Consider the following 56,229-nt stretch of genomic DNA (forward strand, 5'->3'; position numbering starts at 1 on the left):
CCGCCGATGCTGCCAAAGTTCCCATCAGCCATCGCATCAAGAAATGCGCCTGGAACGACGACTATCTCATCAATGCCATCACTCATATGCGATAGCCCTGCCCCAAGTGGGGGGAGATGCCCGGCAGGGCAGAGGGGGGCGCTGTCCCGCCAGCGTCTTGACCCGCGACGCCAGCCCGCTCAGCGATCGATTCGCGTCGACAGGATGATCGACGACGACGTCCGCTCGACCCCGTCCATGGCGCCGATCTGGTCGAGAAGCGTGTCGAGATCCCTGATCGACGGCGCCTCGACGATGACGATCATGTCGAAATTGCCGCTCACCGAATGCAGCGTCCGCACCGGCGGGAGCGACTGCAGGCTGCGCACCACCTTGTCGGCAAGCTTGGGCGTGACGGTGAGCAGGACATGCGCCCGCACCAGTCCCTGTTCGTGATCCGGCGAAAGCCTGACGCCGTAGCCGGTGATGATGCCGCGCTGCTCCAGCCGCTCGATCCGGCTCTGCACCGTCGTCCGTGAGACGCCCAGCCGCCGCGCCAGTTCGGCGGTCGAGGCGCGTGCATTGATGCGCAGCAGGGAAAGCAGCGCCTGGTCGGCATCACTAAGCATTTCGACGAACCTTGCCGGCGTATTGGTCAAACAGAGACTGCGTTTTGCACAATCCTACTCTTCCTTTCGACAGGCAAGCTGCGATTCTAGCCGTCTATTTAACATTGGTGCGAGGGACCGGTCATGAAGGAAATCATCGTCGTCGGCGCCGGCAAGATCGGCTCGACCATAGCCGAGATGCTGGCTTCCACGGGCGACTATCATGTCACCCTCGCCGACCGCTCGGCCACACAGCTCGGCGCGGCCGAACTGCCGGCCGGCGTAGAGACGCTGGAACTCGACATCGAGGCCGTCGGCACCCTCGAAGCCGCCCTGGCCGGCAAGTTCGCGGTGCTCAGCGCTGCGCCCTTCCATCTGACCACGCGCATCGCCGAAGCGGCGGCCAGCGCCGGCGTGCACTATCTCGATCTGACAGAGGACGTCGTCAGCACCAGGCGCGTCAAGGAATTGGCGCGCTCCGGCAACAGCGCCTTCATCCCGCAATGCGGGCTGGCGCCGGGCTTCATCTCGATCGTCGCCAACGATCTCGCCAGCCGCTTCGACACGCTGGAAAGCGTGCGCATGCGGGTTGGCGCGCTGCCGCAATACCCGTCGAATGCGCTGAACTACAATCTGACCTGGAGCACCGACGGCGTCATCAACGAATATTGCGAGCCTTGTGAGGCGATCGTCGAAGGCGAGCTGGTCGAAGTGCCGCCGCTGGAGGAGCGTGAAGAATTCTCGCTCGACGGCGTCACCTACGAGGCATTCAACACCTCGGGCGGGCTGGGCACGCTGGCCGAAACGCTGAAAGGCAAGGTGCGGACGCTGAACTACCGCACCATCCGCTACCCCGGCCACGCCGCGATCATGAAGGCGCTGCTCAACGACCTCGGCCTGCGCCACCGCCGCGACGTGCTGAAGGACATTTTCGAAAGCGCCCTGCCGGCGACGCTGCAGGACGTCGTCATCGTCTTCGTCACCGTCAGCGGCCGCAAGAATGGCCGCCTGCTGCAGGAGACCTACGCCAACAAGATCTACGCCAGGCGTGTCGGCGATACGGTACGCAGCGCCATCCAGATCACCACTGCCTCCGCCATCTGCGCCGTGCTCGACATGCTGGCCGATGGCACCTTGCCGGCAAAGGGCTTCATCAAGCAGGAGGACATCGCGCTCGACGCCTTCCTGGCCAACCGCTTCGGCCGCGCCTACGCGCAGCACGAGATGGTTAGCCGACTGGCGGGTTGAGCTGCGTAATCTCCCCCCCTTGAGGGGGGAGATGTCGGCGAAGGCGACAGAGGGGGTCGCCTCGCGTAGAGCGCTAACCTCCGACTGTCGTAAGGGAGGTCGAATCCAGTCGAACCGACCCCCTCTGGCCTGCCGGCTATCTCGCCCTCAAGAGGGGAGATCACCCTGCCCTCAAATATGCACCGCCCGCCCGAGCGCCTTCAGCGCCGCTTCCTGAAAACCCTCCCCTTGCGTCGGGTGGGCGTGGATGGTGCCGGCAATGTCCTCCAGACGCGCGCCCATTTCCAGGGCCAGGCCGAAGGCCGTCGACAGTTCCGACACGCCTTGGCCGACCGCCTGGATGCCGAGCACCAGATGGTTGTCGGCGCGGGCAACGACCCGGACAAAGCCCTCCTCACCCATCTTCGTCATCGCCCGGCCATTGGCGGCGAAGGGGAACAATCCGACCTTGATTTCGCCGCCGAGCCCCTTTGCCTCCTCCGGCGACAGGCCTGCGGTGATCAGCTCCGGATCGGTGAAGCAGATAGCGGGAATGCAGCGTTTGTCCCAGCTGCACTTGTGGCCGGCGACGATCTCGGCGACCATTTCGCCTTGCGCCATCGCCCGGTGCGCCAGCATCGGCTCGCCGGTGACGTCGCCAACGGCAAAGATGCCGCGCATCGAGGTGCGGCACTGGTCGTCGATGCGGATGAATTTTCCCGCCATGTCGAGATCGATCTGCTCCAGCCCCCAGTCTTCGACCACCGGCTTGCGCCCGACGGTGACCAGAATCCTGTCGGCAACGATCTTGGCATTCTTGCCGTCCTTCGTCTCGACCAGCAGCGCATCGCCCTTGGTCGACAACCCCTTGGCCTTGGCGCCCACAAGCACCTCGATACCGAGCTCGGCGAGCCGCTTCACGACCGGCCGGGTCAGTTCGGCATCATATTGCGCCAGTACGCGCGGCAAAGCCTCGACCACGGTCACCCTGGCGCCCATCTTCGCGAAGGCGATGCCGAGCTCCAGCCCGATGTAGCCGCCACCGACGACGGCAAGCCTTTCCGGCACTTCGCTCAGCGCCAGCGCTTCGGTGGACGAGATCACCAGGCCACCGAAGGGCAGCGACGGCAATTCGACCGACGCCGAGCCCGTGGCGATCACCACCGTCTCGGCGCGGACCACCTGCATCCCGGTTTCGGTCTGGACCTCGACGGTCTTGCCGTCACGGAATTTCGCCCAGCCGTGCACGGTCTTGACCCCGGCCTTCTTCAACAGGCCGGCAACGCCGCTGTTAAGCCGGCTAACAATGCCGTCCTTCCAGGCGATGGTCGTTTCGAGATCAATCGATGGTGTTGCGATTGAAATGCCGAGCGGGCTCTTGCCGCCGGCCAAGTGCGACGCCTTTTCGAACTCTTCGGCCGCATGGATCAGCGCCTTGGACGGGATGCAGCCGACATTGAGACAGGTGCCGCCCGGTTTACCGAACTCGACGATAACCGTGTCGATGCCAAGCTGCCCGGCGCGGATGGCGCAGACATAGCCGCCGGGACCGGCGCCGATGACGAGCAGCTTGCAGGAGATTTCCTTCATCATGGCACCTTAGTTCGACGAGCCGGCGGGACAGCGCCCCCTTCTGTCATCTCCCCCTCAAGGGGGGAGATTGGCAGCTTTCGCGCTCGGCTTAGTCCTGCAAAGCTGGAGATTGGCGAAAGGCGGGATGACGGCCAATCTCCCCCCTTGAGGGGGAGATGCCCGGTAGGGCAGAGGGGGGCGCGAAGGATCGCTACTGCTCTCATCCTGCGCCCCTGCGATCCTCTGTTCATCTCCTCAATCCACAAAAATCAGCGCTGGCGTTTCCAGCAGCGTCTTGATCCGTTGAATGAACACCGCGACTTCCCAGCCGTCGATGACGCGGTGGTCGAAGCTGGAGGACAGGTTCATCATCTTGCGCGGGATGAACTGGGTGCCGTCCCACACCGGCCGCATCATCATCTTGTTGACGCCGAGGATCGCCACTTCCGGATGATTGATCACAGGCGTCGTCGCCACACCGCCCATGGCCCCGAGCGAAGTGATGGTGATGGTCGATCCAGAGAGCTCGTCGCGCGTCGCCGTGCCGGATTTTGCCGCCTCAGCCAGCCTGACAACCTCGGCTGCGCAATCCCAGATGTCGCGCGCCTCGGCGTGCTTGACCACCGGCACCACCAGCCCCGACGGGGTCTGCGCGGCGATGCCGATATGGACCCCGCCATGCTGGTGGATTATGCCCGCCTCGTCGTCGAACAGCGCGTTGAGGTTTGGCTGGTCGGCGATCGCCTTGACCATCGCCCGCATCAGAAACGGCAGCAGCGTCAGCTTCGGCCTGTCCGCGCCCGGCCGCTTCTCCTTGTTGAGCGCGGCGCGCAAATCCTCGAGCGCGGTGACGTCGATCTCTTCGACATAGGTGATGTGCGGGATGCGCGATTTGGCCAGCGTCATCTTCTCGGCGATCTTTCGCCTGAGCCCGACTATTTTGATATCCTCGACCGCCTCGTTGCGGACAAGCCCGGAGATCTTGGCGGGCCCGGGTCCGCGCGCCAGGAAAGCTTCGATGTCCTCATGCTGGATACGGCCGGCCGGGCCGCTCCCCACAATTTGCCGCAGGTCGATGCCGGCCTCTTTCGCCCTGAGGCGGACGGCCGGCGAGGCCAGCGGCTTTTCGCCCTCCGGACGCCGCGCGCCGGAGATCGGCGCAGTACCCCCGCCGGAGGGGAATTCCGTTGCCGGCTCACTTTCGCGCACAGAAGCGCTTCCTGACGGAGGTGGGACTGGTTTGGCGTCGGCCTTGGGAGCCGAAGCTCGTCCCCCTCCCCCTTGTGGGGGTCCGAAGGACGGGCGAGACCCGTGGCTCGCCCCGGCAAGGTTAGCGGTGGGGGTACGCTTGGCGCCCGCCTCAACGTCCCGTGGCGGCTTGACGTTACCCTCGCCGGCCACCTTCAGGCGCACGATGGGCGAGCCGATCGCCACCGTGTCGCCGATCTCCGCACCCAGCCAGAGGATCTCACCATCGACGGGCGAGGGAATCTCGACCGTTGCCTTGTCGGTCATCACAGCGGCCAGCACGGCGTCCTCGCGCACGAGATCGCCGACCTTGACCTGCCATTCGACCAGCTCGGCCTCGGCGACGCCTTCACCGACATCGGGTAGCTTGATGACATATTCGCCCATCGTCTTCCCCCTCAGGCTTCCATCGTTTCGACGAGCGCGCGGCCTAGCCGCGCAGGACCGGGAAAATAGTCCCACTCCTGCGCATGCGGATAGGGCGTGTCCCAGCCGGTGACCCGCGCCACCGGCGCCTCCAGATGGTGGAAGCAGTTCTCCTGAACCAGCGCCGAAAGTTCGGCGCCGAACCCCGATGTCAGCGTCGCCTCGTGCACGACCACGCAGCGCCCGGTCTTGCTGACCGAGGCGACGATCGTCTCGAGGTCGAGCGGCAGCAGCGTTCTCAGATCGATGATCTCGGCATCGATGCCGGTCTCCTCGGCCGCCGCCTGGGCGACATAGACCATCGTGCCGTAGGCAAGTACGGTGACCGCAGCGCCCTGTCTGCGGATCACCGCCTTGCCGAGCGGCACCGTGTAATGGCCGTCGGCGACTTCGCCAAGCTCGTGTTTCGACCATGGTGTTACCGGCCGCTCGTGATGACCGTCGAAGGGTCCGTTATAAAGCCGCTTCGGTTCCAGGAAGATCACTGGGTCGGGATCCTCTATCGCGGCGATCAGCAAGCCCTTGGCGTCATGCGGGTTCGAGGGCACCACGACTTTCAGCCCGGAGACGTGGGTGAACAGCGCCTCCGGGCTCTGGCTGTGGGTCTGGCCACCAAAAATGCCGCCGCCGGTGGGCATCCTGACCACGATCGGGCAGGTGAAGTCGCCGTTCGATCGATAGCGCAGCCGCGCCGCTTCCGAGACGATCTGGTCATAGGCCGGATAAACATAGTCGGCAAACTGCACCTCGACGCAAGGCTTCAGCCCGTAGGCGGCCATGCCGATGGCCGCGCCGACAATGCCGGATTCGCTGATCGGCGCATCGAAGCAGCGGCTCTTGCCGTATTTCGCCTGCAGGCCTTGCGTACAGCGGAAGACGCCGCCGAAGAAGCCGACATCTTCGCCGAAGACGATGACACGCTCGTCGCGCGCCATCGACACGTCCATGGCGTCGCGGATTGCCTCGATCATGGTCCGTCGCGGCATGGTTAGACTCCCGCCTGCTGGCGCTGGCGCCTGAGGTGCGGCGGCATCTCGGCATAGACGCCCTCGAACATATCGCGCGCCGAGGGCTTGCCGCCGGCATGCAGCGTGCCGTGGCGCTCGGCCTCCCGCTGCGCCGAAATCACCGTGTCGAGGATTTCCGCCTCGGCCTGGGCGTGGCGTTCGTCCGACCAGACGCCGCGCTGGATGAGGTGGTTCTTCAGCCTGACGATCGGGTCGCCGAGCGGCCACGCGTCGGACTCGGCCTTCGGCCGGTAGGCCGACGGGTCATCGGAGCTGGAATGGGCGCCGACGCGGTAAGTGACATATTCGACCAGCGTCGGCCCGAGATTGTTGCGCGCCCGCTCCGCCGCCCATTTGGCCACCGCATGGACGGCGAGATAGTCGTTGCCGTCGACGCGCAGCGACGGGATGCCGAAGCCCAGTCCGCGGGCAGCAAAAGTGCCGGAGCCGCCCCGGGCGATCCCCTGGAAGGTCGAAATCGCCCACTGGTTGTTGACGACGTTGAGCACGACCGGCGCCTTGTAGGTCGAGGCGAACACCAGCGCCGAATGGAAGTCGGACTCGGCGGTCGAGCCGTCGCCGATCCAGGCGGCGGCGATCTTCTGGTCATTGCTGATCGCCGAAGCCATCGCCCAGCCGACCGCCTGGATGTACTGCGTCGCCAGATTGCCGGAGATCGAGAAGAAGCCGTGCTCTTTCGACGAATACATGATCGGCAGCTGCCGGCCCTTCAGCGGATCGGCCTCGTTCGAATAGATCTGGTTCATCATCGTGACCATCGGATAGCCGTCGGCGATGAGCAGGCCGGCCTGCCGATAGGTCGGAAAATTCATGTCGCCCGGCGCCAGCGCCTTGCGGAAGGCGCAGCTCACCGCCTCTTCGCCGAGATGCTGCATGTAGAAGGAGGTCTTGCCCTGGCGCTGCGCCATCTGCATGCGCGCATCGAAGCTGCGCAGCGTCACCATATGGCGCAACCCTTCCAGCAGTTCCTCGTCGGAAAGCAGGCCGGCCCACGGCCCGACCGCCTCGCCGGCGCGGTTGAGCACACGAATGATCGAGAACGCCAGATCGCGGATGGTGCGCGGATCGACGTCGATCTCGGGGCGCGGCACCGAGCCGGCCTTGGGGATGGTCACGTCTGAAAAATCCGGCGTGCCGCCCGGCCGCACCTCCGGCTCCGGAACATGGAAGCGCAACATTCCGGCATCGGCCATGATCTCGGTCCTCCACTGTTGCCCGGCGCGATATTTGCACACCGCCGGACCAGTGCCAATTCGTCGGGCAGGGCTTCGGTCCTTCGGCTCCCGCCGATGCAGCCTGCCGCGCACAAGATGAAGATGTGTCTGCGAAATTTCTTGTCGATGTTGGACGGCAGCACGCAACTTAGCAGAAATTTGCCGACGATTGCCGCAACAGACGATATGTCCCGGGGTGAGCTTGCCTTTGACGAGCCCGCACATCCAGCGATTCAAGTTGCGCCTACCATTCAGGACCTTATCCTGACGGCATCGTTGTGAGAGAGGCGGGAATGCAAGGCAGATCGAGGGCCGTCGTCGCTTTGGCGATTGTAGCTTTTCTGGTTGGATCCGGTCGACCAGCTTTCGCTCAGTCGGACGATTGCATCGGCACGTACTATCGCACGAGGGATGCTGCCTGCATTGACCGGCTTATCACAACCTTGGATCAAGCTCCGTCCAGCGCTGAAAACGGAACGATAACCGGGTTTTTCGCTGCATTGTTCGACGGCTCGCCGGAGATGCGACGAAAACTGCTGGATGGCGTGCCCTCCGATCGCGCGGCTGACCTTTATCTGGCCGCTCTGCACAAGGCTGGTCTCACGGACGAAGCGCGGCGTTTCGCGTCGAGCCGAAAGCTGGAGGATGCAGCATCCCCCGGTGCCATGCCTTTGAAAACGTTGACACCCCTCTTTGTCCCGTTGGACAATGATCTGCTGCTTGGCGCCTATATGGCGACAGGAGACTTGTCCTACATAGATCATATTCTGGGAGATCATATTCTGGGAAATCTTCGAACCAGCCGTGACGGCATCGCGGCGGACGCAATCTGCATCGGCCTTGTTATGGGGAAATTCGCGGGTGCGGTGGCTCCAGGTCGCCCCGAGAATATCATGATTGTCGCTGCATGCCGGAAATATGGGTGCCCCAAGAGCCAGGCATCAAAAGACATGATGCGTGTGATGACGGTGGCATCGGCTGTATGGGCTATACGGTCGCTGGCGAAGAATGACGTTGCAATCAAACAGGAACTCGATCGCTTTTTCCAAAACGACTCGCGTTTGGCCGCCATTTTCGGAAGAGAGCAGAACGCCTTCACAAATTATCTGGCCTCAGTGACTTTGTGGTCGGTCGAGAAAGGCAAATCGCTTGACGCGGCAATGACGGACTATGAACGCCTCGGTGCTGCCGATACTTCGTTCAAGCCTGATAGCATCCTGCAATCCCCCGAGGACAAGAACTAGCAGGCCGGCGCCTGTGGTTCACCCGGAGCTCTCGCCATGCTAACCACAACACCATGGCACAGAAGAAAGCATACGAGGTCGATTCATGGCTCGCGAAGCCGGATCCGCGCGTCTCGATCGTGCTGCTTTACGGTCCCGATCGCGGGCTGGTCGCCGAGCGGGCAAAGGCCTTTGCCGCCAGGACCGGCCTGCCGCTCGACGATCCGTTCTCGGTGGTCAGGCTGGACGGATCGGAGGTCGATCGCGACGAGGGCCGCCTGCTCGACGAGGCGCACACCGTGCCGATGTTTTCGGAGCGGCGCCTGCTATGGGTGCGCAATGCCGGCGCTCAGAAGGCGCTTGCCGACGACGTCAGGGCGCTGACCGCCGAGCCGCCGCGCGATGCCATTATCCTGATCGAGGCCGGTGACCTGAAGAAGGGCGTCGGCCTGCGCGGCGTGGTGGAGGCGGCGGACAATGCCATGGCTCTGCCTTGCTACGCCGATGAGGCCAGGGACATTGACACGGTCATCGACGACGAACTGCGCAAGGCTGGCATGTCGATGACGCTGGAGGCGCGGCAGGCGCTGCGCCGCAACCTTGGCGGCGACCGGCTGGCCTCGCGCGGCGAGATCGAAAAGCTGGTGCTTTATGCGCATGGCCAGGCCGAAATCGGCCTCGACGACGTCAAGGCGACATCCGGCGATGTCTCCGGCCTCTCCTTCGATGCGGCCGTCGACGCCCTGCTCGAAGGCAGGATCGCCGACTTCGACAGCGCCTTCACCCGCCATTGCCAGTCTGGCGGCCAGCCCTTCCTGGTGCTTTCATCGGCGATGCGGCAGTTGCAGACGATCCAGGCGATGCGCGGCCTGATGGACGCCGGCGGCCGCAATGCCGCTTCGGTCGTAGCCGCGGCGCGCCCGCCGGTGTTTTTCTCCAGGCGCAAGCTGGTCGAGAAAGCCCTCGAACGCTGGAGCAGCGAGGCGCTCGGCCGCGCCCTGACCCGCTTGCAGACGGCGGTGCTGCAAACGCGCCGGCGGCCCGATCTGTCGATCGCGCTGGCACGGCAGGCGCTGCTCGGCATTGCCGTGGAAAGCGCAAGGCTGGCGCAGCGCACCTGAGCTCCCCCCTCGAGGGGGAGATGTCGCCGAGGCGACAGAGGGGGTCACAGCGCGTGGAACGCCAGCGCCTTCCGCGACGACAGACGACGTGGGCGCTTGATGTGAGACGACCCCTTCTGGCCTGCCGGCCACCTCCCCCTCAAGGGGGGAGATTAACCACTTCGAGCGATTTCGCCAATCACCGGCGCGGTTGTTCTCCTATTAGAAGACGGAACTGCCAAGTCTTAGGCCAAAAATTTATTTGCCGGCTAAAGATCCCGGGCATTTTGGCAACCTACCTACTCCGGCTTCAGCCTTCGGCAAAGCTCGTCAAGCTGCTCCAGCGTCCGGTAGGCGACGCTGATCACGCCGCCGCGCTGGTTGTGCTCGATCGTAACGATCATGCCGATCGTACTGGTCATCTGCCGCTCCAGCGCCAGTGTGTCGGCATCCTTTTGCGGCGGTGCGGCGGGTTGGCGTTTTGCCGCCGGCGCGCCGACCGGCATCTGCGCCAGCGCCTCGGCCTGGCGCACCGAAAGCCCCTCATCGATGATCCGCTTGGCGAGCCCGGCCGGGTCGTCGGCCGTCACCAAGGTACGGGCGTGGCCGGCCGACAGCGCCCCATCGACCAGCATGTCGCGAATGACGTCGGGCAGCTTGAGCAGCCTCAGCGTGTTGGCGACATGGCTGCGGCTCTTGCCGATCACCTGGCCGAGATCGGCCTGGGTATAGCCGTGGTCGTCGATCAGCTGCTGGTAGCCCAGCGCTTCCTCGACCGGGTTGAGGTCGGTGCGCTGGACGTTTTCGATGATCGCCAGTTCGAGCGCCGTGCGATCGTTGACATCGCGCACAATGATCGGGATTTCGGTCAGCCCGGCGCGTTGCGCCGCACGCCAACGACGCTCGCCGGCGATAATCTCGTAGCGGCCCGTTTGGGTTTTCGACGGCCGCGCCACCACCGGCTGCACCACGCCGTGTTCGCGGATCGACTGGGCGAGGTCGGTCAGGTCGGCGTCGCCAAAATGCCGCCGCGGGTTTTTCGGGTTAGGGCTGAGGAACTCGATCGGCACCTTGCCGTCGGCCGCCAGCCCCGGCTTTTCCGGTGCCGCCGGGCGATCGATTTCGCCGATCAGGGCCGCCAATCCCCGGCCCAGTCTCTTTCTCGAAGGGTCTTCGTTCATCGTCCGTCCAGATCGTTTCGGTATCGAATCGCTTGTTGGCTACTGTTAGGCGGCACGCAATTTGCGCTCGCGGCGGATCACTTCGGAAGCAAGCTGCAGATAGGCCTGGCTGCCCGAGCATTTGAGGTCGTAGAGAATCGCCGGCTTGCCATAGGACGGCGCCTCGGAAACGCGGACATTGCGCGGGATGACGGTTTCATAGACCTTGTCGCCCATATGCGCCCGTACATCCTGCACCACCTGGTTGGCGAGATTGTTGCGCCCGTCGAACATCGTCAGCACTATGCCCTGGATCGTCAGATCGGGGTTGATCGAACGGCGCACCTGCTCGACCGTCTCCAACAGCTGGCTCAGGCCCTCCAGCGCGAAGAATTCACACTGCAGCGGTACCAGCACCGAATCGGCCGCAGCCATCGAATTCAGCGTCAGCAGATTGAGCGAGGGCGGGCAGTCGATCAGCACATAGCCGAAATTGGCCGAGCGCTCGGCCGAAGCCCGCAGCGCGTTGCGCAGCCGCAGCACCCGGTCCGGCGCCGAGGCGATTTCCATCTCGATGCCGAGCAGATCGAGCGTCGACGGCACGATCGACAGGCCGGGCACCGCCGTCGGGATCGCCGCCGCTTCCAGGTCGAGTTCGCCGGTCAGCACATCATAGGACGAGACGGTGCGGTCGCGCCGGTCGATGCCAAGCCCGGTGCTGGCGTTGCCCTGCGGGTCGAGATCGACGATCAGCACCTGTTCGCCTATAGCGGCCAGCGCGGTGGCCAGATTGATGGCCGTCGTCGTCTTGCCGACGCCGCCCTTCTGGTTGGCGACGGTGATGATTCGGGGGCCGTTCTTCATCATGGGTCTATGCCAGAAATTCATTCGGGGTCGCCGGTCACTAGCCAGGGTGCTGTCGCAAGTCGGATATTTCGAGAACGACGCCCTGCGCGTCGGTTACACTGGCATGTTCTACCAGATCGAAAGACCATCGTTGAGCGCTTTCTGCCACTTCGGCGCGGTAATCCCGGCCTTTGTGAAACAGGCCGCGCGCGCCCTTCGTCAGCCACGGCGCCGCCAGGTGGAGCAGGGCCGGCAGCGAGGCGAGCGCCCTGGCCGTGACGATTTGTGGTGCAGGAACAAGAGGATAGCTGTCGTCTATGCGCCGCGCGATGACCTTGGCAGGCAGGCTGAACTGTCCGACGACCGCTTGCAGGAACGATGCTTTTTTCCGGTTGCTTTCAACCAGGTCGATGCTGGCCCCTTCACGCTCGACCAGCAGAAAGGCCAGCACAAGCCCGGGAAAACCGCCGCCGGAGCCGAGATCGACCCAGCGCTTCGCGTCCGGTTTGATTCGCGCCAGCTGCGCGCTGTCGAGGATGTGGCGGCGCCAGACATCGTCCTGCGTCGATTGCGCGGCTAGATTGATCCGGCGATTCCATTTCTGGAAGACGGCCTCGAACTCGACCAGACGACCGAATGTTTCACGTGAAACCGGGCCTGCTGCCTGTTGTAGGTTCGCCCAGGACGCAGCGCTCACGCGACCTGCTTTCGCGCGGCCGCCTCGGCGTTGCGGACATGCGCGACGATAATCGCCAGCGCCGCCGGCGTCATGCCTTCCATACGCTGCGCGTCAGCGATGGAACGCGGCTGGCGTGCCAGCATCGTCTGCTTCAACTCATTGGACAGGCCGGGAACAGAAGCAAAGTCGAGCGACTCGGGAATAAGCCGGCTCTCCTCATGCCTGATCTGCGAGACGTCGGCCTGCTGGCGGTCGAGATAGACGGAATATTTGGCTTCCGTTTCAAGACGTTCGGCCGTTTTGGCGTCGATAGCGCCAAAAGCAGGTTCGATGCGCCCCAGCCAGGCGATATCGACGCCGGGATAGGCCAGCAGCTCATAGACCGAGCGGCGCACGCCGTCCCGGTTGATCTCGAGCCCATGGCGCGCCGCCTCATTGGGGGTCATCGTGGTGCCGAGGGCGAGCTGCCGCGCCTTCTCAAGGTCTTGCACGACAGTGTTGAACCGTTGCGTTCGCTCCGGCGAGGCGATCCCCAGCCTCATCGCCAGCGGCGTCAGCCGCTCATCGGCATTGTCCGCACGCAGCGACAGCCGGAACTCGGCCCGCGAGGTGAACATGCGGTAGGGCTCGGCGATGCCGCGGCTGGTCAAGTCGTCGACCATCACGCCGATATAGGCTTCGGTGCGGCTCAGCACGATTTCATCGCTCGCCGACGCCTTGCGCGCTGCATTCAAGCCGGCAAGCAGCCCTTGCGCGCCAGCCTCCTCGTAGCCGGTGGTTCCGTTGATCTGGCCGGCGAGGTAAAGCCCGGCGATCCGCTTGGTTTCCAGCGTCGGCTTGAGTTCGCGTGGGTCGACATGGTCATATTCGATGGCATAGCCGGGCTGCAGCATCGTTGCCCGCTCCAGCCCCGGAATGGTTTTCAGGATGTCGAGCTGTACGTCCTCGGGCAGCGAGGTCGAGATGCCGTTCGGGTACACCGTGTCGTCGTCGAGCCCTTCTGGCTCCAGAAAAATCTGGTGGCCTTCGCGGTCACCGAACTTGACGATCTTGTCTTCGATGGACGGGCAATAACGCGGCCCGACGCCTTCGATTGACCCCGAATACATAGCCGAGCGGCCAAGATTGGCGCGAATCAGCTCATGCGTGACATTGGTCGTGCGCGTAATCCCGCAATGGATCTGCGGGTTTTCGATGCGGTCGGTGAGCAGCGAGAACGGCACGGGATCTTCATCCGCCGCCTGGCTCTCAAGCGACGCCCAATCGATCGTCCTGCCGTCCAGCCGCGGCGGCGTGCCGGTCTTCAGCCGCCCGAGCCTGAAGCCGGCGCGGCTCATCGTCGCCGACAGGCCGATACTCGCTTGCTCGTTCATGCGGCCGGCGACGATCTTCTTCTCGCCAATATGGATCAGCCCGCGCAAAAAAGTGCCGGTCGTCAGCACCACGGCACCACAGGCGAGCCTGCTTCCATCCGCCAGCAGCACCGCCGCGATGCGCCCATCGTCGATTTCTCCGTCATTGATGTCGAAGTCCAGCACCTCGCCTTCAATGACATCGAGGCCGGCCTGCTGGCGGATCGCCGCCTGCATGGCGAGCCGATAGAGCTTCCTGTCGGCTTGCGTCCGCGGACCGCGGACCGCTGGCCCCTTACGACGGTTGAGCAGACGGAACTGGATGCCGGCCGCATCGGCGACGCGCCCCATCAGCCCGTCCATGGCATCGATCTCGCGAACCAGATGGCCTTTGCCGAGGCCGCCAATCGCCGGGTTGCAGGACATCACACCGATCGTGTCGAAGCGCAGCGTCACCAGCGCGGTTCTGGCGCCGGCACGCGCGGCAGCACTGGCCGCCTCGCACCCAGCATGGCCGCCACCCACCACAACCACATCATAGCGATTGGTCATCTGTATCTTCCGATTCAAATCTGCCGACACATGTGCCCGCCCGGACGAGCTGTCAAGAACAGAGAGGCTTCAGGCGCATAACTGCGCTGACCATTGCAGATAGAGAACGCCCGGCGCTGCCCTGTCTTCCTTCTCCCCTTGTTGTGGGAGAAGGTGGATTGGCGCGCGGCGCCAAGACGGTTGAGGGGTGCTGGACGGAGCACCGTCGGTGCCAAGCTGGAACACCCCTCATCCGACCGAGCTTCGCTTGGCCACCTTCTCCCACACGGGGAAGGCGAGAGCCGCACCTAACCCCTCAACCTGCAGCACCTGCGACATTTGCACAGCGAATCGTTTCACGTGAAACAATGCCCTCCACTGACCGCCCAGCGTTTCACGTGAATCACTGGGGCGTATTCTTCCCAATGTTTCACGTGAGTCATTTCCCAATACAGAATTGCGAAAAGATCACGTCGAGCATGTCCTCGACATCGACCGCGCCGACGATTCGTCCGAGCCGATCCGCCGCCAGGCGCAGTTCCTCGGCCCGCAATTCCTGTCCGCGATCACTACTTGCCACTGCCGCAAGCAGGAAGCGTTTCGTCTCATTGAGCAGCTCGACGTGCCGCAGCCGCGACGGCAGGATATCGCCGGCCTGGCCGATCTGCGCTGCGGCGCGGCGCCCGATCTCGTCCAGCAATTCGGCCACTCCCGTGCCGTCCCGCGTCGAGATAGCGATATCATAGTGCGCCACAGGCGAGGGTGATTTGCCCCTCAGAAGATCAACCTTCGTTCCGACCCTCAGCGCCGGAATGGCGCCCGGCAGCACACCGATCGCCATTGGCTCAGCCATATCCTCAAGCAGCAACAGCAGGTCCGCACTGTGCGCCTTGGCCCTGGCCTTCTCGATGCCGATCGCCTCGATCTTGCCGGGCGCCTCGCGCAGACCGGCGGTGTCGGTTACCCGGACCCGCACCCCTTCGAGGTCCAGCACCACCTCGAGCAGGTCGCGGGTCGTGCCCGGCTCATCGGTGACGATCGCCGCCTCGCGCCGCGCCAGAGCGTTGAACAGGCTGGATTTGCCGGCATTCGGCGCACCGAGGATGACGACTTCGAACCCGTCGCGAATGATTTCGGCAGCGCGGAAGCCGGCGACATGGCGCTCGATCTCGGCGATCATGGCCCGCACGTCGGACCAGACTGTGTCGGCGACCGAACCCGGCACGTCGTCCTCGTCGGCAAAATCGATCTCGGCCTCGATCATCGCGCGGGCGTGGATCAGCCGTCGGCGCCAGCCCAGATAGAGTTCGCTCTGCACGCCTTCGGCATTGTGCACGGCAAAGCGCCGCTGCGCCTCGGTGTCGGCATTGATGAGATCGGCCAGCGCCTCGGTTTCGACCAGATCGAGCTTGCCGTTGACAAAGGCGCGGCGGGTGAATTCACCCGGCTCGGCATGCCTGACGCCGTCGAAGGAGGTGATCGTTTCCAGCATCTTCGCCACGACGGCGCGTCCGCCATGGACATGGAACTCGGCAACGTCCTCGCCGGTAAAACTGTCGGGACCGGCAAAGAAGACGACCGGGCCGCTGTCCAGCACCGATCCGTCCGGCGCCCGTAACTTGCGATAGCTAGCAACGCGGTTCGGCACGGCCGATCCGGCAATCGTTTCGACTACGAATCGACTCTGCGGCCCCGAAATTCGGATCACCGCAATGCCGGCCGGCAGGCGCCCGCTCGACAGTGCCACGATGGAGTCTTTTGAAATCATTTGCCCGCTCTGCCGAAGCGCCCTAGCTATGCCTGTTCAATCCACCATCGAGTTGCGCCGTGACATTGCCTGCACAAAACCTGCTTGCCGAAGAGGCCAGTCCCTATCTGCAGCAGCACAGCGGCAATCCGGTGCACTGGCGGCCATGGTCGCCTGCCGCTCTGGCCGAAGCACAGGCGCTGCAGCGTCCGATCCTGCTGTCAGTCGGCTACGCTGCCTGCCACTGGTGCCACGTCATGGCGCATGAGAGCTTCGAGAACGACGGCGTCGCCGCCGTCATGAACCGTCTCTTCGTCAATATCAAGGTCGACCGCGAGGAGCGCCCCGACATCGACCAGATCTACATGGCGGCGCTGTCCTCGATGGGCGAGCAGGGCGGATGGCCGCTGACCATGTTCCTGACGCCGGACGGCAAGCCGTTCTGGGGCGGCACATACTTCCCTCGCGAAGCCCGCTACGGGCGCCCGGGCTTCGTCCAGGTGCTGGAGGCGGTCGACAAGGCTTGGCGGGAGAAGAAAGAAAGCGTTAACCAAAGCGCCGACGGTTTGACTACGCATGTCGAGGCGCGGCTGGCGGGCAGCCATGCCAAGGCCGTACTCGACAGCGACACGCTAGCGAAGCTCGCCAACGGCATTGACGGCATGATCGACCGCGAGCTGGGCGGCCTGCGCGGCGCACCCAAATTCCCCAACGCGCCGTTCATGCAGAGCCTCTGGCTGTCCTGGCTGCGCGACAGCACCGCAGCCCATCGTGACGCCGTTCTCCTCAGCCTCGAAAAGATGCTGGCCGGCGGCATCTACGACCATGTCGGCGGTGGCCTCAGTCGCTACTCGACCGACGCCGAATGGCTGGTGCCGCATTTCGAAAAGATGCTCTACGACAATGCCCAACTCGTCCGGCTGTGCAATTGGGCCTATGCGTCAACTGGCAAGGAATTGTTCCGGTTGCGAATCGAAGAGACGATTGCCTGGCTGTTGCGCGAAATGCGGGTCGAGGGCGGTGCCTTCGCTGCCAGTCTCGATGCCGACAGCGAAGGGGAAGAAGGGCTGTTCTATACCTGGAGCAAGGATGAGGTCGAGCTTGCCCTTGATGACGAATCAGCATTGTTTTTCAACTACTTCACACTTGCCGACCCGCATGGCTGGGAGGGCAAGCCGATCATCCGCCAGACAGAAGCCCAGCAGACGCAAAGTGTGATCGACCGCCAACAGCTCGTCCCGCTGAAAGAAAAATTGCTCGCGGCGAGGGCACAGCGCATCCGGCCAGGGCGTGACGGCAAGGCACTGACCGACTGGAACGGCTTGATGATCGCAGCGCTTGCAGAGGCCGGGCGATCGCTTGGCCGATCCGACTGGATCGTAGCGGCGGCAGCGGCCTTTGCCGCCATTGCGGCTGCCGGGCGCGATAACCGTCTGTCGCATTCCATGCTCGGCGCAAAGAGGCTGTTCCCGGCTCTTTCGAGCGACTATGCCGCCATGACCAATGCGGCGGTCTCGCTGTTCGAGGCGACCGGCAATCCCGACTATATCGATCGCGCCGGGAACTTCATTGAGCAACTCGATCTCTGGCACCGGGACAGCGACAAGACCGGCTACTATCTGACCGCATCGAACAGCACGGATGTGCCGATCCGCATCCGCGGCGATGTCGACGAGGCCATTCCTTCCGCCACTGGGCAGATCATCGAAGCCATGGTCCGATTGTCGTCGCTGACCCGCGATCTCGAACTCTGGGAAAAAGCCTGGACAGTCGCCGAGCATGCGGCCGGGCGGGCGGAGCACCAGCCCTATGGCCAGGCAGGAATCGTCAATGCCTGTGCCCTGGCGCTCGAACCGCTGAAACTGGTGATCGTGGATAAACCCGAGAATCCAAGGCTTGTCCCGGTTGCGAATCGAAATCCGGACCCACGTCGGGTGGACATCGTCGTGCCTGTTGGCTCGGCGACAAATCTGCCGGCCTTGCCGGGCGGCGTCCTGCCGCCAACGGCCGAGCCCGGCGCCTGGCTGTGCACGGGGCAGGTCTGCCTGCCGGTGGTAACGAAAGCTGAAGAGCTGGAAGGGTTATTGCGCCGAAGATAGGATTCGTAATCCTATGGCGAAGCAAGGAGCGAAGCGACGCAGCGCAGACCATAGGATCCATGCCGTGACTTTCGCGCGCTGCAACGGCGCAAATTCTGCTCCGCTGCTTTCTCCGGTAGAGCTCACGGCATGGATCCTCGGGCCAAGCCCGAGGATGACGAAGGCAACGGCCCAGCCCCCAACCCTACGTATTCATCGAATCGAAGAAGTCCGCATTCGTCTTGGTCTGCTTGAGCTTGTCGATCAGGAACTCGATGGCATCGGTAGTTCCCATCGGCGCCAGGATGCGGCGCAGCACGAAGATCTTCTGCAGATCCTGCTTGGAAACCAGCAGGTCTTCCTTGCGGGTGCCGGACTTCAATATGTCCATGGCCGGATAGATGCGCTTGTCGGCCACCTTGCGGTCGAGCTGGATTTCGCAGTTGCCGGTGCCCTTGAACTCTTCGAAGATGACTTCGTCCATGCGGCTGCCGGTGTCGATCAGCGCGGTGGCGATGATGGTCAGCGAGCCGCCTTCCTCGATGTTGCGGGCGGCGCCGAAGAAGCGCTTCGGCCGCTGCAGCGCGTTCGCGTCGACACCGCCGGTCAGCACCTTGCCGGATGACGGCACGACGGTGTTGTAGGCGCGACCGAGACGCGTGATCGAATCCAGCAGGATCACCACGTCGCGACCGTGCTCGACCAGGCGCTTGGCCTTTTCGATCACCATCTCGGCAACCTGGACATGGCGTACCGCCGGCTCGTCGAAGGTCGACGAGATCACCTCGCCCTTCACCGAGCGCTGCATGTCGGTAACCTCCTCCGGCCGCTCGTCGATCAGAAGCACGATCAGATAGCATTCCGGATGGTTGGCGGTGATAGAGTGGGCGATGTTCTGCATGAGAACCGTCTTGCCGGTGCGCGGCTGCGCATTGATCAACGCACGCTGCCCCTTGCCGATCGGCGCGACCAGGTCGATCACGCGCGGCGAGATGTCCTTGGTGGTCGGATTGTCGATCTCCATCTTCAGCCGCTTGGTCGGATAGAGCGGCGTCAGGTTGTCAAAGTGGATCTTGTGGCGGATTTTTTCCGGATCGTCGAAATTGATTGTGTTGACCTTGAGCAGCGCGAAATAGCGCTCGCCCTCTTTCGGGCTGCGGATAGGGCCTTCAACCGTATCGCCGGTCTTCAGCGAAAACCGCCGGATCTGCGAGGGTGAAATATAGATGTCGTCGGGACCTGGCAGATAATTTGCGTTGGCCGAGCGCAGAAAGCCAAAGCCGTCCTGCAGCACTTCGACGACGCCGTCGCCGATGATCTCGATATCCTGTGCCGCCAGCTTCTTCAGGATCGCGAACATCAGCTCCTGCTTGCGCATGACGCTGGCGTTCTCGACCTCGAGCGATTCCGCATAGGCGATCAACTCTGGTGGTTTCTTGTTCTTGAACTCGGTGAGTTTCATTTCTTGCATGGACGGACTCTGAATGAGCTTTGGGAAAAATATCGGCGGGATGCGACAAATGCCGGGCGCGGCCGAAAGCGATGACGGGCGGCGCATGACGGGAAGGAAGACCCGTCTTTTATCGTCGGTCGGGTGAAAGAGCAAGCCGCCTTTTGCTGGCACCGAATACGTCAGAATGGTTTCACGATAACCAGGACGACGATGACGACCATCAGCAATGTGGGGATCTCATTGACGATCCGCCAGTGCCTTGCCGGTTTTTCATTGCGGTCTTCGGCAAATTTCCGGACGGCGCCGGCGAAATAGCCATGCACGGCCGACAGACCCACCACCGCAGCGATCTTGGCATGCAGCCAGCCGCCTTGAAAACCAAAGCCTTTCCAGGCGAGCCACAGGCCGAACGCCCAGGTAATCACCATCGCCGGATTGATGATGCCGCGCAGCAGGCGGCGCTCCATTACCTTGAAGGTCTCCGACTGGACGGAGCCTTTTTCGGCATCGGCATGATAGACCAGCAAGCGCGGCAGATAGAGCATGCCCGCCATCCAGGAGATGACGGCAATCACATGGATCGCCTTTGCCCAGGGATAGAAATCATCGGGCCCGAAGAGAAACAGCAGCCCGGCCAGCACGAGGAAAATGGCGATCGCGATTGCCGCGCGGCGCGTCGCCCCGCTACCGCTGTTCGTGCTGTTCGCATTGTCTGCGCCCATCATCGTCACGACGCGCTCCGCACCAGTTTGACCATCTGCTCGACATGCGCGAGCGGCGTCTCCGGCGTGATGCCGTGGCCGAGGTTGAAGATCAGCGGCCGGTCCCCTAGCACCTTCAGGATCGCCCCCACGCCGTCGGCAAGCGCCTTGCCGCCGGCCACCAGCCGCAGCGGATCGAGATTGCCTTGCACGGCGCCGTCACGCTGCAATTCCTTCGCAGTCGACAATGGCACGGTCCAGTCGAGGCCCAGCCCGGTCACGCCGGTCGTCTGGCGATAGCTCCGGTAGTGATCTCCGGCGCCTTTGGGAAAGCCGATGATCGGAACGTCGGGATGGACAGCCTTCACCTGCCGGACAATCTCGGCCACCGGCCGGACGCAGAACAACTCGAAAGACGCTTCGTCGAGCACGCCGGACCACGAATCAAAGATCTGCACCACGTCGGCGCCGGCTTCGATCTGCCGGATCAGATAGGCAGCCGAATGATCGGCGAGCACTTTCAGGAGCCGAAGAAAGGCCGCCGGCTCGCGATAGGCGAACAGCCTGGCCGGCGCCTGGTCGGGCGTACCGTGGCCGGCAATCATGTAGGTCGCCACCGTCCAGGGCGCACCGCAGAAGCCGATCAGCGTCGTTTCATCAGGCAGTCTGGCGCGCAATCGCCGCACCGTCTCGTAGACCGGCTCGAGATTCACGTGAAACGTTTCGCCGTCGAGAGCCTCGATCTCCGCAGCCGAGATCGGCGTCAACAGCGGGCCGCGTCCTTCCTCGAAGCGCACGTCGCGGCCGAGCGCATGCGGCACGACAAGGATATCGGAAAACAGGATCGATGCGTCGAAGCCGAAGCGTTCGATCGGCTGCAGCGTCACTTCGACGGCGAGATCCGGGTCGTAGCAAAGATCGAGGAACGATCCGGCCCGTCTCCTCGTCTCCCGGTATTCCGGCAGATAGCGGCCGGCTTGGCGCATAATCCAGAGCGGCGGCGGAAACGCTGCCTTGCCTCTCAACACGTCCAGCACGATCCGGTCTTGAGGCATTGAGCGCTCGCCTTTCCAGGCTTCCCTATAATTAAATATTCTATTTTTAGGAATCTTATGATTCTAAGAGTCTGTTGGTTGTGGTGGTTGTCTCCTGTCCCGCTTTGCCCTGGAAAAGACCAGCCAGCATATTGTCGCGCGCTTCTCCAACGGGATTGCAGGACTTTGTGGAAAGCCGGGAATTTCCGACTGGAGTCAATGCGTTGCCGCCAGGCCAAGGAACTTGCCCTTGTGGATGAAGCGAAGGCAAAAAGCTCCGTCCCCGGACTTGTCCCCAACCGCCCGAAGAAGCCGACAGCACATCGAATTGTGGACAAACCGGCATCTGATACAGTCGCTTGGCGGTGGCCGAGTTTTCCGCCCGGCTTATCCACATCGGCCCACAGCCTGGAATGTATCCTGTGAACAAACCGCAGAGCTTCTTTCACCTTCACCTGATTTCCGACGCCACCGGCGAAACGCTGCTGGCCGCCGGCCGCGCCGCTTCCGCGCAATACAAGGATGCGCGCGCCATCGAACACATCTACCCGCTCATCCGCACCGAAAAACAGGTGACGAAAGTGTTCGAGGACATCGAGGAGGAGCCGGGCATCATCCTCTACACCGTCGTCGACCAGAAGCTTGCCCGTGGCATCGATGAACGCTGCGCGGCGATGGGCCTGCCTTGCGTCTCGGTACTGGAGCCGGTGCTGACGGTGTTCCAGTCCTATCTCGGCACGCCGGCCGGCCGCCGCGTCGGCGCCCAGCATGTGCTGGACGCCGAATATTTTCGCCGCATCGACGCGCTCAATTTCACCATGGAGCATGATGACGGCCAGCTGCCGGCCAATATGGATGATGCCGACATCGTGCTTGTCGGCATCTCACGCACCTCGAAGACGCCGACCAGCATCTATCTCGCCAATCGCGGCATCAAGACCGCCAACATCCCGATCGTGCTCGGCGTGCCGGTGCCGGAAAGCCTGGTCTACGCCAGGAGGCCACTGATCGTCGGCCTGATCGCCACTGCCGAGCGCATCTCCCAGGTCCGGCAGAACCGCGTTCTCGGCAACAGCGCCTACGAGCCGACCGATTACGTCGACCGCGCCGCGATCGCCGAAGAACTCGCCTACGCCCGCCAGATCTGCACACGGCATGGCTGGCCGATGATCGATGTCAGCCGCCGTTCGATCGAGGAGACGGCGGCGGCTATCGTTGCCCTGCGCGGCAAGACGCGCTAGGGCGTGTGATATTCAGGTGATGCCGGCCTACAAACGGCGGCTTCCTGCGCTTCCGGTGCTCACGTACTTTAAGTACACTCCGCTCCGGTTCTCGGAAGCCACCACTCTCGGCGCGGCCTGACCTGAATCTCGACACACCCTAGTGAGCGCCAGAAAACGGGCGAAAAAAATGGCCGAAAAAATCATCCTTGCCTCGGGCAGCCCGTTCCGCAAGGCGCTGCTTGTCAATGCCGGCGTTGTGGTCGAAGCGGTTCCGGCTTCTGTCGACGAACGTGCGCTGGAGGCGCCGCTGCAAAATAGTGGCGTGTCGCCGGAGGACGTCGCCCTGGTGCTTGCCGAGGCCAAGGCCACCGAAGTCAGTGAGCGCAAGCCCGGCGCCCTGGTGCTCGGCTGCGACCAGACGCTGTCGCTCGGCGACGAGCTGTTCCACAAGCCGGCCGACATGGAAGGCGCGCGCCGTCATCTGCTGGCGTTGTCGGGCAAGACGCATCAGCTCAACAGTGCCGTCGTGCTGGCCCGTGACGGCCAGGTTCTGTGGCGGCATGTCGGCATCGCCAGCCTGACCATGCGCAAGCTCGATCCGGCCTTCATCGGCCGCCATCTGGCGCGCGTCGGCGCCAAGGCGTTGTCCAGCGTTGGTGCCTACCAGATCGAAGGCGAGGGCATCCAGCTGTTCGAAAAGATCGAGGGCGACTACTTCACCATTGTTGGCCTGCCGCTTTTGCCGGTGCTGGCCAAGCTGCGTGAGCTCGGGGCGATCGATGGCTGAGGCCTCGAAAAAAGCCTTCGTCACCGGCCACCCGATCGGCCATTCCAGGTCACCGAAGATCCACGGCTACTGGCTGGCGAAATACGGCATCGACGGCGTCTACGAGGCCATTGACGTTGCGCCAGAAGCGTTTGCCGAATTCCTGCAAACGCTGCAGGCACAAGGCTATAGCGGCGGCAACGTCACCATCCCGCACAAGGAGGCCGCCTTCGCATTGGCGGCGCGCCACGACGACGCGGCCGAACAAATCGGTGCGGTCAACACACTGTGGTTTGAGGATGGCGAATTGTGGGGCGGCAATACCGATGCCCATGGCTTTGCCGCCAATCTGGACGAGTATGCATCGGGTTGGGCGGCCGACGGCCCGGCCGTTGTGCTCGGTGCCGGCGGTGCCGCTCGCGCGGTCATCCATGCGCTGAAGCAACGCGGCGTCAACGATATCCGCATCGTAAACCGGACGCTTGCGAGGGCGCAGGAGCTGCGCGACCGCTTCGGTGCCGGCGTCTCCGCCCATGGCATGGCGGCGACCGGCGAGTTGCTCGAAGATGCCGGCCTGCTGGTCAACACGTCAGCGCTCGGCATGCATGGCAATGAAGGCCTGTCCGCCGATCCGGGCAGACTGCCCGACCGCGCCATCGTCACCGACATCGTTTATGTTCCGCTGGAAACGCCGTTGCTCGCCGCAGCCAGCGCGCGCGGCCTCAAGACCGTCGATGGGCTCGGCATGCTGCTGCACCAGGCGGTGCCCGGCTTCGAGCGCTGGTTCGGCACCAGGCCGCAGGTCACCGCCGAACTGCGGCAAATGATCATTGCCGATATCGGCGCGAAGCCATGATCGTGCTCGGCCTCACCGGATCGATCGGCATGGGCAAGTCGACCACGGCAAAGATGTTTGCCGAGGCCGGCGTGCCGGTCCATGATTCCGACGAGGCGGTGCATCGCCTCTATGCCGGCAAGGCCGCCCCCATGGTCGAGGCGGTCTTTCCCGGGACCACCCGATCCGGTGCGGTCGATCGCACAAAGTTGGCCGAACGGGTGCTCGGCGATGCCGCCGCGCTGAAACGGCTGGAAGCGATCATCCATCCGCTGGTCCGTGCCGACGCCGATGCCTTTCTGGCGCAAAATCGTGCCGCCGGCGCGCCACTTGCCGTGCTCGATATACCGCTGCTGTTCGAGACCGGCGGCCGCGATCGCGTCGACAAGGTTGTGGTCGTCACCGCGTCGGCCGAGATCCAGCGCGCCCGCGTGCTGGCGCGCCCGGGCATGAGCGAGGAAAAGTTTGCGTCGATCCTGGCCAGGCAGGTTCCCGACGCCGAAAAGCGCCGGCGCGCCGACTTCGTCGTCGACACCGGCCAGGGCTTTGACGCCGCCCGCGCGGCTGTCAATGCGATCGTCGCCGAACTAGTCGGGGATAAAGCAGCCAGTCCGGGTTAAGAGGCTTGCAGCCCACATTACTTGTTGCCATTTTGTTCCGGGTGTGATTCGGCTAGAATGACGCGGAACCAATGGACTGATTCGATGCGTGAGATCATCTTCGATACGGAAACCACCGGCCTCGACACGCGCGAGGACCGCGTCATCGAGCTTGGCGGCATCGAGCTGGTCAACCGCTTTCCGACCGGCCGCACCTTCCACAAATACATCAACCCACAAGGCCGCCCGATTCATCACGAGGCGCAGGCCGTGCACGGCATCAGCGCCGCCGATCTTCAGGGCAAGCCGACTTTCATGGAGATCGCCGAGGAGTTCCTGGCCTTCATCGACGGCGCCAAGCTGGTCGCCCATAATGCCGGCTTCGACATCGGCTTCCTCAACCTCGAATTCGGCCGGCTTGGTCATCCGGCCATCGATCCGGGACGGATCGTCGACACGCTGGCGCTGGCGCGCCGCAAGCATCCAATGGGTCCCAATTCGCTCGACGCGCTCTGCCGCCGCTATGGCATCGACAATGGCCGTCGCACCAAGCATGGCGCGTTGCTCGATTCTGAATTGCTGGCCGAGGTCTATATCGAGCTTATCGGCGGCAAGCAGGCCAGCCTCATCCTCGACAGCATCATGACGCCGGCGGGCGGACGACAGAATGTCGACGATATCGACATTTCGATCGGCGTCAGGCCCATCGCCTTGCCCTCGCGCCTGACCGATGCCGAGCGCGCAGCACACGCGGGCATGGTTGGCAGCCTCGGCGAAAAGGCGCTTTGGCTGCGCATCGGCCGGGAAGCGAGTTCCGCGGCATAGTGATTTTGAGCGGAGTGATCCGTCGCCCCCTCTGTCCTGCCCTTTTAGCCACCACTTGGCATCTCCCCCTCAGTGGGAAAGATTGGCAGTCCCAGCGCCTCGCTCATTCCTGCGACGATGAAGGATTGGCGAAGGCTGACGTGAAGTTCCGATCTCCCCACTTAAGGGGGAGATGGCCGGAAGGCCAGAGGGGGCACTGTCCCGCCAGCGGCTCATAAAAAAACCCGGCGCAAGGCCGGGTTTCTCAAACGCTATCGAGACACAAACGCCTTCAGCTCACCTTGACCTTGGCGGCGGCCTGGTCCTCGGCCAGCTTCTGCTGGAACATCTGCGCGAAATCGATCGGGTCGAGCATCAGCGGCGGGAAGCCGCCATTGCGCGTTGCCTCGGCAATGATCTGCCTGGCGAACGGGAACAGCAGCCGCGGGCATTCGATGAACAGTATCGGCAGCATGTGCTCCTGCGGGAAGCCGCTGATGGAGAAGACGCCGCCATAGACCAGTTCGACATTGAACAGCACTTCCTGGTCGAACGATGCCTTGGCATTCAGCGTCAAATTGACGTCGAACTGCTTGTCCGAAAGCGGGTTGGCGTTGACGTTGACGTTGATGGCGATGCCGGGGGCCTTGTCGCGGCCGCGCAGCGAGTTTGGCGCGCCGGGGCTTTCGAAGGACAGGTCCTTCACATATTGCGCAAGCACGTTGAGCGAAGGCTGCTCCGCATTTCCACTACCGTTGGCTGCGCCGGTCGGGGCGTCGTCGTTGCTGGCCATAAGCTGTGATCCTTTTGCCTGGGCAGCGTTGCTGACCGGATTGAAATTCGGGCGTTCGCTATCATGGCCGGCACGACAAGACAAGTTTGCAAAAGACGCCGGTTGCCTTGCGGCTACTCGTCCTTGAGGCGGCGCCAGGGAGAGTCAGGCCCGCGCGCATGGTCGTCGGCGCGCGAATAGTCGCCGTCGTCGAGATCGATGGTCTTGCCGCGTTGCCTTGCCCGCAAACCAACGCCGAAATCGGTGGCCAGCACGATGCGGCCTTTCAGCATCCGCCAGGCAAGATCGCGCACCGGTGGCAGGAACAGTAGAATGCCGAAAATATCCGAGATGAAGCCGGGGATGATCAAAAGGATCGCGGCCAGAACGATCATGGCGCCGTGCGCAAGCTGGCGGCTCGGATCGTGGCCGGCATCCATTTCGGCACGGACCCTGGCCATGACGCCAAAACCCTGGTGTCGAAGGAGCAAGGCGCCGGCGACGCTCGAGGCCAGCACCAGCCCGACCGTCGCCAGCGCGCCGATCTGGCGGCCGACAATGACGAAACCGGCTATCTCCAGCAGGGGAAGCGCAAGAACAAACAGGGGAAGCAGCGAGATACGCAAATCTTGACCGATCGTTTCGATGTTTTGCCGGCCGGCGAGCAATCGCCGCTGGCACCAGAGCTGTTAGATAGGTATGGCTGCCTTTGATTTGAATGATTGCGCCATGCGTTCTATATGCTTTGGATACTGAACGCTATGTGATCGCGGCCCTTGCTTGGCCGCTGGTCCGGCCAAAGCAGGGATTGATTGGCGCAAGATATGGGCTTCTTCGACTTCGGCACAATTTTCTTTCTGATTGCGGCGGTGGTGATCTTCTTCCAGCTGCGCAACGTGCTTGGCCGACGCACGGGCAACGAACGCCCGCCCTTCGATCCATATACGGCAGGGCGCAAGAACGACAAGGATGCCGCCCAGAAACCCGAGAACGTGGTTTCGCTGCCGCGCAAGCGGCTGGCGGGAGAGCCGGCGGCCGATGCCTATACGGCGATCGACGCCTTTGCCAAGCCCGACACAGATCTCAACCGGGGCCTGCGGGCGATCAAGGACAATGATCCGACCTTCGACCCGAAGACCTTCGTCGACGGCGCCAAGATGGCCTATGAGATGATCGTCATGGCCTACGCCGATGGCGACCGCAAAACCTTGAAGAACCTTTTGTCGCGCGAGGTCTATGACGGCTTTGTCGCGGCCATCGGCGACCGCGAGGCAAAAGCCGAAAAAATCCAGTCCTCCTTCGTCGGCATCGACAAGGCCGACATCGTTTCGGCCGAGATGAAGGGCAGCGAGGCGCACATCACGCTGCGCATTGTCAGCGAACTGATTTCAGCGACCCGCGACAAGGCCGGCGCCGTCATTGACGGCGATCCCGAGACCGTCGCCGAGGTCAAGGACGTCTGGACCTTCGCTCGTGACGCGCGCTCGCGCGATCCGAACTGGAAGCTCGTCGCCACCGAAGAAGAAGACTGAACTGGACGGCGGCGGGGGCTGTCGTGTCGCTTTCTCGAGTCTTCAGCGAAAAGTCCTTTGGCGAATTGCCGGGCTGGGACGAGGACGACCAACTCCCTGCCTTTGACGCCTTTCGCCGCTCGGCCTTTCATGTCCTGACGAAACCCTACCGCTCCGGCGCGCTCGGCGTCGATTTCGGCGCCTTTGCCGAAGCCTATGCCGCAGCGCGCACCGTTTCGCCGGCGAATCGGTTGGAGGCCCGAAGCTTCTTCGAGCGCTACTTTGTGCCGGCCCATATAGGGGCGGAAAACGGCGGCCCAGGCCTCGTCACCGGCTTCTACGAGCCGGAGGTCGACGCCTCGCCGGTGCGCACGCGACGATTTTCGGTGCCGTTGCTAACCCGCCCGGCCGACCTTGTCGACATCGACGATGGCAATCGTCCTTCCGGCATGGATCCTTATCTTGCCTTCGCTCGTGCGGCGCCGAACGACCCGGTCGAATATTTCGACCGCGGCGAGATCGAACGCGGCGCGCTCGCTGGACAAGGCCTGGAAATCGCCTGGCTCGCCGACAAGGTCGATGCCTTCTTCATCCACGTGCAGGGCGCGGCGCGGCTCAACATGACCGACGGGGAGCTTTGCCGCGTCACCTATGCCGCCAAATCCGGCCAGCGCTTTACCGGACCGGGCAAGATCCTGAGCGACGAAGGCGAGATCCCGCTGGAAAAAGTGACGATGCAGTCGATCCGTGCCTGGCTCAAGGCGCGTCCGGAGCGCGTCGACGAGATCCTTTGGCGCAACCGCTCCTACATCTTCTTCCGCGAGATGGGCGTCGACGACCCGGAGCTCGGCCCGGTCGCTGCCGCCAAGGTGCCGCTGACACCCTGCCGCTCGATCGCCGTCGACCGGCTGCTGCACACGTTCGGCACGCCCTTCCATATCGATGCGCCGTCGCTGACCGCCTTCGACGAAAAACCGTTCCGGCGGCTGATGATCGCACAGGACACCGGCTCAGCGATCATCGGGCCGGCCCGCGGCGATCTGTTCGCTGGGTCGGGCGATGCGGCCGGCGAGATCGCCGGCGTTATCCGCAACGCCGCCGATTTTTATGCGCTGATCCCCCGGCCGCTGGTTTCAGGAGCAGACCGATGACCCGGCGCATCGACAGGCTGAGCGAGGACGACCGGGTCCTGTGGAACCTGGTGGCGCGCACGGCAAAGCCGCTGAAGGGCAAGATCGCCGTCGATATTCCCAAGCTTGGGCCGGAGATCGACGAAACCAGGCAGGTGCCGCCGCCGGCACAGGTCGCGGGCAATGCTGCCGCGGTCGCGAAACCGAAGGCGCAGCATGTTTCCCACGCACTCGACGAACCGACGCTGGACAAGCTGTCGAAGGGCCGGCTGCCGATCGAGGGCCGCGTCGACCTGCATGGCCTGACCCAGGACGAAGCCTATTCGCTGCTGTTTTCCTTCCTGCACCGGGCGCATGCCGGCGGCATCCGCTATGTCCTGGTAATCACCGGCAAGGGCTCTTCGTCGGGCGGCGACGGCGTCTTGCGACGCGCCGTGCCGTCATGGCTGTCGACGCCCGCCTTCCGGCCCCTTGTCTCCAGCCACGACCATGCCGCCCGCAATCATGGCGGCTCGGGCGCGCTTTACGTCCGTCTGCGGCGGGCGCGCTCTTGAGGATGCGCCCATGAGGATGCGCCAATGAGGATGTGCTCGTGACCCCGTTCGGCGAAAAGCTTCGCGTGCTGCGAAACGAGCGCGGCGTCACCCAGAAGGACATGGCCAAGGCGATCGGCGTCAGCGCAGCCTATCTCTCGGCGCTCGAACACGGCCGCCGCGGTGCGCCGAGCTGGACGCTGATCCAGAAGATCATCGGCTATTTCAACATCATTTGGGACGACGCCGAGGAACTGGCGCGGTTGGCCCAAACCTCGCATCCGCGCGTCAGGCTCGACACGTCCGGCCTTAGCCCGGCGGCGACCGAGCTTGCCAATCTCCTGGCCGACAACATCGAAAAGCTCGACGAAGCCGAGCTTCGCCGCATCATTGCGTCGCTCCGCGCCGCGCTGAACCGGCCGAAATGAGTTGCTTTGTTACTGGACCGAGCCGACCAGAACCTGCTGGCCGCCGCGGATCGAGACCCAACGGCCGGTATTGTCGATCGCCTGCCGCTTGAGGAAACGATAGCCGGTCTGGTCCCAGGAACGGACCTGGTCGGTCAGATTGTCGAGGATGTAGTCGCCCTTGTCGGTGCGCACCGTCAGCACGGCGTGGCCTTCGCCATCCGGCTTGCGCACGACGGTCATCAGCAGATCGGCAAACGAGACGCCCAGCCGGTTCAGCTCACGGCGCTTTTCCAGGACATAGTCCTCGCAGTCGCCGACACCCTTGTCGGGATAGGCCCAGACCTCGTCCTTGCCGTAGATGTCGAAGTCGCTCTCAGGCTTGACGGCGGCGTTGACCTTTACCGTGACGCTGAGCAGCTTGCGCCACAGCGAGCCGGTCATGCTGGCGGGCGACAGATCCTTCGGGCGGATCGAGCATTCCGACGGGTAGGTCTTGCAGAAATCATAATGGCCGATCGGCTGCGACGTCGGACCACCTGTTATCATCGGGCTGGCTGCCGAGGCCGAACTGGCCCAACCTGCCGCCACAGTAAGTCCAGCCAGCGCGCACAGGCGTAGCGTTCTCGCCATTGGTGAGGAAATCATTGTCCCCGCTTGTCCCTTGTTGTTAACGAAACGTTAAGGGGTATTTACAGTCGGTGTCAATTATGAGGATGGATTGATTTTTGCGGCATGGTTACCTGCGTGGCGCCAACGCGACTATTGTGCAACAGGTCGACCGGCCGCACGGCCCCGCCAACCGATGATTTTGGCATTGACCGACCTGATGCGGATTGACGGGCATCATCGCTGGTCGCCTATTTCTTGCCGGTCCTGACCAGCTTGGGCTTCACCGCAACACGGTTCTGGCGGCCGTAGCTGGTAATGAAATCGACGATGCGCGGCACGATTTCGGAGCGGAAGCGCGAGCCGTTGAACACACCGTAATGGCCGACCGCCGGCTGCATGTAATGGGCGTGCCTGTCGGCCGGAATGTTGATGCAGAGGTCGTGCGCCGCCTTGGTCTGGCCAAGGCCGGAGATGTCGTCGTTCTCGCCCTCGACGGTGAACAGGGCGACATTGCGGATCGCCGAAGGGTCGACCGCCACACCGCGATGCGTCATTTCGCCCTTGGGCAAGGCCTGGCGGACGAAGACGGTATCGACGGTCTGCAGGTAGAATTCTGCCGTCAGATCCATCACCGCCAGGTATTCGTCATAGAATTCCCGGTGCTTCTCGGCATTGTCGCCGTCATGCTTCACCAGGTGCATGAAGAAGTCTTTGTGGGCGATGATGTGGCGATCCAGGTTCATGCTCATGAAACCCGAAAGCTGCAGGAAACCGGGATAGACCTCGCGGCCGAAGCCCGGCACCGGCCAGGGCGCGCGCATGATGACGTTGTCGCGGAACCAGTCGATGCCCTTTTCCTGGGCCAGCAAATTGACCGCCGTCGGGTTGCGGCGCGTGTCGATCGGGCCGCCCATCAGCGTCATCGTCGAGGGCACGAAAGGATCGCCCTTGGCTTCCATCAGCGCCACCGCCGCCAGCACCGGCACCGACGGCTGGCACACCGCCATCACGTGGGTGTCGGGTCCCAGCGCATGCAGCATGTCGACAATGTAGTCGACATAGTCGTCGAGGTCGAAGCTGCCGTCGGCAAGCGGCACCATCCGGGCGTCGACCCAGTCGGTGATATGCACGTCCGCATAGGGCAGCATCGCCTCGGCCGTGCCGCGCAACAGCGTCGCATAGTGGCCCGACATCGGTGCGACGATTAACAGCTTCGGATCCGGCCGGCGCCCGGCCGGGACAGCCCGCTCGAAACGGACCAGATTGCAGAACGGCCGCGACCAGACGGTGCGTTCGCTGACCTCGACGGTTTTCCAGTCGACCACGGTCTTGGTCAGGCCGAATTGCGGCTTGCCGTAGCGGCGTGTCGTGCGTTCGAACAATTCGGCCGTTGCCGCGACCGAGCGGCCCCAGGACGTGTGTGAAACCGGATTGAGCGGATTGGAGTAGAACAGGCGCACCGCATCGGCATAGAGGCGGGCCGGCTGCAAGGCGGCATGGTTCAGTTCGTAAAGCTGGTAGAACATCGAGAACCCCGCTGCCGACTGCGATCGAAGGGCCGACGAGCAGCGCCGAGCCTTGTCTTGCGGGAGGTTAGCAACAATTTGCTGCGATGCAATACGTCAACTTGCGTGATTTATGCTCATTCTTTCGTCCAAGATGTTGGGAATCCGCCTTCAACGGCAACAGCCGGCTCAATGTGCACCTGCGAAGGCGTAGCCAAGGGTACGCCTATCGGTGCGATCGTCGGAGGAGGTGTCCGGCCTGGCGCTCTGACTGTTAGACGCGTGCCATGCAGACGGCGGTATGGCCCGAGCTGATGAAGCCGAGCTGGCTGGCGGCGCCCTTCGACAGATCGAGCACGCGGCCCCTGATAAACGGGCCGCGATCGTTGATCCGCACGACGACGCTGCGGCCATTGTTGCGGTTGGTCACCTTCAGCTTGGTGCCGAACGGCAGGCTGCGATGCGCTGCGGTCAGCGCCGACGGGTTCATGCGTTCGCCGGAAGCGGTTCTGGAATGCAGTGAGTACCAGGAGGCACGGCCGCACTGAGCGGCGGCGCTGGCAGTGGATGCGCCGACCATCAGGCCAGCCGCGATCATGGCCGCGGCAAGCGCGGTCTGGTTGCTTTTGTTCATGTGTTGGGGACTGGCTCCGTTGACAGACCCGCAGCGGTTAGAGGCGAATGAGGCAGCAAATGCGGCAATGATCTGTCGGTTCCATGACAATGTTACACGTTTGGAGTCGGTGCGAAACAATTTGTCAGAGAGTTTCCGCAGCAAGGCACAGCTTCTTTGATGATCTTCGCATCGACCTCAGCACGTCTTGCACAAGATCAGAGATTTGCATCTAAGTAGAAGTTGGCCTGACCGGGCCGCTTCTTTCGCTGTTCCATTCCGGCAGGAGCGCGGCCGATGATCGACTTGGAAAGGAGTTTTAGCAATGAGATTGATCAAAAATCTGCTGGCGTTGATTGTGCTCGCCATCGGCGTGCTGTGGTCATTGCAAGGCATCGGCCTTATCGGCGGCAGCTTCATGACCGGCCAGTCGCAATGGCTCTATGTCGGCATCGTCACCGCGCTGGTTGGCTTGGCCGGCCTGGCCTGGGCGAACCGTTCGCGCGTTTGAGCAGGCGTCGATCCTCAGGCTCCCGCCAGAGCAGCGCACAGCGGACCTGTGGCGGCCGGTCACCGCGACCAGTATTGCCAGCCCCAGTAGAAACTTTCGTCGCGCGGCGGTAAGCGGTTGCGCTCCGCGTCCAGATGCACCGGCGTCGGCGCTTTGCGTTCGTCCTCAGGCGGCTGTTTGTCTCCGGCCTTGATCAGGCGGAGCCAATGGCCGAAACGCGCAAGCAGCACAGCGGTGGAATGGGGCATCGTCACGTCTCCGATCCGGTCACTCCCGCCCCGCCCACGGGACGAGCACCCGCTCGATCCTGCGGATGATGAATTCGAGCACGAAGGCAATGGCCGCGATCACCAGTATGCCCATCACCACCACGTCGGTGACGAGGAACTGGGCGGCGGACTGGATCATGAAGCCGAGCCCGCGCGTCGCCGCCACCAGCTCGGCGGCAACCAGCGTCGACCAGCCGGCGCCAAGCGCGATGCGCAGGCCGGTCAGGATCGAGGGCAGTGCGCTGGGTAGGATCACGTGCCGGACAAGCTGCGTGCGGGTCGCGCCAAGCGCGCGTGCCGCATTGATGCGTTCCTGCGAGACGCCGCGAACACCCGATGCCGTCGACAGCGCGACCGGCGCCAGCATGGCGATGGCAATCACCAGGATCTTGGACGGCTCGCCAATGCCGAACCAGATAATGATTAGTGGCAGATAGGCCAGCGGCGGGATCGGCCGCAGCAATTCGAGCAGCGGATCGAAGATGCCGCGCCCTATGATGCTGATGCCGATAGCCAGCCCGATGGGAACGCCGACGAAAACGGCCGCGATCAGCGCTGCAAATACCCGCCACAGACTGGCGGCGATATGCTGGAGCAGCGTCGCGTCGACAAAGCCGTCACGGGCGACGACGACAAATTTGTTCCAGACTGCCACGGGCGACGGCAGGAAAACCGGCGACACCAATTGCAGGCGGGCCGACAGTGCCCACGCCGCCAGCACCACCAGAACAGTGATCGCGCTGACCATGCGGGCCGAAACGCGGCTGCGTCTCGGCCGCGACCGCGACCATGGCACGGACAGCGCGTCGGCTCCGTCGTCGGCCTTGGAGCGCTGCGGCCGCTCGGTATAGGAGGTAACGGTCATGCTGCCTCTCCTTCGAAGATCGCATCGGTCAGCTCGCCGCGCGCCGCGGCGAAGGCGGGATCGGCCTTGATGCTGCGAATGGCCTCGCCGGCTGCATAGCGCCGGCTGAAGCCGGTTTCGAAACTCCGCACCACCCGCCCAGGGTCGGGAGCCAGCACAATGATGCGGGTTGCGAGCACCAGCGCTTCCTCGATGCCGTGCGTCACCATCAGCACGCCGACATTGCTTGCCGTCCACAGATCGAGCAGCGTTGTTTGCATGCGTTCCCGTGTCAGCGCATCGAGCGCGCCCAGCGGCTCGTCGAGCAGCAGGAATTGCGGCTCGGCCGCCAGCGCCCGGGCCAGGCCGACGCGCTGGCGCATGCCCCCGGAAAGCTCCCAGATGCGCTTGTCGCCGGCACCGTCGAGCTTCACCAGCGCCAGCAGCGCATCGGCGCGCCGCGCCCGTTCACTTGGCCCGACGCCGCGCAGCCTGAGCGCAAAGGCGACATTTTCCCGCGCGGTCAGCCACGGAAACAGCGCGTCGTTCTGGAACACGACGGCGCGGTCCGAGCCTGGCGCCGTGATCGGCCTGCCGCCTACCGTGGCGCTGCCGCGCACAGGCTCGACCAGGCCCGCAGCGACATTGAGCAGCGAGGTCTTGCCGCAGCCGGAGCGGCCGACCAGGACAACGAAGTCATCCTTGGCGACGTCAATCGACACGCGTTCGACGGCCGGCGCCGGCTGGCCTTCATAATGAATCGAGACTTTGTCGAGCAGGAGATGCGTCATGTGGCGTCGCCGATATTCTGAATCTGCAGGCAACGCGCGCGTCAGGGAAGGGAGGACGCGCGCATTGAGCGGTCGCTAATTCGAGGCAAGCGCCTCGCCGACATATTTCGACGACACGTATTTCGAATAATCCGGCAGCACGGCGTCGATCTTGCCCTGCTCCTTGAGGAAGGCCGACGTCGCCTCGACTGCCTTGACCGTGCCGCCACCGAGGAACTTGTCCGAGGCCTGCTCCTCGAGCGTCGGGAAGACATAGCCCCTCAGCAGTTGCGGCACGTCTTCGAGCTTGGCCCCGGTGATCCTGGCGATCTTGGCCGCTTGCGGCGAGGACACCGACCATTGATCCGGCTTGGCCAGGAATTCGGCATAGGCAGCGCCCGTCACTTTGACGAAGTCGCGCACCGCCTCCGGGTTCCTTTCGGCGAAGTCGGTGCGCACGATCCAGGCGTCGAAAGTCGGCGCGCCCCAGGCGGCGACCTGCGAGGAATCCAGCACGACCTTGCCCGACGTCTTGATCTGGCCGAGTGCCGGATCCCAGACATAGGCGGCGTCGATGTCGCCGCGCGCCCATGCCGCCGCGATCTCCGGTGGCCGCAGATTGAGAATATCGACCGACTTCGGCTCGACACCCTCATGCTTCAGCGCCGCAAGCAGGCTGTAATGCGTCGTCGAGACGAAGGGTACCGCCACCTTCTTGCCGGCAAGGTCGGCGACCTTCTCGATGCCGGCGCCGTTGCGGGCGACAAGGGCCTCGGATTCGCCGATCAGCCCGACAATGAAGATGGTCTGGATGGGAAGCTCGCGGCTCGCCGCCGCCGCCAGCGGGCTCGAGCCGACATAACCGATGTCGACCGAACCGGAAGCGACGGCGGCGATCACGTCGGCGCCGGAATCAAATTTCCGCCAGTCGATTGCCGCCTTGGTCGCGCTCTCATAGGCGCCGTCGGCCTGCGGCACCTTCGAGGGTTCGACGACCGTCTGGTAGCCGATAGTGATCTTGAGGTCCTTCGCATGGGCTGGGCCGAGAAAGCCGGCACCAGCCAGAGCCGCCGAGGACAGGAGAACGACGCGTCGCGAAATAGTGGACATGAAAGGCTCCTTGAAAAGAGAAAAATCGGATCGCTCCCTCATAGTCAGCTAAGTCTATAAGGCTTGTAGAGTTAAATCCTTCCAACCATTGCCGTCTTGTTAGAAAAAAGCCGTCAGTGGCGCGGCGCGAAGGCGGATATGGCGGCAGCGGGCCTCGGCCTAAGGTCTGTTGACGGTCAGGTCAGCCGAAACAGAGACGGAATGGCGCGCACTATTGGATCTGCATTCATTGGTCAGTATAGCGGCATCGATCCTCGGGTCTCCGCTGCGTCGCTGCTTTGAACAATGGCGCAGCACCTCAATTGCCTTCTTGGCTCCACCTCGCCTCTGGCTTCGCTGTCCGTTGGGGCGACCGGTGATTGCGCCATCAGCCGCAAACAAGAATTTTCCGTTTTGGCCCGGTCACCGGCAAATCCATGCTGCGAACGGCCGAACAATTGAAAGTGAATTTCCTGTGCTCGGGGTTAAGTCTAGTATTCTTATGGACATTGAAGGATTGGAGAGGACGATGAGCGACGCCACCCTCCTTGTTGCCGCGCGCGGCATGCTTTGGCCTTCAAATTCAGGGACAGAAGCTGCTGTCGGCCGGTCGGGACATTCCTGTCGCCGGCCAGTTTGCCGGTGTCCCATTGGCGGCGGCTCCTGTGCTCGTAGGGCCACAAGCCCCGGCCAAAATGGCCATTGCGGCTTGAAAACGAAACAAAATCAACGTTTCTTGGCTTGTATATCATGTCACTAGAATTTATCTGTAGTGACAGCTTGGACGCGGCGGGGAGGCACGCCAGGCGTTTCGCAACCGATGGCCTTGGGTCATCGCATGACAGAGAAACGTTCGGGTTATGCTCACGAAAAAAGGTAAGTACGGCCTCAAGGCGCTCGTTCATCTGGCGCGCCTGCCGGTTGGACAGCTCGCCTTCGTCAACGACATCGCCCGCGCAAACAATATTCCGAAAAAGTTCCTCGATGCCATCCTTGGCGAATTGCGCAATGCCGGTTTCGTCCAGAGCCGCAAGGGCAAGGAGGGCGGTTATCGCCTGGCGCGCCCAGCGGACGAGATCAAGGTCGGGCACGTCGTGCGCGTGCTCGACGGGCCACTTGCCCCCATTCCTTGCGCCAGCCGCACCCAGTATCAGCGCTGCGAAGATTGCAACGAGGCGACATGCCAAGTCCGACATCTGATGCTGGAGGTCCGGCAGGCCATCGCCGAGGTGCTGGACCAGCGCAGCCTCGCCGAGATGCGCGACATCGCCGGCGACGAAGACCTTTCGGTGCCGTTGAAAATCCAGGCCTGAATCAACAAAGCCTGACCCGAGAATTCCGGAACCAATGGCTCCCAAGACAATTGGTGCGCGCATGACCGGACGCGCAAATTCGATCATTCCAACTTCGATCATCATTGTCGGTGGCGGCGCCAGCGGCGTCGTGCTTGCCGCGCATCTGCTGAAGTCGCCCAATCCCGATCTCCGCGTCAGCCTGGTCGAAAAACGCCCGCATTTTGGGCAAGGCATGGCCTATTCAACGCTGCTCTCAGCCCATGTGCTGAATGTCAGCGCGTTGGGCATGAGCGCCTATGCCGACGATCCCGGCAATTTCTCGCGCTGGCTACTTGAACGCGGCCTGGCAACGCCGGAACAGGCACCGGTCTATGCGCCGCGCAGCGTCTACGCCCGCTATCTCAAGGAGCTGCTCGACGAACTCGAGGCGCGTGAGCAGCAGACGGGCCGGCTGCGCCTGATCCGCGAGGAGAGCCTGTCGATCTCGCCGACCGCGTCCGGCGTCGAGGTGGCGCTGGCCAACGGCACCAGCGTGGTTGCGCATCTTGCCGTGCTGGCGACCGGCCATGACGAGGAGCCGGGGGCGGGGCAGGGCCACGCGATCAGGATGGGATCCGAGGCCGACAGCGCGCTCGACCCCGAAGCCCGAGTCCTGGTGCTGGGCACGGGGTTGAGCATGGTCGATGCCTTTCTGTCGCTCGAGCAGCGCGGTCATCGCGGCGCGATCGTCGCGGTGTCGCGGCGCGGCCTGCTGCCTTCGCCGCATCGCAAGGGCAATCCCATCAAGCTCGACGTTGCCGATATCCCGCTCGGCACCCAGCTTTCCTATTTCGTCGGCTGGTTCCGCGACCTGATCCGGGAAAACCAGAAGGCCGGCATCGACTGGCGCGACGTCGTCGACGGTCTGAGGCCCTTCAACCAGAAGATCTGGCAGAACTGGCCGTCCTCGGCCAAGCGCCGCTTTGTCGAGCACACCAAGGCGTGGTGGGACATCCACCGCCATCGCATGGCGCCGCAAGTCTACGCCCGCGTTACGGAGGCGGTGCAGGCCGGCCGCATCCGGCTTGTCGCCGGCCGCATCGTCGACATCGCCGCAGGCTACACCGTAGAGGTCCAGTCCCGCCACACGCAGCGCCTCGAAAGGTTCGATGTCGCCCGCATCTATGATTGCACCGGCATCGCCAGGGATATCTCGACCACCTCGAACAGCGTGGTGCGGTCGCTGGTCGACCGTGGGCTGGCACGGCCGGATCCGCTGCGGCTCGGCCTCGATGTGACCGCGGACTGCGAGGTCATCGCCGGCGATGGCACAGTATCGGCCAAGATTTTGGCGGTCGGGCCGCTGACGCGCGGCACCTTCTTCGAGATCGACGCCATTCCCGATATTCGCGTGCAGTGTGCGCGGCTAAGCAAGCGATTGCTCGGATAAGGCCCCCTTTGTCTTGACGCAATTTCGGATGCAAGACCGCCGCCGTTGGGTGAAAAGATCTCGACCGCATAACCTCGCGGTGAAGGCGAACCAGGGGTGCGGGAGCTAGCTCCGCCAGAAGCCGACCGGCCAGCCCGTGGTGGTCGAGACAGCCGGGTTGGCGATGACGATCGCCACACGTTTCGGCTGTTGCGCGTTGACCGGATTGGCGTCGCGTACGCTCATCTTCGTTCTCCTCCCTGGATTTTGTGGCCGGCGAGGCCGTGAGCCGCGACCCCTGGCCAGATGACCGGGCGAATTCTGCTTCCGTCGTCACCATGCCTTGCCTACCATGGCGCATGACCCAACGCGGAAGACTCTACGGCTGCCCGGTCGAGTTCGCGCTCGACGCGCTCGGCGGCAAATGGAAGACGGTGATCCTGGCGCACGTCAAGGAACAGCCGATGCGCTATTCCGACCTGCGCCGGCTGATCCCCTCGCTCTCGGACAAGATGCTGACGCAGCGCCTGGCCGAGCTTGTCGAGATCGGCTTCGTCACGCTCGAGATGTCGCCCGACGGCAAGGGGCGCTACGCCTTGACCGGGCGCGGTGAAGATCTCGCCGCCGCGCTCCAGGCGCTCTACGACTGGGGAAGCGTGCATGGCCGCGCCGAGGGCGTGCGTTTTCGCACCGATAGCGCAGCCACCTAGATCAATTCCGGGAAGCGCGGAGCGGTTTTCTGTCCGCAATTGCGAGACAAAGCGATGGAGCGGTTCGACGTTTGCGTGAAAGGGTGGATCGCTCTAGCAAGCCGACTGTCCTCAACCCGGTCCGGCAAGCGCGCTGCAGAAGCTGGCGACATCGGTGACAACGGCTTCGCCGAGGAAGCGTAGCGTCGCCATCGAGCGGTCGCGCGCCTCGCGGTTGCCGAAGCCACAGGCATCCTCGATGACCACGGCGACAAAGCCATTGTCGGTCGCCTGGCGAACGGTTGGCTCGATGCCGATCTCCATGGCGATGCCTGCGAGCGCTATCGTGCGCACGCCGCAATCGCGCAAGGCAAAGCCGAGCGCGGTGGAATCGAAGGCCGACATCGTGAGCTTGTCGAACACCGCCTCGTCATCGCGGGGTTCCAGCTCGGGCACGATCCGCGTCGCTTCGGCGTCGCGCGGGAACCACGGCTCAACTGTGTCGGGGCTGTCGCGCCGCTGCCAGGCCATGGCGGTGCGCAGCTGCGTCGCGCCCATCCATTTGCGCGGCAGCGACAGATGGCGCGTGAACGCCACCCGCATTCCGGCCACGCGCGCCGCTTCCAGCACCGTGCCGGTGCGCTCGACGATGGTGGCGGCGCCGGCCACCTGGCGGCAGATGCCGACCTGCATGTCGTAGACCACCAGCGCCGTGCGGCGCGGATCGCACCACTCAGCCAGGCTGGCCGGGATTTCGATCCCGTCGCGCGACCGGATCATGCCGCCGTCCGGTCCCACGGCTTGGCGATGTCGACGGTCGGGTCGAACAGGAATTCCAGCGGCAATGGCGCGTCAAAGGCGATGAAGTGCCATTCCAGCAGCCCGGCCTTGGACAGCGGGAAGTCCTCGGTGTAGCGCCGCGCTTCCGCGACGCTGTCGAGCTCGAAGACGATGATGACGCCGCCAATATCGCCGCGCGCATAATTCTCGCGCACGATCCCCGCCTTCCAGAGCCGCCAGACGTTCGACACTTCGTCGCGCAAATAAGGCCGCAGGTCGTCGAGCGTGACGCCGGGCTTGAAATTGTCATAGGCAAGAATCTTCATCGGCCATTCCTTGCATTGCTGTTCGACCAGCGCCGGGTAGCATGGCGGAATCAGCGGCGGCAACGAACGAGATGGTGCGTTGAAACGGCCGCACGATTGCCGTTCTGTGCCGTGCGACCCTACGGACGGCCAGGCGGCCGCGGTATAGTTTTCGCTGAGGAGGAAAAGCGCAGTGACCATCGAAAGGCTGAACCCCGAGGGCATGCACAGCAACCCGGCCTATTCGCAAGGCGTGTCGCTGCCGCCATCCGCGCGCATCGTGCTGGTCGGCGGCCAGAATGGGGTCGACGCGCAAGGCCGGATCGTCGCCAGGGACGATCTCGCTGCGCAGACCGCTTAGGCGCTCTCCAACCTGGCAAAGGTGCTCGAAGCCGGTGGGGCAAAGCCTGAAGACCTCGTCAGCCTCTCGGTCTATATCGCCGGCGACCTGGACATAGGGCCGGCCTTCGGCGCCTGGATGGCCTTCTGGGCAAACCGCGGCGTGCCCCGATCATCAAAGTGCTGCGCGTCGCCGGCCTCGGTAATCCGGATTTTCTGATCGAGATCGAAGCCCAGGCCGCGATCGCCTGAACCCTAAGCAGGTTCTGCAAATCTTTTGCCCAGCCTCGAGGCTGGCGAAGCTTTCGCGAAATTCCATTCCCCTGCTGGCGGCCGGATTGGCACGATCTATCTTCTTTACAACTGCAAACGGCTGGAAAAGACGGTAGGTTGCCGTCTTCCAGGGCGGTTGCTCATTCTGGCAACGGAGCATCTGACATGAGCAAGCACAAGATCGTGGCACCGGACGACGCATCGTCCCGCTTGCGCCCGCCCTATGCCTCGGTTCTCGATCTGATCGGGCAGACGCCGGTCGTCGAGCTGACCAAATTCGACATCGGCAAGTGCCGGCTGTTCATCAAGCTCGAAAGCCAGAATCCCGGCGGCTCGATCAAGGACCGCATCGCGCTGTCGATGATTGCCGCCGCCGAAAAACAGGGCAGACTGAAGCCCGGCGGCACCATCGTCGAGGCGACCGCCGGCAACACCGGTCTCGGCCTCGCCCAGGTCGGCATCCCCAAGGGCTACCGCATCATCCTCGTCGTTCCCGACAAGATGTCCCGCGAAAAAATCCAGCATTTGCGCGCGCTCGGCGCCGAAGTGCGCATGACGCGCTCCGATGTCGGCAAGGGCCATGCCGAATATTACCAGGACATGGCCGAAAAGATCGCCGTCGAGCTGCCCGGCGCCTTCTATGCCAACCAGTTCGCCAACCCGGCCAATCCGCTGGCTCATGAAACCACGACCGGACCGGAAATCTTCCAACAGCTCGAAGGCGACGTCGACGCGGTTGTCGTCGGTGTCGGCTCCGGCGGCACGCTGACCGGGCTCGGCCGCTATTTCGCGAAAGTCTCGCCGAAGACCGAGATGATTTTGGCCGATCCGGTCGGCTCGGTGCTGGCGCCTTTGATCAAGACCGGCAAGATGGTAGAGGCCGGAAGCTGGACCGTCGAAGGCATCGGCGAGGATTTCGTCCCGCCCAATGCCGATCTGTCGCTGGTCAGGAAGGCCTATTCCATCCCCGACAAGCAGAGCATGCTGGCGGTGCGCGACCTGCTTTCGAAGGAAGGCATCCTCGCCGGCTCGTCTTCCGGCACGCTGCTTTCGACGGCGCTCCGCTATTGCCGCGAGCAGACCGTGCCGAAGCGCGTCGTCACCTTCGTCTGCGACAGCGGCAACAAGTATCTGTCGAAAGTGTTCGACGACTTCTGGTTGGCCGAACAGGGCCTTGCCGAGCAGGAGCAGCATGGCGATTTGCGCGATCTGGTGATGCGCTCGCATCGCACCGGCGACACCGTGTATGTCGGCCCCGACGAAAGCCTGCTCAACGCCTATGGCCGCATGCGCCGCTCGGATGTTTCGCAGCTGCCGGTGCTGGACGAGGGCAAGCTCGTCGGCATCATCGACGAAAGCGATATCCTGGCCAAGGTCGAAGGCCCCTATGACAGCCGCTGGGACCGCTTCAAGGCCCCGGTCAGTACGGCCATGACCTCTACCCTGCACACGCTGCAGGCCAGCCAGACGCTGGATGCGCTGCTGCCGGTGTTCGACCGCAACGAGGTCGCTATCGTCTTCGATGGCGACGAATTCATTGGCCTGATAACCCGTATCGACCTGATCAACCATCTGAGGCGCGCCCGATGACCGTCAAAGCCACCGTATCGGGCAGGAACCGCCTCGCCTTCTCGACGCGCACCATCCATGGCGGCCAGAGCCACGACCCGACGACGGGCGCGGTGATGGTGCCGATCTACGCGACCTCGACCTATGGCCAGCAGAGCCCGGGCGTGCACAAGGGTTTTGAATATGCCCGCAGCCAGAACCCGACCCGCTTTGCCTTCGAGCGCGCTGTGGCCGACCTCGAAAGCGGCACAGCCGCCTTCGCCTTCGCTTCGGGGCTGGCGGCGATCGCCACTATTTTCGAACTGCTCGATTCCGGCGCCCACATCGTCGCCACCGACGACATCTATGGCGGCACGTTTCGGCTGCTTGAGCGGGTGCGCAAGCGCTCGGCCAACCTCCAGGTCGACTTCGTTGACTTCACTGATCTTGCCGCGGTCGAAGCGGCGATCCGCCCGGAAACCAAGCTGCTCTGGGTCGAGACGCCGACCAATCCACTGCTGCGTGTCGTCGATCTCGAAGGCGTCGCGGCATTGGCCAGGCGCAAAGGCGTGCTGTCGGTCGCCGACAACACTTTCTGCAGCCCCTATCTGCAGCGGCCGCTGGAGCTCGGCATCGATATCGTTGTTCACTCGACGACGAAATACCTCAACGGCCATTCCGACATGGTCGGCGGCGTCGCCGTGGTCGGCGACAACAAGGATCTCGCCGATCGGCTGAAGTTCCTGCAGAACGCCATCGGCGCCATTTCCGGGCCATTCGACAGTTTCCTGGCGCTGCGCGGCCTGAAGACGCTGGCGCTGAGGATGGAGCGTCATTCGTCGAACGGCCAGAAGATCGCGCACTGGCTGGAAAGCCGCCCCGACATCCGCCGTGTTATCTATCCCGGCCTGCCCAGCCATCCGCAGCACGCCATCGCCAGGCGGCAGATGCACGCCTTCGGCGGCATGATCACCATCGAGCTCGACCGCGACCTCGCCGGCACCAAGCGCTTCCTCGAGCACACGCAACTGTTCACGCTGGCCGAAAGCCTCGGCGGCGTCGAAAGCCTGATCGAGCACCCCGCACTGATGACGCACGGCTCGATCCCGGCGAAAAAACGCGCGGAGATCGGGATATCCGATTCGCTGGTGCGCTTGTCGGCCGGCATCGAGGATGGCGACGATCTGATTGCGGATCTGGATCAGGCGCTGGCGAGTTGAGCCCGGTAACAAGAAACCTTGCGAGACGTCGGCAGGACAGAGGGGGGTGAAGGATCACCGACAAGCGACAATTGTTCTGTGTCGCGCCCCGCACGCTATTCCGTTGACCCAGGCCAATTCTGCCTGAATTGTAGCGACCCGATCCTCCCGGCTCCGGAAGCTATGAACAACCGACAACGCAACCAACCGACGGCAAGCGAAGCCCCTCTCACCTTCGCCGTCCTGGTCTTCCCTGGCTTTCCGATGATGGCGTTCAGCTCGGTGATCGAGCCGCTCCGCGCCGCCAACGTGCTGGCGAAGCGGAACTGCTATCGCTGGATAATCGTCGGCGCCACCGAAGGCCCGGTCGAGGCTTCTAATGGCGTCGTCATCCAGCCCGGCTTTGCCGCCCATGACGCGCCGAAGGTCGATCGTGTCGTCGTCTGCTCGGGCGGCGATGCCGATCATCTCGTCGCGCACGATGCGGTGAGCTGGATCCGCAGGAGCCTGCGCGGCGGCGCCCATATCGGCGCGGTGGCGGATGCCGCCTTCTTCCTGGCTCGGGCCGGCCTGCTCGACGGCCATGCCTGCACCTTGCACTGGACCAGCCAGGGGGCTTTCATCGAAGCGTTTCCGGATATCGAGCTCAGGCGCGATCTCTATGTCATCGACCGCAAGCGCTTCACCTCGGCCGGCGGCGTCGGCAGTCTCGACATGATGCTGGAGATCATCACCAACGATTATGGCGCCGAGCTTGCGGCCGGCGTCGCCGAATGGTTCGTGCACAGCCCGCTGCGCTCCAGCGTCGACCGCAAGCTGATGCCGCTCAGGCTGCGGACCGGCGTGCAGAACGAACTGGTGCTGTCGGCCATCGCCATCATGGAGGATGCGGTCGAAGAGCGGCTCGGCATGGCGGAACTGGCCAACAAGCTCGGCGTCTCCTCCGATAAGCTCGAACGCAATTTCCGCTCCGAACTCAGCATCTCGCCCAACGGCTACTACCGCCGTCTGCGCCTCAAGCGCGCCGCCGACCTGCTGGCGCATTCGACGCTGATGGTGCGCGACGTGGCGCTGGCCTGCGGCTTCGCCTCGATGTCGAGCTTTGCCCGCGCGTTCCGGGAGGAGCATGGCCACGCGCCGAAGGTGATGAGGAGGCACTAGCGGCGTTAATCGCTCCACGCTGAGTTCCCGCCCACCCCCCTCTGGCCTGCCGGCCATCTCCCCCTCAAGGGGGGAGATTGGTAGCTTCGCAAGCAAAGCTCACTCGACAACTTTGGAGATTGGCGAAAGCTGAAGTGACGTCCAATCTCCCCACCTGAGGGGGAGATGGCCGGCAGGCCAGAGGGGGGTGCTGTCCGGCCAGCCTGTCTACGGCATCCAGCACAACATTTGCGGTTTTCCGCACAACGCCCGCACGTCCTTTGCTCCATGGTCTCGCTTCCAGGAGGCACCCATGAGCATCGTCGTTTTCGACCCCGACAGCACCGAGGACGTTGACTTCAAGGACCGCATGCGGCATCCGGCTGCGGCCGATCCGGCCGGCGGCATGTGGTTGTCGGATACCGAGCCGTCCTTCATCAATGCCGACGCGCTGCGCAAGGGGCGACTGGTCAAGCTGCGCGCGTGGATGCGCGAGGCCGGCTATGGCGGCGTCGTGCTGTTCGACCCCTACAACCAGCGCTACGCCACCGGCTCGCGCAACATGTTCGGCTATTTCCTGCGCAACTCGACGCGCTACTTCTTCATCCCGACCGAAGGGCCGATCGTGTTGTTCGAATATCCGCAGAGCTACCATGTCTCGATGGTGCTCGACACGATCGACGAGGCGCGGCCGTCGAAGCTGGTCTGGTCTTCGGTGTCGGGCCGTGACGACGAAACAGCCGGCCCGTTCGCCGATGAGATCGCCGAATTGCTCAAGGCGCATGGCGGCGGCTCGATGAAGCTCGGGCTCGACCGCTGCAGCCATCTGCAGGCACTGGCGTTGGAAAAGCGCGGCTGCGACGTCCGGGATTGCCAGGGCGAGATTTTGGCGGTGCGCGCGGTCAAGACGCCAGAGGAAGTAAAATGCCTGCAGGTGTCGATGGCTGGCGCCGAGGCTGCGGTCTATGCGGTGCGCGAGGCGATCAAGCCCGGCGTATCCGAAAACGAGTTGTTCGCCATCATGTATGGCGAGGTGATCCGCCAGGGCGGCGAATTCATCGAAACCCGTTTGCTGACCTCGGGCCAGCGCACCAACCCATGGTTCAATGAGGCGAGCGGCCGCAAGATCAGGCCGGGCGAACTTCTGGCGCTCGATACCGACACGATCGGCTGCTACGGCTATTATTCGGACTTTTCGCGCACCTTCCGCTGCGGCCCGGGCAAGCCGACCGATTATCAGAGATCGCTCTACCGCATGGCGCACGATCAGGTTCAGCACAACATCGGGGTCGTCAAGCCGGGCATGGCGTTTCGCGAGATTGCCGAAAAGGCCTGGAAGATCCCGGACCGCTTCGTCGACCAGCGCTACACCTCGGTCATGCACGGCGTCGGCATGCATGGCGAGACGCCGTTCATCGCGCATGCCATGGATTACGAGACCTATGGCCGCGACGGTGTCATCGTGCCCGGCATGGTGGTCAGCGTCGAAAGCTATATCGGCGAAAAGGGCGGCCGCGAGGGCGTCAAGCTGGAGGACGAGATCCTGATCACCGAGACCGGCACCGAACTCCTGTCGCGCTTTCCCTATGAGGACGATTTCCTTGACAGGCACGTTTGAGTGCTGACAGGCAGTTTTGCATGAAAAGCCCGATCTCGATCAAGCGCGGCAAGGCGGCGGCGGTGTTCATCGATCTCCAGGAGGAGCATCGGCGGGACAAGCGCTATCTGGTCGAAGGCTATGGCGACATTCTCGCCAACGTCCAGCGGCTGCAGCAGGCGGCTCGGGCCAACAATGTGCCCCTGTACCACTGGGCCTATATCGTCGATCTCGCCACGGCACGGCCGTTCCACCCGGTCGAGGCCAACGGCAAGTCGGCGTTTTCCGACAAGGACGATCCACTGACGGCGATCTGTCCGGAAGTGGGCCCGGCGACAGGCGAGACGATGCTGGTCAAGACCGATGCCAGCGCCTTCCGCGCGGGGCCTGCCGCCGAGCGGCTGAAGGCCGATGGCGTCGAGTGGCTGGTCGTTGCCGGCGTCTGGACCGAGGCCTGCATCGATGCCACCGTAAAGGACGCGGTGGCGCTCGGGTTTCGCGTGCTGCTGGTCAAGGATGCCTGCGGCAGCGGCAGCACGGCGATGCATCAGACGGCCATTCTCAATCTCGCCAACCGGCTCTATGGCGGCGCCGTCACCACCACCGACGGCGCCTGTCGGCTGCTGGCCGGCGAGACGGTCGAAGCCTGGCAGGTCGAGGGCTCGGTGCCATTGCGCTTCAGCTACGAAAACGCCGCCCGCCTCTACGCCGAGCTCTGAGCGGGACCGCGCCGCGATGATCACCGAGGCCGATCGACCAGAAACGACAGAGCGCGGAAAATACCAAACGCTGCTCGATCCGGAGCTGTGGGCCTATATCGACCGGGTCAATGAGTCGTATCCGCCCGAGATCGTCTACATGCCGATCGACAGGCAGCGGGCGGTCTATGACGCCATGTGCCGGGCGTTCCGCGAGCCCTATCCGTCCGGTGTCAAGGCCAGCGACAGCGCGGTTCCTGCCATTGACCATGCGATCCCGGTCCGGCGTTACCAGATGGCGGGCACGGCGCCACAAGCGATGGTCGTCTATTATCACGGCGGCGGCTTCGTCCTTGGCGGGCTCGACAGCCATGACGACATCTGCGCCGAGATTTGCGCCGGCACTGGCTTTCCCGTTCTGTCCGCAGACTACCGGCTGGCGCCCGAGCATCTGGATCCGGCGGCCTTCGAGGATGCGCTGGCCGTATTCGAATGGGCTGCGGCGACGACCGGCCTGCCGATCGCGCTCTGCGGCGAAAGCGCCGGAGGCAACCTGGCTGCCGCAGTGGCGCAGGCGACACGCCGCCATCCTCGCCATGCGATCGGCCAGGTGCTGATTTATCCCGAGCTCGGCGGTGACGAGCTAGACGGCCCCGAGCTGGACAGCAAAGCGCGCGCCGGCTCCTATGTCGAGCACGCAGAGGCGCCACTGCTGACATTGCGCGACGTCGAATTCTATCGGCATATCCGGGCAGGGAAGGGGCAGTCGCCGGAAGACCCGACATTTTCGCCGCTCGGCGATACGGACTTCTCTGGCCTGCCGCCGACCGTCGTCATCACTGCCGAATGCGACCCGCTGTCGGCTGACGGCAAGGCCTATCGCGATCGCATCCTTGCCGCCGGCGGCAAGGCATGGTGGCGCGAAGAGCCGCGGCTGGTGCACAGCTTCCTGCGCGCCCGCAAAACCGTACCGCGCGCCGGCCAGGCGTTTGAGCGCATAATCGCGGCAATAGCCGCGCTGGGCGGAGGTGATTGGCCTGAGTGACGCGGACCGTCCTCCAATCTCCACTGTCGCGGAACAGCGCACAACAACTGCGGAAACCCGAACACTGCTTCGGTCAGGCCAGCCCTATCATCACGCCACGTAAGGAGCCCGCATCCGCGATGCGCCGGCCCGACAGGGAGGATTTACGATGAAGTTCATGCTGACCGACCGGAAATTGCATCCGCAGGCGGAGCCCGTCGCCGATGGCTTCAAGAAAGGCCAGATGAACCGGCGCGAATATCTCGCCACCATGGCTGCGCTCGGCGTCAGCGCTGCCGGCGCGCTGGCGCTGGGCGGGCTTGCGCCGTCACCGGCCAGGGCCGAGGAACCGAAGCGCGGCGGCATCTTGCGTGTCGCCATGAACGTCAAGGGCTGGAAGGATCCGCGCACTTTCGACGGCGTCGAGATGTCCAACGTCGCCCGCCAGTGCAACGAATATCTGGTGCGCTGGAAGCGCGACTTCACCTTCGAGCCACGGCTGCTCGAGAGCTGGGAAACCAGCGACGACGCCCGCGTGCTGACGCTGCATGTCCGCAAGGGCATCACCTGGTCGAACGGCGACACCTTCAACGCCGACGACGTGATCCACAATCTGACGCGCTGGTGCGATGCGTCCGTCGCCGGCAATTCGGTCGCCGCGCGCATGGGCGCACTGGTCAACGCCGATACCAAGAAGGCCGTCGACGGCGGCATCGAGCGCGTCGACGATTTCATCGTCCGGCTCAATCTGCCCAAGCCCGACATTTCGCTGATCGCCGGCATGGCCGACTATCCGGCGCTGATCATGCACCGCAGCTATGAAGGCGACGGCGATCCGCTGAAGGCATTGGCGATCACTACCGGGCCTTGCGAACTCGTCGCATGGGACGCCGAGGTCGGCGCCGAAGTCCGCCGTAAGGACAAGCCATGGTGGAAGGGCGACTTCTACCTCGACGGCATCAAATGGGTCGACTACGGCTCCGATCCCAACGCCATGCTGTCGGCCTTCGAATCGGGCGAGATCGACACCGACCATGAAACCGCCTCCGACACGGTTGCGCAGACCGACTCCATGGGCCTGAGCAATTCGGAAATCGCCACCGGCTCGACCATCGTCGCGCGTTTCAACATCGGCAATCCGCCCTATGACGACATCAAGGTGCGCCGCGCCGCCCAGCTCGCGGTCGACAACGCCGCCGTGCTGAAGATCGGCATGGACAATCGCGGCAAGCCTGCCGAGAACCATCACGTCGGGCCGATGCATCCCGAATATGCCGATATCGGCCCGGCCGTCCGCAACACCGATCAAGCCAAGGCCCTGCTCGCCGAGGCTGGCAAGGCCGACCACGAATACGAACTCATCTCGGTCGACGTCGACTGGCAGAAGAGCACCGGCGACGCCATCGCCGCGCAGATGCGCGAGGCCGGGCTGAAGATCAAGCGCACTGTGCTGCCGGCCGCGACGTTCTGGAACGATTGGAGCAAATATCCCTTCTCCTGCACGGAATGGCTCGGCCGGCCGCTCGGCGTCCAGGTGCTGGCGCTCGCTTATAAGTCTGGCGCCGCGTGGAACGAGAGCGCCTATGCCAATCCGGAATTCGACAGTCTACTCGACAAGGCGCTGGCGATGCCTGATCCCGGCGCCCGCAAGGAGCTCATGGCCAAGATCGAACAGAATCTGCGCGATTCCGGCGTTATCATCCAGCCCTACTGGCGCTCGGTTTACCGCACCTACCGCAAGGGCGTCCATGGCTGCGAGCAGCACCAGTCGCTCGAGCAGCATTTCGAGAAGGTCTGGCTCGATGCCTAGTCTCGCCGCTCGAAAGAAAGGCCGGCGTTAGCCCGTCGCGCCCGTCGCTGAAATCTCCTGCCCGAGCCGGACCGTTTCCCGGATCAGCAGGTCAAGATCGTCGCGACGGGTGCGGTGGTTGTTGATCGCCACCCTGAGGCAATGCTGGCCATGCACTGTCGTGTCGGAAATGGCGGCGATGCCTTCTTCCTGCAGCCTCAGCATGATCTCGGTGTTGAGCGCCTTCTGCCTCTCTCCCGTCTGCCCGTCGCCGCGGTGGCGAAAACAAACGATGTTAATGTTCACCGGTGCCACCAGTTCGAGAGCCGGTTCCGCCTCGATCAGCGCGCTGAGATGATGTCCCTGCGCAATGTTCTGATCGATCAGCCGGCCGAACTTTTCGATGCCGTGCTCTCTCAGCGCCATCCACACCTTCAGCGCGCGGAAACCGCGTGACGTCTGCAAGCCGAAATCGTGCAGCCAGTGGCCGGAGGCGAGTCCGCGCGGGGTCGATTCCAGATATTCCGGCGTCACCGCGAACGTGCCGCGATGCGCGGAGGCATCCCTGATCAGCGCGCAGCCGACCTCGAATGGCGCGTGCAGCCATTTGTGCGGATCGAGCGCGATTGAGTGGGCGCGTTCAATGCCGGCAACGCGATGCGAATTGTCCGGCGCAATCGCAAGCAGGGCGCCGATGCACCCGTCGACATGGAACCACAGATCCTCTTGTGACGCCAGGTCTGCCAGCGCTTGCAGATCGTCGATCGCGCCGGTGTTCACCGTCCCGGCCGTGCCGATCACGCAGGCCGGCTTGAAGCCCGCGTTACGGTCCTCGACAATCGCCGCCCGCAACGCAGCGATGTCGATGCGCAGCCCCGCATCGCTCGGGATGCGACGCAGTGCCCGGTTGCCGAGGCCGAGCGCCTCCATCGCCTTGCGATGGCAGGAGTGAAGCTGGTCGGAGCCATAGAAACGCAGTGGCTTGTCGATGCCGGCAACCCCGTGCTCGCGTATGTCGATGCCCGCCTTGGCGTTGCGCGCCACGGTCAGCCCGATGATGTTGGCCATCGAGCCGCCGCTGACCAGCGTGCCGCTGGCCGATTGCGGAAAGCCCATCATTTCCTTGCACCAGTCGACGACCTGGTTGTCCATCAACGCGGCGGCATGGTTGCCGCCGCCGAGATTGGAGCCCTGGATCGCCGCCAGGAAATCGCCGAGCGCGCCGGTGAAATTGCTAGAGCCCATATACCAGGACCAGAAGCGCGGATGGATGTTGCCCATCGGATAGGGCATCAGCTTCCCTGTGACGTCGCCGTAGATTTCGGCCAGCGGAGCCGGCGAACGCGGCAGCGGCGCCGTGAAGAAAGTCCTCACATCAACCGGCATCTCCTGCCACACCGGACGCTCTCTGACATCGCGCAGGTAAGCGACGGCATCGTCGACGATCCGATGCGACAGGACCTGCACGTCGGCCCAGTTCGAGGGGTCAAGCGTTTCCTCGGTGGCCGTGATGGCCAATCCAGGCCTCGTGTCCATACAGGCCGCTCCCGATGTGCCGCCGTCACGCCGGAAACTGGCAGCCGGGCGTCGACTGCGAAAGCGCAGTCTCCTCGGCGTCCATCTCGGCTTCGATGCCGTCGAACAGCGGTGTCGTCATGTAGCGTTCGCCAGTATCGGGCAGCATGCACAGGATCACCGAGCCGGGCGCCGCCTTTTCCGCGATCTGCCGCGCCACAGCGAAGGTCGCTCCGCCGGAGATGCCGGTGAAAATCCCTTCCTTCTGCGCCAGCGCCTTGGCCCATTTCATGCCCTCGGGCCCGGCAATCGGCACCACCTCGTCATAGAGGCTGGCGTCGATCGCCTCTTGCAGCACGTCCGGAATGAAGTCGGGCGTCCAGCCCTGGATCGGATGCGGCTCGAAGGCCGGATGGCTGGCGGCAGGCGCGCCACCGGCGCCGCGCTGCTGCGGCTTGCCGCTGCCGATCAGCTGCGCGTTGGCCGGTTCGGCGAGCACGATCCGGGTCTCCGGACGCTCCTGCCGCAGCACGCGCCCGACGCCGACGACGGTGCCGCCCGTGCCATAGCCGGTGACGAAGCAGTCGAGCCGCGAGCCGGCGAAATCGTTGATGATCTCGCGCGCCGTCGTCGCCTCGTGAATGGCGGCGTTGGCCTTGGTTTCGAACTGGCGGGCCAAAAACCAGCCATTGGCTTCGGCCAGCTCCACCGCCTTCTTGTACATGCCAAAACCCTTCTGGGCGCGTGGCGTCAGCACCACCTTGGCGCCCAGCATGCGCATCAGCTTGCGGCGTTCGATGGAAAAACTGTCGGCCATCGTCACCACCAGCGGATAGCCCTTTTGGGCGCAGACCATGGCAAGGCCGATTCCGGTGTTGCCGCTGGTCGCCTCGACCACGGTCTGGCCCGGCGTCAAGGCGCCGCTGCGCTCGCCTTCCTCGATGATGTTGAGCGCCAGCCGGTCCTTCACCGAGGCGGCGGGATTGAAGAACTCGGCCTTCACATAGATCGTCGCATGATCCGGTCCGAGATTGTTGATGCGGATCACCGGCGTATCGCCGACCGTGTCGAGAATGCTGTCGAACAGGCGGCCGCGCCCGGCGGTGGTTCTGATTTTCTGTTGATGCAACATGTCGATCTCCTCGCTTCGTCGTTGTCTCTTGTCGTCACGGGCCGGTTACAGACCGGTGGCTTGGGCGGCGAGGTTTCGAGACCTTGCCGCACTACATTTGCCTCCCGGCAATGTGGCCATGGCGGCATCCGGCGCGGAAATTCGCCGCCGGATGCACCGTGTCGCGTTTGGTGATAAAACAAAGGCCGACTGGCCAGCGTGGGAGCAGGCGTGGAAACGCACGTGGAATCCACCCGATCGAGCCTCGACGGCGAGGTGACCGGCCTTTCCGTGCGCCTGCTCGGCCCGCTGACGATCGCACGCAACGGCATCATCATCCAGCTCCCAAAATCGCGCAAGCTGCGTGCGCTGCTCGCCTATCTGGCGCTGGCGCCGCATCCGGTCGGCCGCAGCCGGCTCTGCGAGCTTTTGTGGGACGTGCCGAACGACCCGCGCGGCGAACTCCGCTGGTGCCTCAGCAAGCTTCGAGGCGTTCTCGACGAATCCGATCGGAGCAGGATCGAGGCACAGGGCGACACGGTCGCGCTCGACCTGAACGGTGTATCCGTGGATGCCGTGGAGATTGCCTCCGCCGCGACGAAGGGAATAGAGACGCTCGAGCTCGAACGCCTGCTGGCGCTTTCCCGGCTGTTCGCCGGCGATTTCCTCGACGGGCTGGAGATCGACCGCAGCCCGCATTTCAACAGCTGGTTGACCGCTCAGCGCCGCCGCTTCAGCTCATGCCACGCGGCCGTGCTGCAACAGCTTGTCGAGCGGCTACCCAGCGATTCCGATGACGTGTCCGCGCACCTCGAAAAATGGCTAGAGCTCGCGCCATTCGACGGCCGTGTGCATCTGGCCTTGCTGACGAGGCTCGCCCAGCGCGGCCAGTTCGGCGCGGCCGAGGAGCATATTGCGGCCGCCGCACGGCACTTCCAGTCCGAAGACCTGGATTTCGGACCCGTTCGCGACGCATGGCGGGCAATCCGCTGTCAGCACGGCGCGTCATCATGGGTGCAGCCGGCCGTTCCGCTCTCGGTATCCCCTATCATGCTTGCCGATCCCAATGCCGCAACGTCGCGCAAGGCTTCGCTTGCGGTGATGCCGTTTATTGAACAGGCCGGCATCGGCGGCGTTCCTGGTGGCCCTCGCGGAGGGGTTGCCGACGGCCTGACCCACGACATCATCACCCGCCTGGCCAAGCTCAGGGATTTCTTCGTCATCGCGCGCGGCTCGGTGTTTGCCTTGGCGGAGAAAAACATCGCGCCCGAAGATGCCGGGCGGCGGCTCAACGTCGACTATGTCGCCACCGGCATGGTGCGCTGCCAGGCGGGCCGCGTCAACGTCGCGGTCGAGCTGGTCGAGGTGCGCACGGCCAGGATAGTCTGGGCCGAGACGTTCGAGCGCAAGCCGGACGACATCTTTGCCGTGCTCGATGATATCGGCAACAGCATCGTCTCGTCGATCTCGGCCGAGATCGAAACGGTCGAGCGTAACCACGCCATGCTGAAGGCGCCCAATTCGCTGAATGCCTGGGAGGCCTATCACCGCGGCCTGTGGCACATGTACCGCTTCACCCGCGCGGAAAACGAGCAGGCCCGGCATTTCTTCGACCTGGCCTTGAAGCTCGATCCTACCTTCGCCCGCGCTTATGCCGGGCTCTCCTTCACTCATTGGCAAAATGCCTTCCAGCGCTGGGGCGACCGCGATCAGGAGAGCGCCATGGCCTTCGAGGCAGCCAGCCAGAGCCTTCTCGTCGACGATCACAATCCGGCCGCGCATTGGGCCATGGGGCGGGCGCTGTGGCTGCGCGGCGAGCAGGACGGCTCCCTCATCGAGCTGGAACGCGCCGTCGACCTCAGCCCTAATTTCGCGCTTGGCCACTATGCCCTGTCTTTCGTCCACTCGCAGTCCGGCGACCCGAAGGCCGCGATCGGCTCATCCGACCATTCCAGGCATCTGAGCCCCTTCGATCCGCTGCTGTTCGGCATGCTGGGCGCCAGGGCGATGTCGCATGTCCGGCTCGGCCAGTTTGACGAAGCCGCCGAATGGGCGCTGAAAGCAGCCGCGCGTCCCAACGCCCATGCCATCATCCTGGCAATCGCCGCGCATTGCCTTGCGCTGGCGGGACGGCTGGACGAGGCTCAAGGTTTCGCCGCCGCGTTGCGCAAGACGCTGCCGAACTACTGCGCCGATGATTTCATCGGCACCTTCCGCTTCGAGCCGGACGCCGAGGCGCTGTTCCGGCAAGGCGCCAAGCGGATCGGGCTGAGGTGAAGCAGGCGCGGTTAGCCCGGGTTCTCTAAACCGCTCATCGCGGCTGGCCGCCCCCAAACATCGTCATGTCCGCAGCCCAAGGCGCCAATGGTCAGATCGGTCGCAAAATTCGTCGACCGGAGCGGGTCAGACGGGCTCAACGGATTTGACATTGCCGTCGGTATCCACGAGGCAGCTTGTCTTCTTGCCGCTGGCATCGAGTTCGACCTGGTAGGTCTTGGAATCGAGCTTGCTTGATGAAACCGGAAGTATCTTGGTGCTGTCGACGCCGCTGGCCTTGGCGACCGCATTGGCGCAAAGCAGCTGAAGGTCCGCCGGCGCCGTTTCGACCTTGGTCCTGGACATCTGGTCCTGCGGCGGCGGCGATGGCGCGCTGACGCAAGCGCCAAGGGCTCCAGCCAGGAATCCAATTGCTGTCGCCCGAATCGAAGTTCTCACTGCATTTTTTGCCGACATTGCTTGTCCCTCTCCGAATGCCCTCACACGCCTTTGTAAAGTGCCGCCCCCTGCATGAGGACGATGACCTTGGCCCCGACCTTGACGCGGGATGCGAGATCGACGATGTCGTCGTTCCTCATCCGGATACATCCCGACGACACGTCGAGCCCGATCGTCCAGGGCTCCGGGGTGCCGTGTATCCGGTAGATCGTGTCCTGGTCGCGCTCATAGAGGTAGAGCGCCCTTGCGCCGAGCGGGTTGTCCGGCCCCCCCTTCATGCCTCCGGCATATTTCACCGCCTTTGGATCGCGAGCGACCATTTCGGCCGGAGGTGTCCAGGTCGGCCACTCCGCCATACGGCCGACGCGCACGATGCCGGCCCAGCCAAACCCCTCCCGGCCCACGCCGATACCATAGCGCATGGCCTGCTGACCCGGCTGCACAAGGTAGAGAAAGTGCTGGTTGCCATCGATGATGATCGTGCCCGGCACTTCCGCGGTGCGGAACTTGACCATCTGCGGACGAAATGCCTCGGGCACTTCATTATGCGCGGCATAGTATTTGCGCGCCTTGGTGCGATCGTAGTCCACCCATTTGTGGGTTTTCGGGTCAAAAACCTGTGTTCCCGCAGCCACCGCCGCCACCGCGACAAGACCGAACGCTACCGCGACAATTGTTGCAAGGGAGCTCCGCTGGAGAGTGGCGCGCCCCACGGTCATCAGATTTCGGGTCATGGATTTGCCCACCCCTGCACCCGGGCGCCTTGTGCGGCAACCCATTGTTTGGCGTATTCGTAAGGATCCTG

At 63.7% G+C, this 56,229-nt stretch carries 55 protein-coding genes (1 of these 55 only partly in view); 26 read left to right on the forward strand and 29 right to left on the reverse strand.

Going from position 1 to position 56,229, the window contains the following annotated elements; genetic code table 11:
• Positions 1-179: 179 nt before the first annotated feature.
• A complete protein-coding gene (locus NKH71_RS23560; protein WP_352789158.1) occupies positions 180-608 on the reverse strand; it encodes an Lrp/AsnC family transcriptional regulator in 429 nt (142 codons plus the stop codon).
• Between the two features lie 123 nt (positions 609-731).
• Between NKH71_RS23560 and NKH71_RS23565 the strand changes: the two genes are divergently transcribed.
• Positions 732-1,835: a saccharopine dehydrogenase family protein gene (locus tag NKH71_RS23565; protein WP_023718740.1), complete on the forward strand. Its 1,104-nt coding sequence runs from the start codon at positions 732-734 to the stop codon at positions 1,833-1,835.
• A 171-nt stretch (positions 1,836-2,006) separates the two neighbouring features.
• Here the strand turns inward: NKH71_RS23565 and lpdA are convergent, their stop codons facing one another.
• From lpdA to NKH71_RS23585, 4 genes are all read right to left on the reverse strand, one after another.
• Positions 2,007-3,404, reverse strand: coding sequence for a dihydrolipoyl dehydrogenase (gene lpdA, locus NKH71_RS23570; protein ID WP_023718741.1), 1,398 nt, complete (start codon positions 3,402-3,404; stop codon positions 2,007-2,009).
• 237 nt (positions 3,405-3,641) lie between these two features.
• Entirely contained in the window at positions 3,642-5,021 is a 1,380-nt protein-coding gene (locus NKH71_RS23575; protein ID WP_352789156.1) for a dihydrolipoamide acetyltransferase family protein, read from the reverse strand.
• Between the two features lie 11 nt (positions 5,022-5,032).
• On the reverse strand, positions 5,033-6,046 hold the full coding sequence (locus NKH71_RS23580) for an alpha-ketoacid dehydrogenase subunit beta (RefSeq protein ID WP_023718743.1): 1,014 nt from the start codon (positions 6,044-6,046) through the stop codon (positions 5,033-5,035).
• Positions 6,047-6,048: 2 nt separating this feature from the next.
• Positions 6,049-7,281, reverse strand: a complete 1,233-nt coding sequence (locus NKH71_RS23585; RefSeq protein ID WP_023718744.1) for a 3-methyl-2-oxobutanoate dehydrogenase (2-methylpropanoyl-transferring) subunit alpha — start codon at positions 7,279-7,281, stop codon at positions 6,049-6,051.
• Positions 7,282-7,595: 314 nt separating this feature from the next.
• On the opposite strand from NKH71_RS23585, the gene NKH71_RS23590 reads away from it, so the two are divergent.
• Both NKH71_RS23590 and holA read left to right on the forward strand, forming a co-directional pair.
• Positions 7,596-8,546: a hypothetical protein gene (locus NKH71_RS23590; RefSeq protein WP_352789154.1), complete on the forward strand. Its 951-nt coding sequence runs from the start codon at positions 7,596-7,598 to the stop codon at positions 8,544-8,546.
• 53 nt (positions 8,547-8,599) lie between these two features.
• A complete protein-coding gene (gene holA / locus NKH71_RS23595; protein WP_352815942.1) occupies positions 8,600-9,646 on the forward strand; it encodes a DNA polymerase III subunit delta in 1,047 nt (348 codons plus the stop codon).
• Between the two features lie 278 nt (positions 9,647-9,924).
• Here holA and NKH71_RS23600 read toward each other — a convergent pair whose 3' ends face one another.
• The 5 genes from NKH71_RS23600 to mnmE all read right to left on the reverse strand — a co-directional run bounded on the left by NKH71_RS23600 (position 9,925) and on the right by mnmE (position 15,961).
• The gene (locus NKH71_RS23600; protein WP_352789148.1) at positions 9,925-10,806 is read right to left on the reverse strand and encodes a ParB/RepB/Spo0J family partition protein; all 882 of its coding nucleotides are present in this window, start codon (positions 10,804-10,806) and stop codon (positions 9,925-9,927) included.
• Positions 10,807-10,851: 45 nt separating this feature from the next.
• Complete coding sequence (locus NKH71_RS23605; RefSeq protein WP_084642633.1) at positions 10,852-11,652, reverse strand: ParA family protein; 801 nt, start codon at positions 11,650-11,652, stop codon at positions 10,852-10,854.
• A 37-nt stretch (positions 11,653-11,689) separates the two neighbouring features.
• Positions 11,690-12,328: a 16S rRNA (guanine(527)-N(7))-methyltransferase RsmG gene (rsmG, locus tag NKH71_RS23610; protein ID WP_352789145.1), complete on the reverse strand. Its 639-nt coding sequence runs from the start codon at positions 12,326-12,328 to the stop codon at positions 11,690-11,692.
• Positions 12,325-14,214: a tRNA uridine-5-carboxymethylaminomethyl(34) synthesis enzyme MnmG gene (gene mnmG, locus NKH71_RS23615; protein WP_352895359.1), complete on the reverse strand. Its 1,890-nt coding sequence runs from the start codon at positions 14,212-14,214 to the stop codon at positions 12,325-12,327. Before mnmG ends, rsmG begins: the two co-directional genes overlap by 4 nt.
• A 418-nt stretch (positions 14,215-14,632) precedes the next feature.
• Complete coding sequence (gene mnmE, locus NKH71_RS23620) at positions 14,633-15,961, reverse strand: tRNA uridine-5-carboxymethylaminomethyl(34) synthesis GTPase MnmE (protein ID WP_352481326.1); 1,329 nt, start codon at positions 15,959-15,961, stop codon at positions 14,633-14,635.
• Between the two features lie 59 nt (positions 15,962-16,020).
• Between mnmE and NKH71_RS23625 the strand changes: the two genes are divergently transcribed.
• On the forward strand, positions 16,021-18,039 hold the full coding sequence (locus NKH71_RS23625) for a thioredoxin domain-containing protein (RefSeq protein ID WP_352789140.1): 2,019 nt from the start codon (positions 16,021-16,023) through the stop codon (positions 18,037-18,039).
• 184 nt (positions 18,040-18,223) lie between these two features.
• Here the strand turns inward: NKH71_RS23625 and rho are convergent, their stop codons facing one another.
• The 3 genes from rho to hemE all read right to left on the reverse strand — a co-directional run bounded on the left by rho (position 18,224) and on the right by hemE (position 21,227).
• The gene (gene rho, locus NKH71_RS23630; protein ID WP_023718755.1) at positions 18,224-19,489 is read right to left on the reverse strand and encodes a transcription termination factor Rho; all 1,266 of its coding nucleotides are present in this window, start codon (positions 19,487-19,489) and stop codon (positions 18,224-18,226) included.
• A gap of 161 nt (positions 19,490-19,650) precedes the next feature.
• On the reverse strand, positions 19,651-20,193 hold the full coding sequence (hemJ, locus tag NKH71_RS23635; protein ID WP_084642637.1) for a protoporphyrinogen oxidase HemJ: 543 nt from the start codon (positions 20,191-20,193) through the stop codon (positions 19,651-19,653).
• A gap of 5 nt (positions 20,194-20,198) precedes the next feature.
• Positions 20,199-21,227, reverse strand: coding sequence for a uroporphyrinogen decarboxylase (hemE, locus tag NKH71_RS23640; RefSeq protein ID WP_352481328.1), 1,029 nt, complete (start codon positions 21,225-21,227; stop codon positions 20,199-20,201).
• 401 nt (positions 21,228-21,628) lie between these two features.
• On the opposite strand from hemE, the gene NKH71_RS23645 reads away from it, so the two are divergent.
• From NKH71_RS23645 to dnaQ, 5 genes are all read left to right on the forward strand, one after another.
• The gene (locus NKH71_RS23645; RefSeq protein WP_023718758.1) at positions 21,629-22,447 is read left to right on the forward strand and encodes a pyruvate, water dikinase regulatory protein; all 819 of its coding nucleotides are present in this window, start codon (positions 21,629-21,631) and stop codon (positions 22,445-22,447) included.
• Positions 22,448-22,616: 169 nt separating this feature from the next.
• On the forward strand, positions 22,617-23,216 hold the full coding sequence (locus NKH71_RS23650; protein WP_023718759.1) for a Maf-like protein: 600 nt from the start codon (positions 22,617-22,619) through the stop codon (positions 23,214-23,216).
• Positions 23,209-24,051, forward strand: a complete 843-nt coding sequence (locus tag NKH71_RS23655; RefSeq protein WP_352789137.1) for a shikimate dehydrogenase — start codon at positions 23,209-23,211, stop codon at positions 24,049-24,051. Before NKH71_RS23650 ends, NKH71_RS23655 begins: the two co-directional genes overlap by 8 nt.
• Positions 24,048-24,650 (forward strand): dephospho-CoA kinase, encoded by a 603-nt coding sequence (gene coaE, locus NKH71_RS23660; protein WP_352592217.1) that lies wholly within the window; start codon positions 24,048-24,050, stop codon positions 24,648-24,650. Before NKH71_RS23655 ends, coaE begins: the two co-directional genes overlap by 4 nt.
• Before the next feature lie 84 nt (positions 24,651-24,734).
• Positions 24,735-25,454, forward strand: a complete 720-nt coding sequence (dnaQ, locus tag NKH71_RS23665) for a DNA polymerase III subunit epsilon (RefSeq protein WP_023718762.1) — start codon at positions 24,735-24,737, stop codon at positions 25,452-25,454.
• Positions 25,455-25,725: 271 nt separating this feature from the next.
• Here dnaQ and secB read toward each other — a convergent pair whose 3' ends face one another.
• Together secB and NKH71_RS23675 are read right to left on the reverse strand one after the other, a co-directional pair.
• Positions 25,726-26,226 carry a protein-export chaperone SecB gene (gene secB / locus NKH71_RS23670; protein WP_352895360.1) on the reverse strand — a complete coding sequence of 167 codons (501 nt, stop codon included), beginning with the start codon at positions 26,224-26,226 and terminating at the stop codon, positions 25,726-25,728.
• A gap of 113 nt (positions 26,227-26,339) precedes the next feature.
• Complete coding sequence (locus NKH71_RS23675) at positions 26,340-26,831, reverse strand: FxsA family protein (protein ID WP_023718764.1); 492 nt, start codon at positions 26,829-26,831, stop codon at positions 26,340-26,342.
• 198 nt (positions 26,832-27,029) lie between these two features.
• Here NKH71_RS23675 and NKH71_RS23680 point away from each other — a divergent pair, with 198 nt between their 5' ends.
• From NKH71_RS23680 to NKH71_RS23695, 4 genes are read left to right on the forward strand one after another with little or no spacing between them, the layout of a single operon-like run.
• Positions 27,030-27,737: a Tim44/TimA family putative adaptor protein gene (locus NKH71_RS23680; protein ID WP_023718765.1), complete on the forward strand. Its 708-nt coding sequence runs from the start codon at positions 27,030-27,032 to the stop codon at positions 27,735-27,737.
• 23 nt (positions 27,738-27,760) lie between these two features.
• Positions 27,761-28,867, forward strand: coding sequence for a murein transglycosylase A (gene mltA, locus NKH71_RS23685; protein ID WP_352481332.1), 1,107 nt, complete (start codon positions 27,761-27,763; stop codon positions 28,865-28,867).
• Complete coding sequence (locus NKH71_RS23690; RefSeq protein ID WP_352481333.1) at positions 28,864-29,400, forward strand: Smr/MutS family protein; 537 nt, start codon at positions 28,864-28,866, stop codon at positions 29,398-29,400. Before mltA ends, NKH71_RS23690 begins: the two co-directional genes overlap by 4 nt.
• Before the next feature lie 38 nt (positions 29,401-29,438).
• A complete protein-coding gene (locus NKH71_RS23695; RefSeq protein ID WP_352495417.1) occupies positions 29,439-29,807 on the forward strand; it encodes a helix-turn-helix domain-containing protein in 369 nt (122 codons plus the stop codon).
• Between the two features lie 9 nt (positions 29,808-29,816).
• Here the strand turns inward: NKH71_RS23695 and NKH71_RS23700 are convergent, their stop codons facing one another.
• The 3 genes from NKH71_RS23700 to NKH71_RS23710 all read right to left on the reverse strand — a co-directional run bounded on the left by NKH71_RS23700 (position 29,817) and on the right by NKH71_RS23710 (position 32,537).
• A complete protein-coding gene (locus NKH71_RS23700; protein WP_023718769.1) occupies positions 29,817-30,434 on the reverse strand; it encodes a transglutaminase-like cysteine peptidase in 618 nt (205 codons plus the stop codon).
• Between the two features lie 212 nt (positions 30,435-30,646).
• Positions 30,647-31,924 carry a polyhydroxyalkanoate depolymerase gene (locus NKH71_RS23705; protein WP_352481335.1) on the reverse strand — a complete coding sequence of 426 codons (1,278 nt, stop codon included), beginning with the start codon at positions 31,922-31,924 and terminating at the stop codon, positions 30,647-30,649.
• A gap of 253 nt (positions 31,925-32,177) precedes the next feature.
• Positions 32,178-32,537 carry a septal ring lytic transglycosylase RlpA family protein gene (locus NKH71_RS23710; RefSeq protein ID WP_352481336.1) on the reverse strand — a complete coding sequence of 120 codons (360 nt, stop codon included), beginning with the start codon at positions 32,535-32,537 and terminating at the stop codon, positions 32,178-32,180.
• 304 nt (positions 32,538-32,841) lie between these two features.
• Here NKH71_RS23710 and NKH71_RS23715 point away from each other — a divergent pair, with 304 nt between their 5' ends.
• A complete protein-coding gene (locus NKH71_RS23715; RefSeq protein WP_023718772.1) occupies positions 32,842-33,027 on the forward strand; it encodes a hypothetical protein in 186 nt (61 codons plus the stop codon).
• 59 nt (positions 33,028-33,086) lie between these two features.
• Here NKH71_RS23715 and NKH71_RS23720 read toward each other — a convergent pair whose 3' ends face one another.
• From NKH71_RS23720 to tauA, 4 genes are all read right to left on the reverse strand, one after another.
• Positions 33,087-33,275, reverse strand: coding sequence for a hypothetical protein (locus NKH71_RS23720; RefSeq protein ID WP_023718773.1), 189 nt, complete (start codon positions 33,273-33,275; stop codon positions 33,087-33,089).
• Positions 33,276-33,294: 19 nt separating this feature from the next.
• The gene (locus NKH71_RS23725) at positions 33,295-34,161 is read right to left on the reverse strand and encodes an ABC transporter permease subunit (protein ID WP_352481337.1); all 867 of its coding nucleotides are present in this window, start codon (positions 34,159-34,161) and stop codon (positions 33,295-33,297) included.
• Positions 34,158-34,931: a taurine ABC transporter ATP-binding protein gene (locus NKH71_RS23730; protein ID WP_352481338.1), complete on the reverse strand. Its 774-nt coding sequence runs from the start codon at positions 34,929-34,931 to the stop codon at positions 34,158-34,160. Before NKH71_RS23730 ends, NKH71_RS23725 begins: the two co-directional genes overlap by 4 nt.
• 75 nt (positions 34,932-35,006) lie before the next feature.
• A complete protein-coding gene (gene tauA, locus NKH71_RS23735) occupies positions 35,007-36,020 on the reverse strand; it encodes a taurine ABC transporter substrate-binding protein (protein WP_352481339.1) in 1,014 nt (337 codons plus the stop codon).
• Positions 36,021-36,859: 839 nt separating this feature from the next.
• Between tauA and NKH71_RS23740 the strand changes: the two genes are divergently transcribed.
• The 3 genes from NKH71_RS23740 to NKH71_RS23750 all read left to right on the forward strand — a co-directional run bounded on the left by NKH71_RS23740 (position 36,860) and on the right by NKH71_RS23750 (position 39,412).
• Positions 36,860-37,312, forward strand: coding sequence for an RrF2 family transcriptional regulator (locus NKH71_RS23740; protein WP_352592220.1), 453 nt, complete (start codon positions 36,860-36,862; stop codon positions 37,310-37,312).
• Positions 37,313-37,373: 61 nt separating this feature from the next.
• Entirely contained in the window at positions 37,374-38,723 is a 1,350-nt protein-coding gene (locus NKH71_RS23745) for an FAD/NAD(P)-binding protein (RefSeq protein ID WP_352481341.1), read from the forward strand.
• A 338-nt stretch (positions 38,724-39,061) separates the two neighbouring features.
• Positions 39,062-39,412, forward strand: a complete 351-nt coding sequence (locus NKH71_RS23750) for a winged helix-turn-helix transcriptional regulator (RefSeq protein WP_352481342.1) — start codon at positions 39,062-39,064, stop codon at positions 39,410-39,412.
• Positions 39,413-39,523: 111 nt separating this feature from the next.
• On the opposite strand, the gene NKH71_RS23755 is transcribed toward NKH71_RS23750, so the two are convergent.
• Together NKH71_RS23755 and NKH71_RS23760 are read right to left on the reverse strand one after the other, a co-directional pair.
• Positions 39,524-40,171: a cysteine hydrolase family protein gene (locus tag NKH71_RS23755; protein ID WP_352481343.1), complete on the reverse strand. Its 648-nt coding sequence runs from the start codon at positions 40,169-40,171 to the stop codon at positions 39,524-39,526.
• Positions 40,168-40,497, reverse strand: a complete 330-nt coding sequence (locus NKH71_RS23760) for a hypothetical protein (RefSeq protein WP_023718782.1) — start codon at positions 40,495-40,497, stop codon at positions 40,168-40,170. Before NKH71_RS23760 ends, NKH71_RS23755 begins: the two co-directional genes overlap by 4 nt.
• Positions 40,498-40,669: 172 nt before the next feature.
• Between NKH71_RS23760 and NKH71_RS23765 the strand changes: the two genes are divergently transcribed.
• The 8 genes from NKH71_RS23765 (at position 40,670) to NKH71_RS23800 (ending at position 50,104) form a co-directional block, all read left to right on the forward strand.
• A complete protein-coding gene (locus tag NKH71_RS23765) occupies positions 40,670-40,837 on the forward strand; it encodes a hypothetical protein (protein WP_352481344.1) in 168 nt (55 codons plus the stop codon).
• Between the two features lie 416 nt (positions 40,838-41,253).
• Complete coding sequence (locus NKH71_RS23770; protein ID WP_352481345.1) at positions 41,254-42,678, forward strand: pyridoxal-phosphate dependent enzyme; 1,425 nt, start codon at positions 41,254-41,256, stop codon at positions 42,676-42,678.
• Complete coding sequence (locus NKH71_RS23775; protein WP_352481346.1) at positions 42,675-43,856, forward strand: cystathionine gamma-synthase; 1,182 nt, start codon at positions 42,675-42,677, stop codon at positions 43,854-43,856. Before NKH71_RS23770 ends, NKH71_RS23775 begins: the two co-directional genes overlap by 4 nt.
• A gap of 162 nt (positions 43,857-44,018) precedes the next feature.
• Positions 44,019-44,996: a GlxA family transcriptional regulator gene (locus NKH71_RS23780; RefSeq protein ID WP_352481347.1), complete on the forward strand. Its 978-nt coding sequence runs from the start codon at positions 44,019-44,021 to the stop codon at positions 44,994-44,996.
• Positions 44,997-45,288: 292 nt separating this feature from the next.
• The gene (locus NKH71_RS23785; RefSeq protein ID WP_023718786.1) at positions 45,289-46,593 is read left to right on the forward strand and encodes a M24 family metallopeptidase; all 1,305 of its coding nucleotides are present in this window, start codon (positions 45,289-45,291) and stop codon (positions 46,591-46,593) included.
• A 20-nt stretch (positions 46,594-46,613) separates the two neighbouring features.
• Entirely contained in the window at positions 46,614-47,291 is a 678-nt protein-coding gene (locus NKH71_RS23790; protein WP_352481348.1) for an isochorismatase family protein, read from the forward strand.
• A gap of 16 nt (positions 47,292-47,307) precedes the next feature.
• Positions 47,308-48,315 (forward strand): alpha/beta hydrolase, encoded by a 1,008-nt coding sequence (locus tag NKH71_RS23795; protein ID WP_352895361.1) that lies wholly within the window; start codon positions 47,308-47,310, stop codon positions 48,313-48,315.
• Positions 48,316-48,463: 148 nt separating this feature from the next.
• Positions 48,464-50,104 carry an ABC transporter substrate-binding protein gene (locus NKH71_RS23800; RefSeq protein ID WP_352592243.1) on the forward strand — a complete coding sequence of 547 codons (1,641 nt, stop codon included), beginning with the start codon at positions 48,464-48,466 and terminating at the stop codon, positions 50,102-50,104.
• A 27-nt stretch (positions 50,105-50,131) separates the two neighbouring features.
• Here NKH71_RS23800 and NKH71_RS23805 read toward each other — a convergent pair whose 3' ends face one another.
• The gene (locus NKH71_RS23805) at positions 50,132-51,619 is read right to left on the reverse strand and encodes a pyridoxal phosphate-dependent decarboxylase family protein (RefSeq protein ID WP_352481350.1); all 1,488 of its coding nucleotides are present in this window, start codon (positions 51,617-51,619) and stop codon (positions 50,132-50,134) included.
• Between the two features lie 25 nt (positions 51,620-51,644).
• A complete protein-coding gene (locus tag NKH71_RS23810) occupies positions 51,645-52,730 on the reverse strand; it encodes a PLP-dependent cysteine synthase family protein (RefSeq protein ID WP_352481351.1) in 1,086 nt (361 codons plus the stop codon).
• Between the two features lie 222 nt (positions 52,731-52,952).
• On the opposite strand from NKH71_RS23810, the gene NKH71_RS23815 reads away from it, so the two are divergent.
• Positions 52,953-54,986, forward strand: a complete 2,034-nt coding sequence (locus tag NKH71_RS23815; RefSeq protein ID WP_352895362.1) for a transcriptional regulator — start codon at positions 52,953-52,955, stop codon at positions 54,984-54,986.
• Positions 54,987-55,112: 126 nt separating this feature from the next.
• Here the strand turns inward: NKH71_RS23815 and NKH71_RS23820 are convergent, their stop codons facing one another.
• The 3 genes from NKH71_RS23820 to NKH71_RS23830 form a co-directional block, all read right to left on the reverse strand.
• Positions 55,113-55,331: a hypothetical protein gene (locus NKH71_RS23820; RefSeq protein WP_031212349.1), complete on the reverse strand. Its 219-nt coding sequence runs from the start codon at positions 55,329-55,331 to the stop codon at positions 55,113-55,115.
• Positions 55,332-55,465: 134 nt separating this feature from the next.
• Positions 55,466-56,143 (reverse strand): L,D-transpeptidase, encoded by a 678-nt coding sequence (locus tag NKH71_RS23825; protein WP_502900415.1) that lies wholly within the window; start codon positions 56,141-56,143, stop codon positions 55,466-55,468.
• Positions 56,144-56,154: 11 nt separating this feature from the next.
• A protein-coding gene (locus NKH71_RS23830) for an ABC transporter substrate-binding protein (RefSeq protein ID WP_352895363.1) crosses the window boundary here: on the reverse strand, positions 56,155-56,229 show its final stretch. The gene runs 897 nt beyond the window's last position; only the last 75 of its 972 coding nucleotides appear in the window; its start codon lies off the right edge, out of view; the stop codon is at positions 56,155-56,157.

The organism is Mesorhizobium sp. M0983, assembly GCF_040318975.1.
In the GTDB taxonomy this organism is placed as follows: domain Bacteria; phylum Pseudomonadota; class Alphaproteobacteria; order Rhizobiales; family Rhizobiaceae; genus Mesorhizobium.

Excerpts from the sequence above, each read along its gene's own strand:
- NKH71_RS23745 (WP_352481341.1), top strand. The coding sequence starts at position 37,374 with ATGACCGGACGCGCAAATTCGATCATTCCAACTTCGATCATCATTGTC.
- NKH71_RS23720 (WP_023718773.1), bottom strand. The coding sequence starts at position 33,275 with ATGCCCCATTCCACCGCTGTGCTGCTTGCGCGTTTCGGCCATTGGCTC.
- NKH71_RS23580 (WP_023718743.1), bottom strand. The coding sequence starts at position 6,046 with ATGCCGCGACGGACCATGATCGAGGCAATCCGCGACGCCATGGACGTG.
- hemJ (WP_084642637.1), bottom strand. The coding sequence starts at position 20,193 with ATGGGCGCAGACAATGCGAACAGCACGAACAGCGGTAGCGGGGCGACG.
- NKH71_RS23760 (WP_023718782.1), bottom strand. The coding sequence starts at position 40,497 with ATGAAGATTCTTGCCTATGACAATTTCAAGCCCGGCGTCACGCTCGAC.
- NKH71_RS23755 (WP_352481343.1), bottom strand. The coding sequence starts at position 40,171 with ATGATCCGGTCGCGCGACGGGATCGAAATCCCGGCCAGCCTGGCTGAG.
- NKH71_RS23750 (WP_352481342.1), top strand. The coding sequence starts at position 39,062 with ATGACCCAACGCGGAAGACTCTACGGCTGCCCGGTCGAGTTCGCGCTC.
- dnaQ (WP_023718762.1), top strand. The coding sequence starts at position 24,735 with ATGCGTGAGATCATCTTCGATACGGAAACCACCGGCCTCGACACGCGC.
- NKH71_RS23775 (WP_352481346.1), top strand. The coding sequence starts at position 42,675 with ATGACCGTCAAAGCCACCGTATCGGGCAGGAACCGCCTCGCCTTCTCG.
- NKH71_RS23690 (WP_352481333.1), top strand. The coding sequence starts at position 28,864 with ATGACCCGGCGCATCGACAGGCTGAGCGAGGACGACCGGGTCCTGTGG.
- NKH71_RS23655 (WP_352789137.1), top strand. The coding sequence starts at position 23,209 with ATGGCTGAGGCCTCGAAAAAAGCCTTCGTCACCGGCCACCCGATCGGC.
- NKH71_RS23800 (WP_352592243.1), top strand. The coding sequence starts at position 48,464 with ATGAAGTTCATGCTGACCGACCGGAAATTGCATCCGCAGGCGGAGCCC.
- NKH71_RS23795 (WP_352895361.1), top strand. The coding sequence starts at position 47,308 with ATGATCACCGAGGCCGATCGACCAGAAACGACAGAGCGCGGAAAATAC.
- NKH71_RS23565 (WP_023718740.1), top strand. The coding sequence starts at position 732 with ATGAAGGAAATCATCGTCGTCGGCGCCGGCAAGATCGGCTCGACCATA.
- secB (WP_352895360.1), bottom strand. The coding sequence starts at position 26,226 with ATGGCCAGCAACGACGACGCCCCGACCGGCGCAGCCAACGGTAGTGGA.
- NKH71_RS23785 (WP_023718786.1), top strand. The coding sequence starts at position 45,289 with ATGAGCATCGTCGTTTTCGACCCCGACAGCACCGAGGACGTTGACTTC.
- NKH71_RS23820 (WP_031212349.1), bottom strand. The coding sequence starts at position 55,331 with ATGTCCAGGACCAAGGTCGAAACGGCGCCGGCGGACCTTCAGCTGCTT.
- NKH71_RS23770 (WP_352481345.1), top strand. The coding sequence starts at position 41,254 with ATGAGCAAGCACAAGATCGTGGCACCGGACGACGCATCGTCCCGCTTG.
- NKH71_RS23825 (WP_502900415.1), bottom strand. The coding sequence starts at position 56,143 with ATGACCGTGGGGCGCGCCACTCTCCAGCGGAGCTCCCTTGCAACAATT.
- NKH71_RS23805 (WP_352481350.1), bottom strand. The coding sequence starts at position 51,619 with ATGGACACGAGGCCTGGATTGGCCATCACGGCCACCGAGGAAACGCTT.
- holA (WP_352815942.1), top strand. The coding sequence starts at position 8,600 with ATGGCACAGAAGAAAGCATACGAGGTCGATTCATGGCTCGCGAAGCCG.
- NKH71_RS23715 (WP_023718772.1), top strand. The coding sequence starts at position 32,842 with ATGAGATTGATCAAAAATCTGCTGGCGTTGATTGTGCTCGCCATCGGC.
- NKH71_RS23650 (WP_023718759.1), top strand. The coding sequence starts at position 22,617 with ATGGCCGAAAAAATCATCCTTGCCTCGGGCAGCCCGTTCCGCAAGGCG.
- NKH71_RS23740 (WP_352592220.1), top strand. The coding sequence starts at position 36,860 with ATGCTCACGAAAAAAGGTAAGTACGGCCTCAAGGCGCTCGTTCATCTG.
- NKH71_RS23725 (WP_352481337.1), bottom strand. The coding sequence starts at position 34,161 with ATGACCGTTACCTCCTATACCGAGCGGCCGCAGCGCTCCAAGGCCGAC.
- mnmE (WP_352481326.1), bottom strand. The coding sequence starts at position 15,961 with ATGATTTCAAAAGACTCCATCGTGGCACTGTCGAGCGGGCGCCTGCCG.
- NKH71_RS23730 (WP_352481338.1), bottom strand. The coding sequence starts at position 34,931 with ATGACGCATCTCCTGCTCGACAAAGTCTCGATTCATTATGAAGGCCAG.
- NKH71_RS23680 (WP_023718765.1), top strand. The coding sequence starts at position 27,030 with ATGGGCTTCTTCGACTTCGGCACAATTTTCTTTCTGATTGCGGCGGTG.
- NKH71_RS23710 (WP_352481336.1), bottom strand. The coding sequence starts at position 32,537 with ATGAACAAAAGCAACCAGACCGCGCTTGCCGCGGCCATGATCGCGGCT.
- mnmG (WP_352895359.1), bottom strand. The coding sequence starts at position 14,214 with ATGACCAATCGCTATGATGTGGTTGTGGTGGGTGGCGGCCATGCTGGG.
- NKH71_RS23700 (WP_023718769.1), bottom strand. The coding sequence starts at position 30,434 with ATGATTTCCTCACCAATGGCGAGAACGCTACGCCTGTGCGCGCTGGCT.
- NKH71_RS23560 (WP_352789158.1), bottom strand. The coding sequence starts at position 608 with ATGCTTAGTGATGCCGACCAGGCGCTGCTTTCCCTGCTGCGCATCAAT.
- NKH71_RS23810 (WP_352481351.1), bottom strand. The coding sequence starts at position 52,730 with ATGTTGCATCAACAGAAAATCAGAACCACCGCCGGGCGCGGCCGCCTG.
- lpdA (WP_023718741.1), bottom strand. The coding sequence starts at position 3,404 with ATGAAGGAAATCTCCTGCAAGCTGCTCGTCATCGGCGCCGGTCCCGGC.
- NKH71_RS23605 (WP_084642633.1), bottom strand. The coding sequence starts at position 11,652 with ATGATGAAGAACGGCCCCCGAATCATCACCGTCGCCAACCAGAAGGGC.
- NKH71_RS23575 (WP_352789156.1), bottom strand. The coding sequence starts at position 5,021 with ATGGGCGAATATGTCATCAAGCTACCCGATGTCGGTGAAGGCGTCGCC.
- NKH71_RS23590 (WP_352789154.1), top strand. The coding sequence starts at position 7,596 with ATGCAAGGCAGATCGAGGGCCGTCGTCGCTTTGGCGATTGTAGCTTTT.
- NKH71_RS23780 (WP_352481347.1), top strand. The coding sequence starts at position 44,019 with ATGAACAACCGACAACGCAACCAACCGACGGCAAGCGAAGCCCCTCTC.
- hemE (WP_352481328.1), bottom strand. The coding sequence starts at position 21,227 with ATGCCTCAAGACCGGATCGTGCTGGACGTGTTGAGAGGCAAGGCAGCG.
- tauA (WP_352481339.1), bottom strand. The coding sequence starts at position 36,020 with ATGTCCACTATTTCGCGACGCGTCGTTCTCCTGTCCTCGGCGGCTCTG.
- coaE (WP_352592217.1), top strand. The coding sequence starts at position 24,048 with ATGATCGTGCTCGGCCTCACCGGATCGATCGGCATGGGCAAGTCGACC.
- rho (WP_023718755.1), bottom strand. The coding sequence starts at position 19,489 with ATGCAAGAAATGAAACTCACCGAGTTCAAGAACAAGAAACCACCAGAG.
- NKH71_RS23790 (WP_352481348.1), top strand. The coding sequence starts at position 46,614 with ATGAAAAGCCCGATCTCGATCAAGCGCGGCAAGGCGGCGGCGGTGTTC.
- NKH71_RS23585 (WP_023718744.1), bottom strand. The coding sequence starts at position 7,281 with ATGGCCGATGCCGGAATGTTGCGCTTCCATGTTCCGGAGCCGGAGGTG.
- NKH71_RS23600 (WP_352789148.1), bottom strand. The coding sequence starts at position 10,806 with ATGAACGAAGACCCTTCGAGAAAGAGACTGGGCCGGGGATTGGCGGCC.
- NKH71_RS23705 (WP_352481335.1), bottom strand. The coding sequence starts at position 31,924 with ATGTTCTACCAGCTTTACGAACTGAACCATGCCGCCTTGCAGCCGGCC.